Annotated in this window: 43 protein-coding genes and 5 tRNA genes (1 of these 48 running past the window's edge); 37 read left to right on the plus strand and 11 right to left on the minus strand. The window is 33.8% G+C overall.

From position 1 onward, the window contains the following. From JE46_RS18260 to JE46_RS18270, 3 genes are all read left to right on the plus strand, one after another. On the plus strand, window positions 1-1692 hold a 1692-nt coding region (locus JE46_RS18260; protein WP_031456728.1), incomplete at its 5' end, for a T9SS C-terminal target domain-containing protein. Window positions 1693-1747: 55 nt separating this feature from the next. Beyond that, complete coding sequence (locus tag JE46_RS18265) at window positions 1748-2659, plus strand: PorP/SprF family type IX secretion system membrane protein (RefSeq protein WP_031456729.1); 912 nt, start codon at window positions 1748-1750, stop codon at window positions 2657-2659. A gap of 12 nt (window positions 2660-2671) precedes the next feature. After that, on the plus strand, window positions 2672-4675 hold the full coding sequence (locus JE46_RS18270) for an OmpA family protein (RefSeq protein WP_031456730.1): 2004 nt from the start codon (window positions 2672-2674) through the stop codon (window positions 4673-4675). 193 nt (window positions 4676-4868) lie between these two features. Here the strand turns inward: JE46_RS18270 and JE46_RS18275 are convergent. Next, a tRNA-Met gene (locus JE46_RS18275) sits at window positions 4869-4941 on the minus strand. Window positions 4942-5058: 117 nt separating this feature from the next. Between JE46_RS18275 and era the strand changes: the two genes are divergently transcribed. The 4 genes from era (at window position 5059) to JE46_RS18295 (ending at window position 11227) form a co-directional block, all read left to right on the plus strand. Continuing rightward, window positions 5059-5940, plus strand: coding sequence for a GTPase Era (gene era / locus JE46_RS18280; RefSeq protein WP_031456731.1), 882 nt, complete (start codon window positions 5059-5061; stop codon window positions 5938-5940). 134 nt (window positions 5941-6074) lie between these two features. Then, window positions 6075-6668 (plus strand): CHAP domain-containing protein, encoded by a 594-nt coding sequence (locus tag JE46_RS18285; protein ID WP_031456732.1) that lies wholly within the window; start codon window positions 6075-6077, stop codon window positions 6666-6668. A gap of 297 nt (window positions 6669-6965) precedes the next feature. Next, window positions 6966-8276 carry a ribosome biogenesis GTPase Der gene (gene der, locus JE46_RS18290; RefSeq protein WP_031456733.1) on the plus strand — a complete coding sequence of 437 codons (1311 nt, stop codon included), beginning with the start codon at window positions 6966-6968 and terminating at the stop codon, window positions 8274-8276. Between the two features lie 158 nt (window positions 8277-8434). Continuing rightward, window positions 8435-11227 (plus strand): outer membrane beta-barrel protein, encoded by a 2793-nt coding sequence (locus JE46_RS18295; RefSeq protein WP_051872925.1) that lies wholly within the window; start codon window positions 8435-8437, stop codon window positions 11225-11227. Between the two features lie 135 nt (window positions 11228-11362). Here the strand turns inward: JE46_RS18295 and JE46_RS18300 are convergent, their stop codons facing one another. The 8 genes from JE46_RS18300 to JE46_RS18335 form a co-directional block, all read right to left on the minus strand. Beyond that, the gene (locus tag JE46_RS18300; RefSeq protein WP_031456735.1) at window positions 11363-12106 is read right to left on the minus strand and encodes a DUF2490 domain-containing protein; all 744 of its coding nucleotides are present in this window, start codon (window positions 12104-12106) and stop codon (window positions 11363-11365) included. Between the two features lie 164 nt (window positions 12107-12270). Then, window positions 12271-14835 (minus strand): TonB-dependent receptor, encoded by a 2565-nt coding sequence (locus JE46_RS18305; protein ID WP_031456736.1) that lies wholly within the window; start codon window positions 14833-14835, stop codon window positions 12271-12273. Window positions 14836-15081: 246 nt separating this feature from the next. Then, window positions 15082-15495, minus strand: coding sequence for an RrF2 family transcriptional regulator (locus tag JE46_RS18310; protein WP_031456737.1), 414 nt, complete (start codon window positions 15493-15495; stop codon window positions 15082-15084). Window positions 15496-15602: 107 nt separating this feature from the next. Next, the gene (locus tag JE46_RS18315) at window positions 15603-16427 is read right to left on the minus strand and encodes a TPM domain-containing protein (RefSeq protein ID WP_031456738.1); all 825 of its coding nucleotides are present in this window, start codon (window positions 16425-16427) and stop codon (window positions 15603-15605) included. A 3-nt stretch (window positions 16428-16430) separates the two neighbouring features. Next, the gene (locus JE46_RS18320; protein WP_031456739.1) at window positions 16431-16868 is read right to left on the minus strand and encodes a TPM domain-containing protein; all 438 of its coding nucleotides are present in this window, start codon (window positions 16866-16868) and stop codon (window positions 16431-16433) included. 31 nt (window positions 16869-16899) lie between these two features. Further along, a complete protein-coding gene (locus tag JE46_RS18325) occupies window positions 16900-17484 on the minus strand; it encodes a LemA family protein (RefSeq protein ID WP_031456740.1) in 585 nt (194 codons plus the stop codon). A gap of 33 nt (window positions 17485-17517) precedes the next feature. Next, window positions 17518-17850 (minus strand): MerR family transcriptional regulator, encoded by a 333-nt coding sequence (locus tag JE46_RS18330; protein ID WP_031456741.1) that lies wholly within the window; start codon window positions 17848-17850, stop codon window positions 17518-17520. 54 nt (window positions 17851-17904) lie between these two features. Next, window positions 17905-18882, minus strand: a complete 978-nt coding sequence (locus tag JE46_RS18335; RefSeq protein WP_031456742.1) for a M23 family metallopeptidase — start codon at window positions 18880-18882, stop codon at window positions 17905-17907. Window positions 18883-19134: 252 nt separating this feature from the next. Between JE46_RS18335 and alaS the strand changes: the two genes are divergently transcribed. Together alaS and JE46_RS18345 are read left to right on the plus strand one after the other, a co-directional pair. Beyond that, window positions 19135-21771: an alanine--tRNA ligase gene (alaS, locus tag JE46_RS18340; protein ID WP_031456743.1), complete on the plus strand. Its 2637-nt coding sequence runs from the start codon at window positions 19135-19137 to the stop codon at window positions 21769-21771. Between the two features lie 195 nt (window positions 21772-21966). Next, window positions 21967-22344, plus strand: coding sequence for a GxxExxY protein (locus JE46_RS18345; RefSeq protein WP_031456744.1), 378 nt, complete (start codon window positions 21967-21969; stop codon window positions 22342-22344). 91 nt (window positions 22345-22435) lie between these two features. Here the strand turns inward: JE46_RS18345 and JE46_RS18350 are convergent, their stop codons facing one another. Continuing rightward, the gene (locus tag JE46_RS18350; protein ID WP_031456745.1) at window positions 22436-24181 is read right to left on the minus strand and encodes an ABC transporter ATP-binding protein; all 1746 of its coding nucleotides are present in this window, start codon (window positions 24179-24181) and stop codon (window positions 22436-22438) included. 316 nt (window positions 24182-24497) lie between these two features. Between JE46_RS18350 and JE46_RS18355 the strand changes: the two genes are divergently transcribed. The 7 genes from JE46_RS18355 to JE46_RS24535 all read left to right on the plus strand — a co-directional run bounded on the left by JE46_RS18355 (window position 24498) and on the right by JE46_RS24535 (window position 36155). After that, complete coding sequence (locus JE46_RS18355; RefSeq protein ID WP_031456746.1) at window positions 24498-25226, plus strand: hypothetical protein; 729 nt, start codon at window positions 24498-24500, stop codon at window positions 25224-25226. Window positions 25227-25364: 138 nt separating this feature from the next. Continuing rightward, on the plus strand, window positions 25365-26324 hold the full coding sequence (locus tag JE46_RS18360) for a GSCFA domain-containing protein (protein ID WP_031456747.1): 960 nt from the start codon (window positions 25365-25367) through the stop codon (window positions 26322-26324). A 163-nt stretch (window positions 26325-26487) separates the two neighbouring features. Next, on the plus strand, window positions 26488-31587 hold the full coding sequence (locus tag JE46_RS18365) for a translocation/assembly module TamB domain-containing protein (protein WP_031456748.1): 5100 nt from the start codon (window positions 26488-26490) through the stop codon (window positions 31585-31587). Continuing rightward, window positions 31571-33886, plus strand: a complete 2316-nt coding sequence (gene tamL, locus JE46_RS18370; protein ID WP_031456749.1) for a translocation and assembly module lipoprotein TamL — start codon at window positions 31571-31573, stop codon at window positions 33884-33886. Before JE46_RS18365 ends, tamL begins: the two co-directional genes overlap by 17 nt. A 132-nt stretch (window positions 33887-34018) precedes the next feature. Continuing rightward, entirely contained in the window at window positions 34019-34501 is a 483-nt protein-coding gene (locus JE46_RS18375) for a 3'-5' exonuclease (RefSeq protein WP_035136818.1), read from the plus strand. Window positions 34502-34597: 96 nt separating this feature from the next. Further along, window positions 34598-35869 carry a DUF2851 family protein gene (locus JE46_RS18380; RefSeq protein ID WP_031456751.1) on the plus strand — a complete coding sequence of 424 codons (1272 nt, stop codon included), beginning with the start codon at window positions 34598-34600 and terminating at the stop codon, window positions 35867-35869. Between the two features lie 58 nt (window positions 35870-35927). Beyond that, window positions 35928-36155 carry a PspC family transcriptional regulator gene (locus JE46_RS24535; protein ID WP_031456752.1) on the plus strand — a complete coding sequence of 76 codons (228 nt, stop codon included), beginning with the start codon at window positions 35928-35930 and terminating at the stop codon, window positions 36153-36155. A gap of 72 nt (window positions 36156-36227) precedes the next feature. On the opposite strand, the gene JE46_RS18390 is transcribed toward JE46_RS24535, so the two are convergent. Continuing rightward, window positions 36228-37706, minus strand: coding sequence for an amino acid permease (locus tag JE46_RS18390; RefSeq protein ID WP_031456753.1), 1479 nt, complete (start codon window positions 37704-37706; stop codon window positions 36228-36230). A 249-nt stretch (window positions 37707-37955) separates the two neighbouring features. On the opposite strand from JE46_RS18390, the gene JE46_RS18395 reads away from it, so the two are divergent. The 21 genes from JE46_RS18395 to lnt all read left to right on the plus strand — a co-directional run. After that, window positions 37956-38843 carry a ComEA family DNA-binding protein gene (locus JE46_RS18395; protein ID WP_031456754.1) on the plus strand — a complete coding sequence of 296 codons (888 nt, stop codon included), beginning with the start codon at window positions 37956-37958 and terminating at the stop codon, window positions 38841-38843. An 11-nt stretch (window positions 38844-38854) separates the two neighbouring features. Next, window positions 38855-39997 carry an acyl-CoA dehydrogenase family protein gene (locus tag JE46_RS18400; RefSeq protein WP_031456755.1) on the plus strand — a complete coding sequence of 381 codons (1143 nt, stop codon included), beginning with the start codon at window positions 38855-38857 and terminating at the stop codon, window positions 39995-39997. A 111-nt stretch (window positions 39998-40108) separates the two neighbouring features. Next, complete coding sequence (rpsU, locus tag JE46_RS18405) at window positions 40109-40303, plus strand: 30S ribosomal protein S21 (RefSeq protein ID WP_007807454.1); 195 nt, start codon at window positions 40109-40111, stop codon at window positions 40301-40303. A 158-nt stretch (window positions 40304-40461) separates the two neighbouring features. Then, on the plus strand, window positions 40462-41355 hold the full coding sequence (locus JE46_RS18410; RefSeq protein WP_031456756.1) for a tyrosine-type recombinase/integrase: 894 nt from the start codon (window positions 40462-40464) through the stop codon (window positions 41353-41355). 36 nt (window positions 41356-41391) lie between these two features. Further along, a complete protein-coding gene (gene hpf / locus JE46_RS18415; RefSeq protein ID WP_031456757.1) occupies window positions 41392-41694 on the plus strand; it encodes a ribosome hibernation-promoting factor, HPF/YfiA family in 303 nt (100 codons plus the stop codon). A gap of 91 nt (window positions 41695-41785) precedes the next feature. After that, window positions 41786-41859: transfer RNA gene (locus JE46_RS18420), tRNA-Thr, on the plus strand. 54 nt (window positions 41860-41913) lie between these two features. Continuing rightward, window positions 41914-41994, plus strand: a tRNA-Tyr gene (locus JE46_RS18425). Between the two features lie 91 nt (window positions 41995-42085). Beyond that, a tRNA-Thr gene (locus JE46_RS18430) sits at window positions 42086-42157 on the plus strand. A gap of 53 nt (window positions 42158-42210) precedes the next feature. Beyond that, window positions 42211-43398 carry an elongation factor Tu gene (gene tuf / locus JE46_RS18435; RefSeq protein ID WP_031456758.1) on the plus strand — a complete coding sequence of 396 codons (1188 nt, stop codon included), beginning with the start codon at window positions 42211-42213 and terminating at the stop codon, window positions 43396-43398. A 64-nt stretch (window positions 43399-43462) separates the two neighbouring features. Then, window positions 43463-43533, plus strand: a tRNA-Trp gene (locus JE46_RS18440). 18 nt (window positions 43534-43551) lie between these two features. Continuing rightward, a complete protein-coding gene (gene secE / locus JE46_RS18445) occupies window positions 43552-43749 on the plus strand; it encodes a preprotein translocase subunit SecE (protein ID WP_008466927.1) in 198 nt (65 codons plus the stop codon). Between the two features lie 10 nt (window positions 43750-43759). Next, window positions 43760-44311, plus strand: a complete 552-nt coding sequence (nusG, locus tag JE46_RS18450) for a transcription termination/antitermination protein NusG (RefSeq protein WP_031456759.1) — start codon at window positions 43760-43762, stop codon at window positions 44309-44311. A gap of 66 nt (window positions 44312-44377) precedes the next feature. Continuing rightward, a complete protein-coding gene (gene rplK / locus JE46_RS18455) occupies window positions 44378-44815 on the plus strand; it encodes a 50S ribosomal protein L11 (RefSeq protein ID WP_007807442.1) in 438 nt (145 codons plus the stop codon). A gap of 13 nt (window positions 44816-44828) precedes the next feature. Beyond that, complete coding sequence (gene rplA, locus JE46_RS18460) at window positions 44829-45518, plus strand: 50S ribosomal protein L1 (RefSeq protein ID WP_031456760.1); 690 nt, start codon at window positions 44829-44831, stop codon at window positions 45516-45518. A gap of 22 nt (window positions 45519-45540) precedes the next feature. Further along, window positions 45541-46044, plus strand: coding sequence for a 50S ribosomal protein L10 (gene rplJ / locus JE46_RS18465; RefSeq protein WP_031456761.1), 504 nt, complete (start codon window positions 45541-45543; stop codon window positions 46042-46044). 89 nt (window positions 46045-46133) lie between these two features. Beyond that, window positions 46134-46505, plus strand: a complete 372-nt coding sequence (rplL, locus tag JE46_RS18470; RefSeq protein ID WP_031456762.1) for a 50S ribosomal protein L7/L12 — start codon at window positions 46134-46136, stop codon at window positions 46503-46505. A 266-nt stretch (window positions 46506-46771) separates the two neighbouring features. Then, window positions 46772-50584 (plus strand): DNA-directed RNA polymerase subunit beta, encoded by a 3813-nt coding sequence (gene rpoB / locus JE46_RS18475; protein ID WP_031456763.1) that lies wholly within the window; start codon window positions 46772-46774, stop codon window positions 50582-50584. Window positions 50585-50839: 255 nt separating this feature from the next. Next, window positions 50840-55150 (plus strand): DNA-directed RNA polymerase subunit beta', encoded by a 4311-nt coding sequence (gene rpoC, locus JE46_RS18480; protein ID WP_031456764.1) that lies wholly within the window; start codon window positions 50840-50842, stop codon window positions 55148-55150. A 53-nt stretch (window positions 55151-55203) separates the two neighbouring features. After that, the gene (locus JE46_RS18485) at window positions 55204-55515 is read left to right on the plus strand and encodes a DUF3467 domain-containing protein (RefSeq protein ID WP_031456765.1); all 312 of its coding nucleotides are present in this window, start codon (window positions 55204-55206) and stop codon (window positions 55513-55515) included. A gap of 126 nt (window positions 55516-55641) precedes the next feature. After that, window positions 55642-55782: a helix-turn-helix domain-containing protein gene (locus tag JE46_RS23875; RefSeq protein WP_083480904.1), complete on the plus strand. Its 141-nt coding sequence runs from the start codon at window positions 55642-55644 to the stop codon at window positions 55780-55782. A 732-nt stretch (window positions 55783-56514) separates the two neighbouring features. Next, a protein-coding gene (gene lnt / locus JE46_RS18490) for an apolipoprotein N-acyltransferase (protein WP_167343450.1) crosses the window boundary here: on the plus strand, window positions 56515-57671 show its 5' portion. 379 nt of this gene lie beyond the right edge of the window; the window shows 1157 of its 1536 coding nt (coding positions 1-1157); the start codon lies at window positions 56515-56517; its stop codon lies off the right edge, out of view.

Here is a 57671-nt window from a genome sequence, read left to right on the forward strand (position 1 = left end):
ATCATCGATATCACGAATGTTACAGGAGCTACAGAGAACGGCGTTCAGCAGGCAACGGTAACGATCACTGATGATGAGAGTGTACCAACAGTAACTATCTCTACTCCTACGGCAGTAGAAGGTTCGAATGCAGTATTCACGGTAAGCTTGGATGTACCGAGTTCAGTAGATACAGTAATTAATGTTGTCACTACAAACGGTACAGCAGGATCTCTTGATTATACATCGGTTAATACAACAGTAATTATTCCTGCAGGCAGCACAAGTGCAACGGTGAGTATTCCAATACTGAGCGATGCCATTCATGAGCCTAGTGAGACATTTACCTTAACAGGAACCATAACTAGTGGTACTACAAGCAATATAACAGTAAGTGGAACAGGAACTATTACCGATAGCAATGGAGTTCCAACACTGAGTATTTCAAATCCAACAGTAAGTGAGGGTAGTCCAGCAGTATTCACGGTAAGTCTTAGCGGAGTAAGTTCAGTAGATACAGTAATTAATGTTGTTACAACAAACGGTACTGCGGGATCTCTTGATTATTCATTAGTGAATACTACGGTAACTATTCCGGCAGGAAGTACTAGTGTAACGGTAGGTGTCCCTACGCTGACTGATGCTATCAATGAATCATCTGAAACTTTTACCCTGACAGGTACAATAACAGCTGGATCAACCGCCAATACAACTGCGATGGGTACGGCGACCATTAGCGATACGAGTATTGTTTTAATTGCAAATAATGATGAAGCTTCACCAGATGGGATAAATGGTTCATTAGAATTTATAAATGTTCTGGATAATGATTTAAGAAATGGATTGAAAATAGATCCTTCCGATGTTAATATTCAACAGAAAACAACCTTTACATATTTTGAATTTAATTCAGATGGTACGGTAAATATATTGCCAAATACTCCAGGAGGTACTTATGAAGTCATATATGAGATCTGCGAAAAAGCTGGTTCAAATAATTGTACGACTGCTGTATTAAAAGTTTTTGTTGAAGCTCCGTCGATTGCAATTATTAAAACAGCAACATTTAATGATGAGGATAATAGCGGATATGCAAATGCAGGTGAAACGATTACCTATAACTTTAAAATTACAAATACAGGAAATGTTCCATTGTCCGGAATAAAAGTTATAGATAATTTGCCAGGAATTGTATTATCAGGACAGCCAATTAGTTTACAAGTTGGGGAATCTGATGAGCATACATTTACAGCGACATATTCTATTTCGCAAAGTGACATCAATAATGGAAGTGTAACAAATCAGGCTTCTGTAACAGGTCAAAGTCCATTAGGAGTTGTTGTTGAAGATAAATCAGATGATAAAAATAATGCTGATGATAATCCAACAGTATCAAACATAGAAGGATGTGTTATTAAAGTGTTTAACGCTGTTTCTCCTAATAATGATAACTTGAATGATGAACTTAATATTAGAGGCATTGAATGTTATCCTGATAACACTATTGAGATTTATAATCGTTGGGGCGTCCTGGTATTTTCAAGAGACCGTTATGATAATAGTAATGGAAATTTCAAAGGAATTTCAGAAGGAAGAACAACAATTAAACAATCAGAGAAATTACCTGTAGGAACCTATTTTTATATTTTAAAATATAAAGATAGTAATGCAAAGCAGCATGAATCAGCAGGATATTTATATCTAAGCAATTAATAAAAGGAAATGACTTACTGTATTTGCAGTAAGTCATTTAATAAAAGTTATAAAAATGAAAAAATTAGTTTTAGTTTTTATATTGTTTTCTGCTTTGGGTTTTGCTCAGCAAGATTCACAGTATACACAATATATGTATAATACTATCAATGTTAATCCTGCTTATGCTGGTTCCCGTGGTGTCTTAAGTATTTTTGGATTGCATCGTTCCCAATGGATTGGACTTGACGGAGCACCGACTACCAATACGCTATCTGTGAATACGCCCTTAAATCGTGAAAGTTTAGGATTAGGAGTCTCTGTTGTAAATGACAGAATCGGACCAACGAATGAAACTACTGTTTCTACCGATTTGTCTTATACAATTCATACCTCAGAATCGTTTAAACTTTCATTTGGAATTAAAGCAACAGCGAATCTATTTAATCTTGATGTCAACAAATTAGATGTAAAAGATCAGGGAGATACACAATTTCAAAATATGGACGGGAAATTCTCTCCAAATATAGGAGCAGGAATTTATTGGCATTCTGATAAAGCCTATTTAGGTTTGTCAGTTCCTAATTTTATTGAGACCAATCGTTATAATAATGAAGATGTCGCTATTTTTAAAGAAAGGATAAATTACTATTTTATAGCCGGTTATGTATTTAATTTAGATGATTTGGAATATATCAAATTTAAACCGGCATTACTTACCAAATTGGTTCAGGGAGCACCATTACAAGTGGATGTTTCGGGAAACTTTATGTTTAACGATAAATTTGTTGTAGGAGTTGGATATCGTTGGAGTGCTTCATTAAGTGCGATGGCAGGTTTTCAGGTTACAGAAGGATTATATATTGGGTATGGATATGACCATGAAACAACAAGATTGCAAAAATTCAATTCAGGTTCACACGAGGTTTTCCTTCGATTTGATTTGTTTAACAGTTACAGAAGTATTACTTCACCAAGATTCTTCTAATATTCAATTACTATGATAATTAAAAAAATAAGTTATACAGTTTTATTGTTTATGGTGGCTTTGACAGCAATCGGACAAAAAAATGAAACGGTCGATGCTGATAAAAAATATGACAAATATGAGTTTGTAGATGCCATCGAGTTATATGAAAAAGCTGCAGAAAAGGGATATAAAGACCAAAAAATACTACAGCGATTAGGTAATGCCTATTATTTTAATGCAGAATTGACTAAAGCTGTAAAATGGTACGATCAGCTTTTTGATTTGAATGCAGAGCAAGAACCCGAGTATCTCTATCGCTATGCCCAATGTCTTAAAGCAGCAGGGAATTATAAAAAAGCAGACGAGATACTAACTGAGTTCAATAAAAAAGTAAATACTGATAAACGCGGAATATTATTTGAAAATAACAAGAATTATTTAGAGGAGATAAAAGTCAATTCGAATCGTTTTGAAATCGCTGATGCCGGAATAAATTCAGCCTTATCAGATTACGGTACTACGATTCTAAATGATAAACTTGTTTTCGCTTCGGCTCGCGATACAGGTGGAGTTGCAAAAAAAATGTTCAAATGGACCAATAGATCTTTTACAAATTTATATGCTGCAGCTTTAATGCCTGACGGGAGTGTTGGTACTCCTGAGCGTTTTCAAAAGAATATTAACTCGAAGTTTAATGAATCGACACCTGTTTTTACCCAGGATGGGAAAATAATGTATTTTACCAGAAATAATTATTTAGATGGTAAAAGACGAAATGACGAAAAGAAAGTAACACTCTTAAAACTTTATAAAGCAACGTTAATTCAGGATCAATGGCAGAATATTACAGAACTTCCTTTTAATAGTGACCAATATAGTGTAGCGCATGCTGCTTTAAGCCCGGATGAAAAAACATTGTATTTTGCATCAGATATGCCTGGAACGTTTGGGCAATCGGATTTGTTTAAAGTAAGTATAAATGAAGATGGGACATATGGTAAGCCTGAAAATTTAGGAGCTGAAATTAATACCGAAGGGAGGGAAACGTTTCCCTTTATTTCAGGAGAGAATGAACTGTATTTTGCCACTGACGGAAGACCAGGTTTAGGAGGTCTTGATATATTTGTTTCCAAAATAAATACAGATTTAAGCTTTGAAGAGGTTCAAAATGTTGGAAAACCGGTAAATAGTAAACAAGATGATTTTGCTTTTGTAATTAATAGTAAAAGCAGAAGTGGTTTTTTTACGTCAAATAGAGAAAATGGGAATGGCTTAGATGATATTTACCGATTCACTGAAACCAAAAGATTAGTCTGCGAACAAGATTTGGCAGGGACTGTTGCTGATGCTGAAACAAACGAAATACTTGCCAATGCATCTCTTATGTTATTCGACGAAAATTCCAATTTTGTAGAAACAATTTCTTCAGATGAAAAAGGTAATTACAAGTTTCCTAAAGTGAATTGTGGTAAAAAATATTCCATAAGAATTTCAAAAAATGGTTACGAAACAAAGACTGTTTCAGTAACAATCAATAAAAGAACAGGAAATACTACTTTACAGATTTTGTTGGAAAAAGTATTTGTACCAATTGTAGCGAAACAAATTGAAACAAAAAAAATACCTGTTAAGGTGTTAATAAAAGCAGAAGCTGTAAAAGAAGGTGTAGATCTGGCAAAATTACTGCATTTGCCAATGAACTTTTTTGATTTGGGTAAGGCCACAATCAAAAAGGTATCAGAGCCTCAATTGAAGAAACTTGTAGATGTTTTAAACCAATATCCAACAATGAAACTTGATATTCGTTCGCACACAGATAGCCGTCAATCTGCATCAAATAATCAGATTTTATCTGAAAAAAGAGCACAATCGACAAAAAACTGGCTGGTAAAAAAAGGAATTGATGCCAGTAGATTAACGGCCAAAGGATACGGAGAAACCCAATTAGTCAATAAATGTGCCGATGGAGTAAAATGTACAGAAAAACAACATCAGTTAAACAGACGAAGCGAATTCATCATTATTAGTATGTAGTTAAGAGATATAAATTATACCTGGAGTATTTAGGAAATATTGATTTAGTTATTAATAATTATTATTAGAAAAGCAGCCTGCGAAGGCTGCTTTTCTTTTTATTATAAGCTGGCGGATGTAGAGTTAATAAACTTGTTAAAATGAAGAAAATAAAAAGGGACAAAGAAGAAATTTTCTTCTTTGTCCCAAGTAGTAGCGGGAACAGGACTCGAACCTGTGACCTTCGGGTTATGAGCCCGACGAGCTGCCTACTGCTCTATCCCGCGATGTTTCGGGTGCAAAGATACGCCGTTTTTTGAGAAATCCAACGAAAACTTAAAAAAATGTTTTATTTTCTGTATTGAGTTGATATGACTACCTTTGCACCTTAAAATAATACACAAATGTCACATAAAGCAGGATTCGTAAACATCATCGGAAATCCAAATGTTGGTAAATCAACCTTGATGAACGCCTTCGTTGGAGAACGATTATCAATCATAACATCAAAAGCACAAACTACACGTCATAGAATTTTAGGAATTGTAAACGGAGAAGACTTTCAGTTGGTTTTGTCCGATACGCCAGGAATCATTAAGCCAGCTTATGAAATGCAGGAATCGATGATGAATTTCGTAAAGTCGGCTTTTGAAGATGCTGATATTTTAATCTATATGGTCGAAATTGGTGAGCAGGACCTAAAAGATGAAGCTTTCTTTAATAAAATTATTTATGCTAAAATTCCGGTTTTATTATTATTAAATAAAATTGACAACTCAAATCAGGAACAATTAGAAACACAGGTTGCTTTTTGGAAAGAAAAAGTACCAAATGCTGAGATTTTTCCAATTTCGGCTTTGCAGAATTTTAATGTTCCGGAAGTTTTCGGAAGGATAATAGAATTACTACCGGAATCTCCAGCCTATTATCCAAAAGATCAATTGACAGATAAACCAGAACGTTTTTTTGTAAATGAAACCATTCGTGAAAAAATCCTGCTGAATTACAGTAAGGAGATTCCGTACGCAGTTGAAATCGTAACCGAAGAATTTTTTGAAGACGAAAAGATCATTAGAATTCGCTCTATTATTATGGTAGAACGTGAAACGCAAAAAGGAATAATTATTGGTCATAAAGGAGCTGCCCTTAAAAAAGTAGGTACAGATGCCCGAGCTGATTTAGAGAAATTCTTTGGAAAACAAATACATATTGAATTGGTAGTGAAAGTAAACAAAAACTGGAGAAGCAATGCCAATATGCTGAAACGATTTGGGTATAATCAGTAAAACAATTTGGGCGTGTCCTCCGGACCGGGCTATTCGTTACAATCTTTTGTTCCATTTCATTACACAAAAGGATTTTCACTTCTATCCCTCACGCACACAGAACTAAAAAGAACATTAGTTTGTAAAATAAATAAATGAAAATTAAAAAGATTACGCTTCTGATTATTTCAGTTTTAGTTTTAACATATGCGGGAATAAAAGTTGTAAAGAAAATAAACTTAAACTCTGATTATAAAATAGGACAGTCACTCGATAGTTTAAATGGCGTAAAAGTTTATTATAATGGAGGAGTAGATAATGTTCTGGAAAGAAATGTTACAAAAGACAATTACAATTTAGGCTTAAAATATCAATGTGTCGAATTCGTAAAACGATATTATTACGAACATTACAATCATAAAATGCCAGATGCGTACGGTCACGCAAAAGATTTTTTTGATTCAAAAATAAAAGATGGTGATTTAAACCGAAACAGAGGTTTGATTCAATATGCAAATCCAAGCATTGCAAAGCCTGAAATAGGAGATTTGGTAATTTTTTCAGGATCGCTTTTAAACAGATTCGGGCATGTTGCGATAATTTCTAAAGTTTCTGAAAATGAAATAGAGATTATTCAACAAAATCCAGGGCCATTTGGCAGTTCCAGAGAAGTTTTTGGTGTAAAAAATCAGGAAGGAAAATATAAAATCGAAAGTAGCAGATTGCTGGGCTGGTTGAGAAAAGAATAAAGTTTTAAAGAAAAACATTCTATTAAACCGGAATGCCCTAGCCCTGATTAGCAGTGGAAATCCTTTTGTGGAGCTTTTTAGCAGAACAAAAGATTGGAACGAATAGCAGGAATAGCTCCTAAAATAATATAAAAAGCTTAGGTACTTAGTCCCAATAACTATCGGGATAGCAATTAGCAACTTTTTTTAACTACCTTTGCAAAAAATTTAAATAAGGTATTTTGGATTTATAATTTACTGAGATTTAGTTAAAAACAAAATCTGAAATTGTGAGTCTGGGATCTAAAATTCAAAAAAATGAATAACATTGTTGCGATAGTAGGAAGACCTAACGTAGGGAAATCGACCCTGTTTAATAGGCTGATACAAAGAAGAGAAGCTATTGTAGATTCAGTATCTGGGGTTACCCGTGATAGAAACTATGGTAAAAGCGAGTGGAACGGAAAAGAGTTTTCTGTCATTGATACCGGAGGATATGTTCGCGGAAGTGATGACGTATTTGAAGGCGAAATCCGTAAACAAGTTGAACTTGCTATCGACGAAGCTGATGTTATTATTTTTGTGGTAGATGTTGAAGAGGGTATTACTCCAATGGATGATGTTGTTGCGCGATTATTGCGTAAAGTCACTAAGCCTGTTTTATTGGCTGTGAATAAGGTTGATAACGCCATGCGTGAAAAAGATGCTGTGGAATTTTATAACCTTGGTTTAGGGGAATATTTTACGTTTGCGAGTATTTCAGGAAGTGGAACGGGAGATTTATTAGATGCTTTGATCGAATCTTTTCCGGTAAAACCAGAGCCAGTTCAGGAAGAAGTAGTTTTGCCTCGTTTTGCTGTAGTGGGGCGTCCAAATGCAGGTAAATCAAGTTTTATCAATGCATTAATTGGTCAGGAGCGTTTTATGGTAACCGATATTGCAGGAACTACACGTGATGCAATTGATACCAAATTTGACCGTTTTGGTTTTGAATTCAATTTGGTTGATACTGCGGGAATCCGTCGTAAAGCTAAAGTGAAAGAAGATTTAGAATTTTATTCTGTAATGCGTTCTGTTAGAGCAATTGAGCATGCAGATATTTGTATATTGGTTATAGACGCAACCCGCGGATTTGAAGGTCAGGATCAAAGTATTTTCTGGCTGGCAGAGAAAAACCGTAAAGGGGTTGTGATTTTGGTAAACAAATGGGATTTGGTAGAAAAAGATACCATGTCTACACGTGATTACGAAGAGAAAATCAAAAAAGAATTAATGCCTTTTACAGATGTGCCAATTTTGTTTGTTTCGGCTTTGACAAAACAACGTTTATTGAAAGCACTTGAAGCAACAGTTCAGGTTTTTGAAAACAGAAAACAAAGGATTTCAACTTCGAAGTTCAACGAATATATGTTGAAAGTGATTGAAGCATATCCGCCGCCGGCAACAAAAGGAAAGTATGTCAAAATTAAATATTGTATGCAATTGCCAACCTTAACACCTCAATTTGTGTTTTTTGCCAACATGCCACAATACGTTAAAGAACCGTATAAGCGTTATTTAGAAAATAAGATTAGGGAAAATTGGGATTTCGCAGGAGTTCCGATTGATATTTACATCAGAGAAAAATAAAACACAATATCCCCACAAGTTGGGGATTTTTTTATGTCTTTTTTTATTTGATTAATGAATTGCTAGAACGAAATGGTTTTCTATTTGAAATAAACGTAGAATTCACAATTAAACCTTTCGTTTTTTCTTTAGTCTTATTGTTCTAACTAACCTTTTTTATGTCCAGATTATATTACTTTTTACTGTTTTTTATTTTTGTTTATTCGGCTAACGCTCAAAACGACATAGTTCTCAAAGGAACCGTTGTTGATATTAATACACAATTGCCGGTTGAATTGGCTACAGTTTATTTTACGACAGTCAAAGATTCTACTGTTATTGACTATACTACAACAGATAAAAATGGTTTTTTTAGGTTAAATACAAAAAAACTTGATCAGTCGGTTTTTCTTAAAATAAATTATTTAGGATATCAAACTTATACAGAAGAGCAAAAAGGGCTTTTAGAGAGCAAGGATTTTGGCAAATTATATTTGCTCGAAAATGTAAATGCTTTAAATGAAGTGATTGTTAAAAGTGAAGCCCCGCCGATCCGAATGAAGCAGGATACATTAGAATACAACGCCGCTTCATATAAAGTTCGGCCTGATGCAAATGTAGAAACTTTATTAAAACAATTACCGGGCTTTGATATTGATGAAGCAGGTAAAATGACCGTAAACGGAAGAGAAGTCAATCAGTTGTTGGTCAACGGGAAACCTTTTTTTGACAGGGATGGAGCCATCGCGCTAAAAAATTTGCCTGCTGAAATTATACAAAAAGTTCAGGTTTCTGATTTTAAAACCAAAAAAGAAGAACTATCCAAACAAGAATCTACATCGGACTATTCCAGTATCAACCTGACTATTGATGAAAAGAAAAACAAAGGTTACTTTGGGAAAATTCTGGGAGGATATGGTTCTGATGATCGTTATGAAAGCAGCCTGATCATGAATTTCTTCAATAATAAACAGAAGATCAGTATTCTGGGATCTTCTAATAATATCAATTCGACCGGTTTTGCGCAGGATGAAGTATTTGATAATATGGGAGGAGGAAGAAACAGTCAGGGAAGTGGTAATACTGGAGGAAAAGGAATCACACAGTCTAATTTGTTAGGAGTTAATTATTCTGATGACTGGAGTAAAAATTTAAGCGCAACAGGTAGTTACAATTTTGATAATAAAATTAACAAAAACGAAAGTACAGTTAATGAAATCAGTATTTTGCCTTCCGGTAATAATTATACAACATCGAGTTCGAAAACCAGAAATGAGAGTACGGGAAATAAAGCAAATTTTGAATTAGAATATAAAATTAATCCAACAACGCGTCTTGTTATTACGCCTAATGTAAGTCAGACACGTTCTAATGGGAGTTCAAATTCCAGGAATGAGACTACAGATGAAGATGGAAGAATTTTAAATACAAGTACATCAGATCCATATAGAGAAAATACGTCAACCAATTTCTCAAATACAATCAATTTTAATAAGGCTTTTGAAAAAAAAGCCAGAAACGTCAGCCTTGTTTTTACTAATAATAATTCAGGGACGGATTCTGATGGCATAGTAAACTCAACAACCGTTTTGAATAAGGATGGGGGTGAATTTATAGATAAGAGATTACAAAAAACAAAAGGTCGAAATATCTCAGATTCCTATTCTCTGGATCTTGAATATACAGAACCTATTACAGATTCGTTGCGAATAAGATTCGGAACCGATTTTGACTGGCAAAATACAGCAAACGATTTAAAAACTTTTGATAATAATTTGTCTCCGGGAACTTTGGTTGATTCAGTAAGTAATTACATAAGTTCGAAACGAAATATGATAAGTCCAAAAGTAGGACTTACTTTGAAAAAAAATAAGTTTACTTTCAACCTGAATACGAGAACCGCTATTGTTGATTTTGATAATCATTCGTTATATGAGAGCAAGGCAACAGACTTAGAAAAAAGATATGCACTGTCTTTTGGAAATATGCAGTTGCGATATAAATTCAGCAGGTCTAAGTTTTTTACTTTTAAATATGATTATTCAAACGCACTTCCATCGGCAAGTCAATTGATGCCTGTTGAGGATTTAAATAATTCATTAAATACTGTTACCGGAAATCCAAATTTGGATCCGATTGAGAAAAATAGTGTAAATTTTGATTTTAAGAATTTTGATTTCCGTACGCGTTCCGGATATAGTTTATTTATAAGAGGTGATTATTTCAATAATGATGTTATATCAACTTCTGATTTTGATGACGAAACAGGAAAAAGAACTACAACTTATATCAATATTTCAGGAACTTATAGTGCCACGGCCGGTGGAAATTGGAGTCAATCCATAAAAAAAGACGCCCATACGCTGCGATATGGTGTAGGCTTAAACGGTAAATATTCTTTTGATAAAGGGTTTACAAATAAGACTTTTTATAATGCTAAATCAGCTATAATTTCTCCAAAAGTTTATTTAACTTACGAATACGGTGAGTTGCTTACTATTTCACCATCTTACGGATTTTCATACAATCAGACGAATTATGAAAACACTTCTGCAAATTCAACTTCAAATGTCGTGCACAGAGCCGGTTTACAAACCACAACATACTGGCCGGCAAATTTAATTTTTGGAAATGATTTTGGATATACCTATAATTCGAATCTTTCTGATAATTTCAAAAAAGATTTTTACCTGTGGAATACAAGTTTGTCATATGGATTTTTGAATAAAACATTATATGCTAAAATCAAAGTTTATGATGTTTTAAATCAAAATCAAAGTGCTGGCAGAACCATTTCGGCAACCTCAGTACGCGATGAAGAAAGCACCGTTTTAAAACGTTATGCGATGTTTTCTATAGCTTATAAAATTGGAAATTTTGCAGCAGAAAAAGGATCAAAAAAAAGAGTAGGGGAACGAGGACAAGGTGGTGGCGATAGGGGTGACCGAGGTGGTAGAGAAAGAGAGGATTAAGTTTTTAATTTATAAGGATATGAGATTTGTTTAGGTTCAAAGATAGAGCAAAGATATTATTAAAAACAGACTCTAGTTTAGCTTGAGTTTGTTATTTAGCGACTGTTTCAAATTAATTTATAAAATTGAATTCTTTTATGATTTGATTTTTCTATCGATCTTATGATAAAGAGTAAAACGAATAATGTCACGATCATAAAAATCTACACCGCTTGCTCTTCTTTGAAAGCTTTTTAAATAACCTAATTCCAAACCAATATTTGGGTTAAAATGATAGCGCAAAGCACCATAAATTCTGTTTTGGTCAAAGGTGTTTTTTTTATTGTCTTTTCCGTGATTCAATAAAATTTCATCAGAAATAGTTCCTTTTAGACTTCTTTTTTCTTTTTCCCAAAGTGTAAAAGTCGATTGTAAACGATATCTGAATCGAAAGGAGAAAGAAAAATCGTTTAATAATTCTGTTTTATCCGCTTTTTGTATAAATCGTTCTTCAAGCTGAAAACGGTTATGAAAAGTAATCTTTGCAATATCGTTGATAAGAGTGATATCCTGTTGACCACGATATTCTGGAATTGTAAAATCAGGATCGGTTTGAGGAGTTTGGGTATTTACACTAAAATAGGCAAATCCTCCTCCTAAATCAATAGTTTTCGTAGTGCGATATCTTCCCTGAATCCTCAAGACCCATAAATTTTCGTGAACAGGATTTACAAAGCTGCGATTATCAAATTCAGAATGTAGTGACCATTTTTCAGTTATTGGCAAAATATTGTAGTATCGAACCCAGGTTAAAGTTTGTTGTTCGATATTTTTTTTGCTCTGAGCTAAAGAAAATTGACCTAAAAAAGCCAAAAAAAGAAAGAATCTGAAAAACTTCATCAATGTTGTATAAATTCAAGCCGCGAATATATACAAATGAGAGATGATTTTACCAGAATAAAAATTGTTTTAAATTGTATTTTGTGATTTCAATCTTGGTAAAAAAAACGAGATGCACTTATGAAAATGCATCTCGTTTAACCAAACTAACTTTATTTTTATTATTATAGCGAATATTTTAGAGTAATACCATAAGTTCTTTGATCTCCTAACACGGCAGCATAGTGTCCGGCATTTCCACCTGCTGGCAATAATTGCTCGTAATAATCCTTGTTTAAAATATTGCGCCCCCAGAAGTTAATAGATAAACCATCTGTCGCACGGAAACCTAAACGGGCATTAAAAATAGCATAACCAGGAACGATTAAATATTTTGAAGCAGAAGGACTTGATGAGAATTCTGATCTGGCATAGCTATCAAGAGCTATGAAAAATTTCCCTGCATTTCCGAAGAATCTTGCATTTTTAGTATATTCACTTCCTAAGCTTCCAGCCCATTTTGAAACACCAGGTAAATCCGATCCGGAAACATCTTTATAGTTTACAGCTTTTCCGTCAATAACAAGACCAGTATCTTCTAATGGAAGTGGTGCATTTGTAAATTTAACATATTGACCTTCAGTATAAGTTCCGGCAGCGTTAATGCTAAAGTGGCTGTTAATTACAAAACTGGCATCTAATTCGGCACCTCTTACACGTACTTTATCAGCATTAGCAAGGTATCCACGATTTACTCCTAACTCTGCAGCCTGAACGTTTGTTTGAAAATCTTTAATTTCTGTATTAAATAATGTAAGGTTCAATATAGAATTTCTAAACGGAGAAGTTTTTATACCTAGTTCATAATGATTTACATCCTCAGGCTTAATTACTGCAAGATCAGCAAGTGTTTTATCTGCTGGAGGAGTTGGAAGTCCTGCAACATTTACACCAACCGGTTTGTAGCTTTTTGCGTAAGTAGCGTAAGCATTGATTTTATCGCTAAATTTATATGTCAAAGTTAAATTTCCTGAAAAATCGGTATCGTCTGTACTTGAATCGAAAGCCTGATCTGTATACACTAATTTTTTCAGGGCAATTAATGCAGGGTCGGTTGTCTGAAGACCTCCGTATGTGGTACGCTTATAGTTTGCTTCTTTTTTATCAAAGTTATATCGTACACCAGGTAATACATGCAGGCGATCTGTTATTGCCCAGTCTAACTGTCCAAATACTGCCGCACTCGATGCTCTGATTCTTGCATCAGTTTTAATTCCATAACCTTCAAAAAGACCTGGGGTTTTCCATAAATTACTTGTTGTACTTTGAGAAAATCTCCATTGTGCACTCCCTGATTCTTCTGTACCGTTTGTTTGTGATGTCTGATCAATAAAGAATACACCAGCTACACCGCTAATCTTAGATGTTAACTGACCCGCATATCGAACTTCCTGTGTAATTTGGGTTTGTCTCGTTGGGTTTTGTGATTTTGCCAAAACCTGTAAGCCTGTAAAATCCCTATCATTTGATGGATCCCAGTTCCAGAAACGCCATGCGGTTGTCGAAGTCAAAGTTCCACCACCAATTTTGGTATCAACGTTAAAAGATATACCTCCCATATCTTGTCCGGATCTCCAAGGGGTATCCTGGTCAATTTTACGGTCAAATGCGTTTCTGCTTGGTAATTGATAATTTAAGTCTGTTATAATAGCATCAAACTGACGGTAAGCAGCTCTTTTGGTTGGTGCAACACCTGCAATTACTTGTGCATATCCGTCAGGACGTTGTGTTGTGATATCTGCAGCTAATATAATATTGGTGTTTTCTGACGGAGTATAAAGTAACTGCCCTCTAATTCCCTGATTGTTTAGGGTGTTTGTAGCTCTTCCTGTTGCAGTATTGTCAATCAGACCATCGCGTTGTGTACCTGAAAAAGAAAGGCGCCCTGCAATTTTTTTGCTTAAAGCACCTGTAACAGAAGCTTTAGCCTGAAGAAATGCATAGTTACCATAACTTACTTCTAAATCAGCACCCGATGTGAAACTTGGTTTACGAGTTGTAATGTTAAAAGCTCCTGAAGTAGTGTTTTTACCAAACAGTGATCCTTGTGGTCCACGCAAAACTTCAATTCGTTCTACATCTACAAAATCTAAAGTTGTAGCTGCCGGACGGGCATAATAAACACCGTCAACATAGAAACCAACACCAGGATCAATACCATCGTTAGTAAGGCCATAAGGAGAACCCAGACCACGAATATTTATTCCGGTATTTCTTGGGTTTGATGAATATAATTGTACAGATGGAACTAATTCTTTTATACGATTTACGTTAAAAGCTCCAGCTTGCTCAGCTTGTTTTCCAGTTACTACTGATACTGCAATTGGAATATCCTGAACTTTTTCTATTCGTCGTCTTGATGACACTACAACTTCAATAAGTTCATTTTCTTCTTTTAAGGCAATTTGTAAAAGTGGGGCTGGTAAAGTGGTTATTTCAATTTCGGTAGTTTTATATCCAACATATTGTACCAGTATAGTTAAAGGTAGTTTTTTGCTTTTTGTGTCCAGGCTAAAATGTCCGCTGGAATCAGTTATAGTGCTTATTGTAGTCCCTTTTACCACAATATTGGCTGCTTCTAAAGGTGCTTTTTGTGAATCTGTAATGGTACCTTCAATATTTTGTGCGAATGAAACCGAGAAGGCTAAAATAGATAGTATTGTAAATATATTTTTTATAGAATTTTTCATTTTTATATTATATATATGTGATTAGTAGAATTTAAATTAAAATTTTTTTACCAGCACATACAGATCATAGAAGAATTGTTTTTCACTGCAGTGAAATTTTTAGTATTACTTTTTTGCAAAAGATTTGAGACATAAGACTTACTTAATTTTACTTTCATCGGTTTAAAATTTGTAAATGATTTGTTAATTATTTTTTGCAAATATATATAAAATCTATCAGTTTAGTAGGGTTTTGAAAATATTTTTTTATTTTTTTATTAGTGAAGCGATTGTAATGTTCTGCATAGTCTTTAAAGTTTCATCACGAATGATCATTAAACCATGGCGCAGGTTGCATTCTTCCTCGGTTTTGCAATCTGAACAAGGCTCGTAAAAATTCAAAGAAGCACATGGTAAAAGTGCAATGGCACCATCAAATAAACGATGAATTTCAGCTAAAGTAATGTCGTTTTTAGACTTTATCAGATAATATCCGCCAAATTTTCCCTGCTTACTGCTCACAAAACGTCCTCGTTTCAGATCTAATAAAATCTGCTCTAAAAACTTTTTAGGAATATTGGCGCCATCAGCAATTTCTATTGTTTTAGAAATGTGATTTTCGTCTTGTTCTGCTAAATAAAGTAGGGCTTTAAGGGCGTATTTTGCTTTATGTGATAACATCTATGATTGGTTATAAATTAAAATTGTAAATAATATGAATGGCAAATTTAAGCTAAATCAATATAAAATTAAACTGAAACCAAAACTTGAACCGATATTTGAAAAAATTACCAGCCTCCGCTTGAACCTCCACCAGAGAATCCGCCTCCGCCAAATCCACCGCCGAAACCTCCGCCACCTCCGGATGATCCACCGCCAAAGCCTCCAAATCCGCCTCCACTGCTTCTGCCAAGACTACTTAGAAGAATGACATCCATCAGGCTAGGTCCTCCGCCACTATTATTGCCTGAATTTCCTCCACCGCCTCTTTTATTTCGTGCAAGTAAAATTAATACAATTACCACAATTATGATAAAAGGCAATACAGGAAAATCTTTTCCTTTACTTTGTTTGCGTTCACCTTTAAATTTCCCTTTAAAAACATCAATTATAGCATCAGTACCTTTGTCAAGACCGTTATAAAAACTACCTGCTTTAAATTCAGGGATAATTATATTTCGAATTATAGTTCCGCCAATACCTGCTGTTAAACGATCTTCCAGACCATATCCGGGATTGATAGCGATTTTCTTTTCGTTTTTTGCTAATAAAATAATAACACCATTATCGTCTTGCTTAGTTCCTCCAATTCCCCATGTTTGTCCCCATTTCGTAGCCAGCTGACTTACATCTTCTCCTTTTAAACTTTCAATCGTAATAACTACTATTTGTGTTGTAGTAGAATCTGAATAACGAATTAGTTTTTCTTCTAACTGTGTTTTTTCAGTAGCACTTAAAATGTTGGCATAATCATAAACAGAGGTTTGAAGACTTGGCTTTTCAGGAATGGTAAACTGAGCAAAAATCCCTGTAGAAGTAAAAAATGCAATTGACAATAGGATAAACTGAAAAACTCCGTTGGAATTTAATATTTTGTTTTTGGAAAATTTCATTGTTTAACCTTTTGAGATTTCGTTTGATAATTCGTTCGTGTCATTTTCCTGAGATGGGAAATATTTTTTCAGTTGTTCTCCGGCATTCAGAATACCATCAACAATTCCCTGCTTAAATTTTCCTGATTTGAAATGGTTTGTCATAACGTCTTTGGTACAATTCCAAAAATCATCGGCTACCAGATCATTAATTCCTTTATCTCCGCAGATAACAAAGTTTTTGTCTTCAACTGCAAAATAAAACAGTACGCCATTTTGCAATTTAGTTTCATCCATCCGTAATTCATGAAAAACTTCTAAAGCCCTGTCAAAAGGAACTTTAGAAGTTGTTTTTTCTATGTGTACTCTTATTTCGCCAGAAGTGTTTTCTTCAGCCATACGAATTGCTTCAACTATTTCCTGCTCTTCTTCTTTGGTTAAAAAATCTTCTACTTTTGACATTGAAATTATTTTGGAGTTACGTTTTTTTGATTTAGAATTTTACTTCAACTGGTTTATCTGCTCCTGTTGAAGCTTCAAAATATGGTTTTTCTTTGTATTCGCTCAGGAACCAGTTGTTCGGTATTTTTAAAACATATCCGTTGTATACTTGTACAGATTCGTTAAAACGAGTTCTGGCAGTTAAAATTTGGTTTTCAGTACTTGCCAATTCGTCTTGTAGTTTAAGGAAGTTCTCATTTGTTTTTAATGTTGGATATTGCTCAACAGAAACTAATAATTTTGATAATGATGAAGTTACACCGCTTTGAGCCTGATTGAATTGGGCTAATTGTTCCGGGGTTACATTACTAGGGTCAATTGTTACCGAAGTTGCTTTTGCTCTGGCTTCAATTACGGCAGTTAAGGTTGATTTTTCAAAATCAGCAGCTCCTTTTACTGTGTTTACTAAATTCCCGATAAGGTCATTACGTCTTTGATAAGCCGTTTGTACATTTCCCCAGTCTTTATTTACAGCCTGACTGTGTTGCAAAGCAGTATTTTTAATTCCAATCGACCAAAATGCGATAATTGCAATAAGCGCTACAATAATTCCTACAGGGATTAACCACTTTTTCATATTTGTTTAATTTAAGTTTATTTCTAATTTTAATTACAATTCGTTTTTAATGTTTGTCAATTGTGTTTTTATCGTCTCTAATTTACGTATTATTTCGAATTTATCTAATGTTTTCTTTTGTCCTTCTTTCAAATGTGTTTTGGCGCCTTCAAGTGTAAAACCACGCTCTTTAACCAAATGATAAATCAATTGTAAATTCGTAATATCTTCAGGAGTAAACATTCTGTTGCCTTTGGCATTCTTTTTTGGTTTCAGGATATCAAATTCGCTGTCCCAAAAACGTATCAAAGATGCATTGACATTAAAAGCCCTGGCGACTTCACCAATGCTGTAATATCTTTTATCTTTAGAAAGCTCAATATGCATGATTTTATTTTTCTGTTTATTCAAATTTATTCAAAATTACTACTTTTCGCAGTATTAATCTAATGACTGGTTTTCCTGATTGGCCAAATGTGAAATCGCAACATATTCTACAGCAGAAATATTTCCGTAATAAAAATTCAGCGGATTCACGACTTTTCCGTCTTTATGCACTTCATAATGACAATGTGGGCCTTCAGATCTTCCGGTGCTTCCTACATATCCTATAACATCTCCACGTTTAACATGTTGTCCCGGTCTGCAATTGTATTTGCTTAAATGCGCATACAAACTTTCGTATCCAAAACCATGCCTGATGACTACATGGTTTCCAAAACCTGATGCCGAGTTGTCAGCTCTGGCAATAACTCCATCTCCGGTAGCATAAACAGGAGATCCCGTATTGGCTGTGAAATCCATGCCATTATGCATTTTTCGCACTTTTGTGAAAGGATCAATTCTGTATCCAAAACCGGAAGCCATTCGTTTTAAATTTTCGTTTCGGACTGGCTGAATGGCAGGAATTGCCGCCAATAAATTCTTTTTTGTACTCGCGATTTTCAAAATGTCATCCAATGACTTTGATTGAATTGCCAATTCTTTCGAGAGTTGATCAATTCGTTTGGTTGTGCTGAGTACTAATTGCGAATTATTATATCCTTCTAAATCTTTATATCTTTTAATATCTTTAAATCCCGATTTTCTAATAGAATCCGGGATCTCGGCCTTATTAAAATAAACCCTGTAAATATTATTGTCCCGATCTTCTAAAGCCTCAGTTACATCATCAATTTCATCCATTCTTTTGTTTAAAATGGCATATTGTAATTTTAAATTCTCAATTTCACGTGCCTGTAAACGATCTTTTGGAGTTTCAAAATACGGTGTATTGATTAAAAGGACAAAAACTAAAAAACCAAATAATGCTGAAGCCAGTAAAAACAAGAAAGCATAACCAATTTTGATTCTCTTTTTTGTTTTTATTTTCGTATAAGCCAGATTTTCTGAGTCGTAATAATATTTTACTTTCGCCATGTTTTAAAATACCCTATTTTTGCAGCTCATAAAAAAAGTTAGTCGAACAAATTTAATAAATGTTTCAGTTGTTCAACGCTTTTTTTAACAATTAAAGCAATTAGATAATATATCAATTTGATAATTAGATAATGTATTTAGAGTGAAATTTATTGTTTTGAACTTTAAGTTTCTACTTAAAATTATCTAATTATCACATTTTCAGATTGATTAATTATTATTGATACATTTTCAAATTATCTCATTATAAATATGAAATCACAAGACGTACGTAAGCAATTTCTAGACTTTTTTAAAAACAACGGACACTTAATTGTTCCTTCTGCTCCAATCGTTCTCAAGGACGATCCAACTCTTATGTTCAATAACTCGGGAATGGCCCAGTTTAAAGAATATTTTTTAGGAAACGGAACACCAAAAAGTCCGAGAATAGCCGATACACAAAAATGTCTTCGTGTTTCAGGAAAACATAACGATCTTGAAGATGTAGGTTTTGATACCTATCACCATACTATGTTTGAGATGCTTGGAAACTGGTCTTTTGGAGATTATTTCAAAAAAGAAGCAATCAACTGGGCATGGCAGCTTTTGACAGAAGTATATAAAATCCCAAAAGAAAATCTTTATGTTTCTGTTTTTGAAGGAAGTAAAGAAGATAACGTTCCGTTTGACCAGGAAGCCTGGGATATCTGGAGAACTCTAATTGATGAGGACCGAATTATTCTTGGAAATAAAAAAGATAATTTCTGGGAAATGGGAGATCAGGGACCTTGCGGACCTTGTTCTGAAATTCACGTTGATTTACGTCCGGAATCTGAAAAAGCACTGGTTACAGGAAAAAGCCTTGTAAACAATGATCACCCGCAAGTAGTTGAAATTTGGAATAATGTATTTATGGAATTCAACCGTAAAGCAGATGGATCTCTGGAAAAACTTCCTGCACAGCACGTTGATACCGGAATGGGATTTGAGCGTTTGTGTATGGCACTGCAAGGAAAAACATCAAATTATGATACCGATGTTTTTACGCCGCTTATTGAGAAAATAGAACAAATTACAGGTTTAAAATATACATCTGATGAAGTAAAAAACATCAGCGAAGAACAAAATAAAACCAACATTGCGATTCGTGTTATTGTAGATCACGTTCGTGCGGTTGCTTTTGCAATTGCTGACGGACAATTACCATCAAACACCGGAGCGGGTTATGTTATTCGTAGAATTTTGCGTCGTGCAATTCGTTACGGATTTACATTCTTAAATACCAAAGAACCTTTTATCAATAAATTGGTAGAAGTTCTGGCAAACCAAATGGGAGAATTTTTCCCTGAAATTAAATCGCAGCAACAATTAGTTACCAATGTAATTCGTGAGGAAGAAGCTTCTTTCTTAAGAACTCTTGATCAAGGATTACAATTGTTAGAAAATGTGGTTTCAGAAACTAAAGGAAAAGAAGTTTCCGGCGCTAAGGTTTTCGAATTATACGATACATTTGGTTTCCCAAAAGATTTGACAGCCTTAATTCTAAAAGAAAAAGGTTTCTCTTATAAGGAAGAAGAGTTTGAAGTTGAATTACAAAAACAAAAAACACGTTCTCGTGCAGCTTCTGAAGTTTCAACAGAAGACTGGAATGTTTTGATTCCGGGAAATGTAGAAACATTTGTTGGTTATGATAAAACCGAAAACAATGTAAAAATCACTCGTATCAGAAAAGTAGATTCTAAAAAAGATGGTGTTTTGTACCAAATCGTTTTAGACAATACACCTTTCTATCCGGAAGGAGGAGGACAAGTTGGTGATAAAGGAACGCTTGTTTCTGCAAACGAAACAATCGAAATTATCGATACGAAGAAAGAAAACAACCTGATTTTGCATTTTGCAAAACAGCTTCCTGAAAATGTAGAAGCAGGTTTTGTAGCAAAAGTAAATACTGATTTAAGAACATCAACTTCAAAAAATCACTCGGCTACACATTTAATGCATTTAGCTTTGAGAAGTATTTTAGGGACGCATGTGGAGCAAAAAGGTTCACTGGTAAATCCAAATTATTTACGTTTTGACTTTTCTCATTTCAGCAAAGTTTCTGACGAAGAAATCAAACAAGTTGAGGCTTCTGTAAATGCTCAGATTGAAGCACAGTTACAATTAGTTGAACACAGAAATATTCCAATTCAGGAAGCATTAGATAAAGGAGCAATGGCTTTGTTTGGTGAGAAATACGGAGATAACGTTCGTATGATTGAATTTGGTGAAAGTAAAGAGTTGTGTGGTGGTATTCATGTAAAAAATACAGCAGAGATCTGGCATTTCAAAATTATTTCTGAAGGTGCTGTTGCGGCTGGAATTCGTCGTATTGAAGCCATTACAGGTGATGCTGTGAAAAACTTCTACTTAAGCCAGGAAAATACATTAGCAGAAATAAAAGAAACGCTTAAAAATCCGCAGGATATTTTAAAATCGGTTGCTTCTCTTCAGGATGATAATGCAAAACTGAAAAAACAAGTTGAGCAATTATTGAAAGAAAAAGTAGGTTCATTAAAAGCGGAATTAGAGAAAGATTTCCAGGAGGTAAACGGCGTAAGTTTCCTTGCGAGACAGGTAGATTTAAGTATGGCTTCTACAAAAGATCTAGCTTCTGCATTAGGAACTTCAAAACCGAATTCGTTTGTGTTTTTAGCTTCTGTCGAAGATGGTCAGCCTAATATTCATTGTTATATCGCTAAAGAACTAGTAGCGGACAAAAGTTTAAATGCAAATGCAGTCATTAAAGAATTAGGAAAATACATTGAAGGAAATGGAGGAGGACAGCCTTTCTTCGCATCCGGAAAAGGTAAAAATGCTTCCGGAATTGCTGAGGCTTTAGCTAAGGCAGTTGAGTTTGTGAAGTAATTTTTTAATCTCGCAAAGACGCAGAGTCGCAAAGTTTTTTAAGCTTTGCGGCTTTTTTGTTGTACTGATTTTATTGCTAAGGTTTTTGTGAAGTATTTTTTAATCTCGCAAAGACACAGAGTCGCAAAGTTTTTTTAAGCTTTGTTTTTTTGTTTATAAATTTATATTTGTAAGTTTTTGCTTTAAATTTTAAGTATGACTGAAAATGAAATTTCGGCTATTGTAGTTGATGCTTGTTATAAAATACATGTTAAACTTGGTCCGGGTTTATTGGAGTCCGTATATGAGGCTATTTTGTATCATGAATTGACAAAGAGAGGGTTGAGTGTAGAAAGACAGAAAACATTACCTGTTATTTGGGATCAAATAAATTTAGATATTGGTTTTAGAGCAGATTTAATAGTAGAAAATAAAGTGATTTTAGAAATCAAATCAATAGATCAACTAACAGATATTCATCCAAAACAAGTTCTAACTTATCTCAAAATCACAAAAATGAAACTAGGTTTACTTATAAACTTCAATGTGCCCATCATTAAGTTTGGTATAAAAAGAGTAGTTTCAAATCTTTAATTAAACCAAAACTTAATATAAAAAAGCAAAGTCGCAAAGCTTATAAAAAAACTTTGCGACTCTGCGTCTTTGCGAGATTATTTACAAGCAACTATTTTCTCTCGCCAATCTGCTGGCGCCACATGGCATAGTAGAGTCCTTTTTCAGCAATTAAGTCATCATGTTTACCTTGCTCAATTATTTTGCCTTGTTCTAATACAAAAATTCGATCAGCGTGCATAACTGTTGATAAGCGATGTGCAATTAAAACCGTGATTCTGTTTTGGTCTGATATGTTTCTGATAGTTGCATTGATTTCTTCTTCGGTAATAGAATCTAAAGCAGAAGTAGCTTCATCAAAAATTAATAAATTTGGATTTCTTAAAATAGCTCTGGCAATAGACAAACGTTGTTTTTCGCCACCAGAAACTTTAATTCCGCCTTCGCCAATTGTGGTATTTAACCCATCTTCGGCACGTTTCAGCAATTTTTCACAGCTGGCTCTCTTTAGTGCATCATATAAATCCTCGTCTGTGGCGTTTGGTTTCACAAATAATAAATTTTCACGAATTGTTCCGGAGAATAATTGGGCATCCTGAGTTACAAAACCTAATTGTTTTCTTAGATCCAATAAATCAATTTCTGCAGAATCAATATCATTATATAAAACCTGACCTTCTGCAGGTATATACAATCCAACCAGTAATTTAACCAAAGTTGTTTTGCCAGAACCTGAAGGACCAACAAAGGCAACTGTCTGGCCTTGTTTGATTTCGAAATTGATATTTTCAACCGCTTTAAATTTTGCTGTCTTGTGTTGGAAACTTACATTCGAGAACAATAAAGACTGAATTGCGCCCACATGTTTTGGATTTTTAGGGCGAAATTCTTTTGGAGCACTCAATAAAGTTTTGAAATTTTCCATTGAAACTTTCGTCTCGTTGACCACAATAATAAAATTCCCTAATTCCTGTAATGGACCAAAAATAAAAAAGGTAAAAAATACCATGGTCAATAAATCACCTACAATGATTTTTCCACCAAATAAAAAATAATACAAGGTAAAAACAACACAGGTTCTTAAAAAGTGAACTGTTGTTCCCTGAATAAAACTTAAACTTCGAATGTAGCGGACTTTTTCTAATTCGAGATGTAAAATTTTAAAGGTATTTAAGTTCAGACGCTTTTCTTCCTGATACGTTAGTCCAAGACTTTTTACCAATTCAATATTTCTTAAACTTTCGGTTGTTGAACCCGCCAATGCGTTTGTCTGATTAACGATTTTTTTCGAAACAATTTTAATCTTCTTACCCAGATAAGAACTCACCAAAGCAATAATTGGTGCTGTAATTAAAAAAATAAGTGAAATTCGGAAATCAATTCGTGCAACGTAAATTATTACGAAAATGAAGCCAATGATAGTCTGAAAAATAAGAGAAATAGAAAGTGTAATCAGTTTTTCAGAATCAGAACGTACTTTGGTCAGTTTGCTTAAAGTTTCGCCGCTTCGCTGGTCTTCAAATTCAGCATAAGGTAAATCGAGAGATTTTTTAATTCCGTCTGTATACATTTGAGCACCCGTTCGCTGAATGACAACATTGGTGAAATAATCCTGAAAGTTTTTAGTAATTCTTGAAATCATGGCTGCTCCAAGTGAAAGTCCCAGCCAGAATGATAATGATTTAATAAACTCCATTTCATTTCCTTTGTATTTTGCCAGTCCAACACCGCAGTCCTGCATTAATTTACCGGTAATAATAGAGTCTGATAAACTGAAACAAATATTTATAGTAGCCATAATCAAAGCAAAAAACAAAAGCATTTTGTGTTTGATTATATAGGAGTATAATAATTTCATAAGTATGTTATAATTTAAAAAGATAAGGAATACAAAAGTACAAAATAGCTTTGCTTCGTTTAGCGGATCTTGTTGTATTTAAAAGTTAATTTTTAAACCAGGATTTTAAATTTATGAAAAGAGGTAAAAAAATAATATGCTTTTTTATTAAGTAATAAATTGTTTACAAGTTTGTTCTTTAGAAACTTAATAATTTATTGGGTACTGAAAAACTTTTCGATTAATTATTTTTGCTTTTTTATTGTTAAAACAAGTTAGGTTTTTAGGTCTTATTTTAGTTCATTTGTAGGAAATATTAATGATTTAAATCTTAAAAATGAAAAAAATTTTATGCCTTTTTGGTGCTTTGACTTTTGCACTAACTTCTTGTTCAAGTGATGATTCTTCTTCAGATTCTTCAGATTCTGTACTCTTGAAAAAGACAATTTCAACTGACTCTGATGGAGAAAAAGTAACTACAATTTATAAATATAATGGTAATAAAATAGTAAGCATAGTAGATGGAGATTTAGATCTTTATTACACTTACACTGGCAATTTGATTACTAAAATAGAATATAAGTATCCTGGTGGAACTCTGGCACAACTTGAAACTTTCGAGTATGATTCAGAAAATAAAGTGATTAGTCGTACAATGTCTGAGCCGTTAGAAGAATTGGGGCGTAAAGATTTTTTTACTTATAGTGCAGATGGGACTATCTTAGTAAGCAATTATATAGGGGATCATAAAACACAAACTATGTATAATGGAAAGGGGAAGTTGACTTTAGTGAATGGCGAGGTTGTAAAGTATGAATCTGATTATGCAGGAAATTTAACTTTTAAGTATGATGATAAAAATAATCCCATGAAAAATATTTTAGGTTATGGTAAAATTACATCTCTTGACGGAACAGGTGACGGAACATCCCATAACGTGGTTTCTGAAGAAGGCGATGGACCCAATTATACTTATGCATATGAGTATAATTCAAAAGGCTATCCTACAAAAAGTATAGAAAAAGCTGATGGAGAAACAGAAGAAACGATAGAGTTATTTTATTAATATTAGAAAGTCTAGTACAGTGGTTTTTTTTATTAAAAATGAAAAGACTCTGTTAAGAACTATAAAAAACCAAATACTTTTTGTATTTGGTTTTTTTATTGGTGAAAATTCGTGAAATTCGTGTTTAAATTACAAACCATGTATTTCAGAACCCAAATCCCAATTTCAAAAAGCAGTATTCCAATTGATTATAATTCGAATATACTCTCCATTGGCTCTTGTTTTGCAGAAAACATGGCAGATAAACTGGATTATTTTAAGTTTCAAAATGCAACTAATCCATTTGGGATAATTTTTAATCCGCTTTCAATTGAAAAATTATTTCAAAGAGTCTGCGAAAAACATTTTTTTCAGGAAAAAGATGTTTTTTTTCACAATGAGCGCTGGCATAGTTTTGAAGTACATTCGGATTTAAGCAATTCAGACAGAGAAGAATTACTTGAAACGTTAAATAAAGCCATTACCCAAACTTATAATAAGTTACAGGAAGCTACACATATAATTATCACATACGGTACTTCCTGGGTTTACAGAAGTATTGAAAACGATCAAATTGTTGCCAATTGCCATAAAGTACCTCAAAAACAATTTTGCAAAGCATTATTAGTGGTCGATACAATTCAGAAAAGTATTCAGACTACCATCGACTTAATTCAGGTTCTAAATCCAAATGTGAAATTTATTTTTACTGTTTCTCCCGTTAGACATATAAAAGACGGTTTTGCAGAAAATCAGCTTAGTAAATCACATTTATTTACAGCATTGCATCAGGTTTTAAAAACTAATAATTCACATTTCATGGCTCAGGACTATTTTCCTTCATATGAGATCATGATGGATGAACTTCGGGACTATCGTTTTTATTCAGAAGATATGTTACATCCCAATAAAGTAGCAATCGATTATATTTGGCATAAATTCAGTGAAAACTATATTTCAGAGGATGGCTTGTTGACAATGCAGGAAATCGAAGACATACAAAAGAGTCTGCATCATCGAAGTTTTAATCCTGAGTCTGAGCAGCATCAGAAATTTTTGGCTAAGCTTCAGCAAAAAATCAAACTTTTAGAAAAAAAACAACCTTCAATTAAGTTTTAACAGTCATCCTGATAAATTATGGCATGATTATTTGTCACTAAAATTTTAGAATAATTGCGTGTAATTATGTAAATTGTTTAGAACTTAAAATTAACAATTTTGTAAGTTGTAGAGATACACACTTTCGATAACGCAATTTCAATCTAATGTGTTTTATTGACGTATGAATAAAAAGACAATTCATTATTTTAAAAAAACACTACGTATTCTACTTTGGTGCGTGGGTTCTGTAATTGCACTTTTATTACTTCTTATTATTTTAATTCAGGTCCCTTCTGTTCAGAATTATGCTAAGGATAAAGCGATTACTTTCCTGCATAAAAAAATTAAAACAAAAGTTTCCTTAGATAAAATTGCGATAAAATTTCCAAAAGAGGTAGTTCTGGAAGGTTTTTATTTTGAAGATCAAAAAAAGAATATTTTGCTGTCAGGAAAGCGATTAGAAGTTGATGTTGATCTGGTAAAACTGATAAGCAGTGAACTTGAAATTAATTCTGTTTCTCTGGAAAATGTAAAAGCCAATATATACAGGGATAAAAATGGCATATTTAATTTCGATTATATTATTAAAGCTTTCGAATCAAAAGAACCGAAAGATCCGGACAGTAAACCATTCAAAATAGCTGTTGTAAAAGTAAATCTGGATAATGTAAGTTTTAATTTCAAAGATGATTTTGCTAAAAATGATGTGAAAGTAAAATTGTTACATTTTGACACCTATTTCAACAATTTTGATCTGGATAAAATGAATTTCGATATTCCGAATATTAACTTAAACGGATTGAAATTGGTATTGGATCAGGATGCGGTTGAAAAAATTGCTGAAGTTTCTGTAAAAACAGTGGATACAATTTCGAAAAGGAAGGACTTTAGATTAAAATTAAATAAAATTCGTTTATCAAAAATTGATGTTTCTTATGATAATAAAGATTCCAGACTGGATTCAGGGATAAAATTGGGAAGTTTGAATCTGAATGTTAATGAAATTGATTTGAACAAACAGCTTTTGGACTTCGATACTTTCGAATTGAAAAACCTAAGAGGCAATTTACGATTAGGAGTAAAAGACAAACAACTGAAGACCCCAAGTCTCGATTCGACTTCTATCAAACAAGCTGGCTGGAAAGTAAAATTAAAAGATGTTAGGATACAAAATATTGCTTTCAAATTTGATAATATGGAATCAAAACCAACTCAAAAAGGGATTGATTACAGTCATTTGGATTTGAGTAAATTTGATCTTCAGGCAGCTAAATTATATTATGGAAATGATACCATTTCAGGAAATATAAAATCGCTTTCAGCAAATGAAAAGAGAGGATTACAGATTCAGTCATTAAAAACCAATTTCTTTTATGATCCAAAAAATGCATCTCTGGATAATTTATACATAAGAACACCTCAAACACTTTTACAAAACAAAATTAAGCTGAGATATTCTTCACTTGCAGCATTAAAAAAAGATCTTCCTAATCTGGTTATAGATGCTAATTTAAAAGATTCAAAAGTTGGTTTTAAAGACATATTATTATTTGCACCTGATTTGCATAAAACAAATCCGTTCAGGGATAATCCAAACGCGATTTTATATTTAAATACGCGGTTAAACGGAAGACTAAAAAATCTGAACATCCCATTGTTCGAAATGAGCGGAATTGGCACGACCAAAGTTTCCCTTTCTGGAAAAATTATCGGTTTGCCAGATGCCCAAAAAGCCAATTATGATCTGAATATTAAAAAACTTTCAAGCACATCAAAAGATGTATATTCTTTTGTTCCCAAAGGAACCATTCCGAAGAATATTCAGTTGCCTTCACAATTTAATCTAAATGGAAAATTTAAAGGTTCAGTTCAGAATTTTAAAACCAATTTGGCTTTAAACAGCACTTTTGGAAATGCCAAAATAGATGCTTTATTTGACCAGCGCATTAAAAAAAAGGAGAAATACGATGCAACAGTTTACCTGCTTGATTTTGATTTGGGAAGATTGATAAAAAATGATTCCATCGGAAAAATTACGCTCAAAGCAAAAGTAAAAGGAAAAGGTATGGATCCTGAAACTGCAGTAGCAGAATTGGATGGAATTGTACAAAAAGCAGTTTTCAACAGATATACTTACAGAGATTTGGCTTTAAAAGGGAATATCGAAAACGGATCTTTTGCAGTAAAATCAGGTATGAGCGATCCAAATTTAAATTTTAAGCTGACAGCTAGCGGAAATACAAAGCAAAAATATCCATCAATCAAGTTAAAACTAAATCTGGATATTGCCGATTTGGAAAAATTGAATCTTCATGCAGGGCCAATGAAATTAAGAGGAAATATTGATGCTGACGTCGCCAACAGTAATCCTGATTTTCTAAACGGAAAAGTGTTTCTTTCAAACGTGCAAATTTTAAAAGATACCGAACCTATTGTTTTGGATTCGGTTCGTGTAATTGCTTTTTCAGATAATACGAGAAACAATATCAAAATATCTTCACAGTTTTTACAAGCTGAGGCAGATGGAAAATATAAATTGACAACACTGACTTCAGCCATAAAAAAATCATTATCAAAATACATTGATTTGAAAAATCCGAAAGTAAACGGAGAATCAGATGAACAAAGACTGACTTTTAAATTAAAAATTGATAACGATCCGATACTCTTTAAACTGATTCCTAAATTAACTGGTTTAGAACCGGTCAATATAACAGGGAAATACAATAATGTTACCGACACCTTAGAAATAAAAGGAACGATTCCGAGAATTGTTTATGGAACAAACACAATTTCAGACGGAAAAATAAATATAGAGGCCAAAGAAAATGCGTTAGAATATAGGGTTTCTGTTGCCACTATTGAAAGTGGTGCGATAAAAGTTCCGTTTACAAGTTTATCCGGAAAAGTTGAAAATAATAATTTGACGTATGCGCTTGAAATTCAGGATGCGAAACAAAAACAACAATATTTTATCGCGGGTGTGTTTAAGGCAGAAAATTCTAAAAACATCCTTAAAATTGATGCCGAAAATTTCGTTTTGAATTATGAAAAATGGAATATCGATCCTGAAAACGCTGTTGAAATTGGAGATAAAAGGCTTTATATTAATAAGTTTTATTTAGAAAATGCCGGAAATGAATTAAAAATTCAATCTCAGGGAACTCAGAATAATGCACCGTTGCAGGTTGATTTTGAAAATTTTAAAATCGAGACTATTTTAAATATGGTCAAAAAAGATAAATTGCTGATGCAAGGTTTGATTAACGGAAACGCAGTTGTCGAAAATGTAATGACCAGTCCCACTTTTACATCAGATTTAAAAATTGATGATTTTGCATTCAGAGGTGAGGCAGTTGGAAATATTGAAGTAAAAGTTGATAATAAAACCAATAATGTACTGGCTGCAAATGTAATGCTGACCGGACAGGAAAATGATGTAAATGTAAAGGGAAATTACAGAATCAGTGATGGTAATTTAGACTTTAATGTTGATATTAATAAATTGACTATTAAGAGTATTCAGGGATTTACTATGGAAAATATTACCGAAGGAACAGGTTATTTGTCGGGTAATTTTAAAATCGTTGGTACTACATCAAGCCCAAAAGTTTCAGGGGAACTAAATTTTAATGATACCGGTTTTAGAATCACACAGCTGAATTCTTATTTTAAAACAAATCAGGAAAAAATTACTTTCAATAATGACGTGATTACTTTTGATAAGTTTACATTATACGATCAAAACGACAATGAATTGTCTGTAAACGGAACAATTCAGTCTCCTGATTTCAAGAATTATAATTTTGGACTAACTGTAACTGCAGATAATTTCCGCGCAATAAATTCTAAAGCAGCAGACAATGATTTGTTTTATGGAGATTTATTTTTAGATACCAAACTCAATATCAAAGGAACATTAGACAGTCCGGTTATTGGAGGAAATATCAAAATCAATGAAGAAACAAAATTCTCTGTTGTCCTGCCTCAATCAGATCCTTCTATTGCAGATCGTGAAGGAATTGTAGAGTTTGTCAATGAGGATAATTTGTATCTGAAACAAACGGTTGAAATGGAGAACAAACTAAATCAATCTCCGCTAAAAGGGATGGATGTTAGTGTAGATATTACAATCGACAAAGAAGCTGAATTAACATTGGTTATCGATAAAGGAAATGGAGATTACCTGAATTTAAAAGGAGAAGCACAGCTTACGGGCGGAATTGATCCTTCAGGAAAAACAACTTTAACAGGGAAATATGAATTTTCGGAAGGAGCTTATGAAATGAATTTTAATATGATCCGAAGAAAATTTGATATTCAGAAAGGAAGCTCAATAACCTGGAATGGAGAACCAACAATGGCAACTTTAAATATTACGGCAATCTATAAAGTAGAAACTGCACCAATCGATTTGTTAGGGAATCAATTAGCGGTAAGTCCAACAATTAGAAATACATACAAACAAAAAATTCCGTTTGAGACGCATTTGAAAATGAAGGGTGAATTGTTAAAACCTGAAATCTCTTTTGACATTATTCTGCCTGATGGAAATTATAATGTCTCATCAGATATTGTTACGGCTTCACAAGCAAAACTGGAGCAGTTAAGACAAGAACCGGCTGAGTTGAATAAACAGGTTTTTGCACTTTTATTACTGAACAGGTTCATTGGAGAAAATCCTTTTGCAAGTGAAAGCGGAGGAACGAGTGCTGAATCATTAGCCAGACAAAGTGTAAGTAAGATATTGTCTCAGCAACTGAATGATCTTGCCGGAGAGTTAATAAAAGGCGTTGAGTTAGAATTTGATCTGGAATCTACAGATGATTATACTTCAGGGACAAGAGAAAACAGAACCGATTTAAATGTTGGTGTTTCCAAAAAACTCCTTAACGACAGATTAAAAGTTACTGTTGGAAGCAGCTTTGGCGTTGAAGGGCAGGAGCGTGCCAATGAAGAAAGTACAAATATTGCCGGAGATGTTGCATTAGATTATCAACTGACCAAAGATGGTCGCTACATGGTGCGGGCGTATCGTAAAAACGAATATCAGGTTGCAGTAGAAGGGCAGGTTGTTGAGACAGGAGTAGCTTTTATTATTACAATGAGTTACAATAAATTTCGCGAACTTTTTCATCGCAGTGCTGAAGAAAAAGAAATGATCAGAGAAGAAAAACTTCGTGAAGAAAAAAGGAAACTAAAAGAGAAAGAAGAAAAGGAAAAAAAGAAACTGGAAAAAAATCAGATAGATCAAATTGAGGGTAATGAGCAAAAAACATAATATTATGGAAAACAGATATATCAGATATTGTATTGCGCTTTCCCTGTTTTTTGTTTTTGGATGCAGCAACACTAAATATTTACCAGAAGGAGAATTGTTATATACCGGAGCATCTGTAACGGTCAAAGATTCTGTGATAAAAAAGAAAGACAGAAAAGCACTTGAAAAAGAATTAAAGGATTTATTACGCCCAAAACCAACTAAACAAATACTAGGTTTACGTCCTAAATTATGGATTTACAATCTTGCCGGAGAGCCCAAAAAAGAAAAAGGGTTTAGATATTGGTTACGAAACAAAGTGGGCGAAGCGCCTGTCCTTTTTAGTCAGGTAGATTTAGATTATAATTCGTCAGTTTTAAGGAATTTTACCGAAAATAGAGGCTATTTTAAAACACGTGTCAGTGCTGACTCTACTGCCAAAAATAAAAGAGTAACGGCGGAGTATACAGTTCAGCCAAAAAGACAATATAAAATAAAAGAGGTGAAATTTCCTGAAGATTCATCTGCTTTGGGTAAAGCAATTGCAAGAACAAGCCGCAGAAGTTTACTTAAACCCGGGAATCCATACGATTTAGATGTTATAAAAGCAGAGCGTGAACGTATTGATGGCAGACTTAAGCAGAAAGGATATTATTATTTTAATCCTGATTATATTTTAGCTCAGGTAGATAGCACAAAAGGAGATTATGAGGTCAATATAAAATTAAAGATAAAAGAAGAAACGCCGGAGAAAGCCAAAATAGCTTACAAAATTGATAAAATCATTGTTTATCCAAATTTCTCTATTTCAAAAGATAGTGTACAATATAAAAAAGATGACATTGTTCAGTATAAAGATTTCACGATAATTGATACAGCAGATACTTTTAGGCCAAGGGTTTTTGAAAGGACAATTTATTTTAAAAAAGGAGATTTATACAATCGGAAAGATCACAATTTAACTTTAAACCGTTTTGTGAATCTTGGGACATTTAATTTCGTTAAAAATGAGTTTAAAGTTTCTGATAGTTTAAAAAATACATTGGATTCCTATTATTATTTAACATTATTACCAAAAAAGTTCATTCGGGTTGAGGTGCTGGGAAAAACAAATTCAGCTAGCTATACAGGTTCAGAAATCAATGTCAACTGGAACAACAGAAATTTATTTCGTGGTGCAGAATTACTTACGGTATCTGTTTTTGGCGGAGCAGATTTTCAATTGGCAGGACAAAATAAAGGAAACAATATTTATAAACTTGGAGCAGAAACAAGTTTAACCTGGCCAAGATTTATTACGCCTTTTAATATTGAAGGACCTAGCGGATTTGTACCAAGAACAAAAGCAACATTGCGATATGAATATCAAAACAGAACACAGCTTTATGCTTTAAATTCCTTTAATGCTTCTTTGGGGTATTTATGGAAAGAAGATATTCGAAAAGAGCATCAGCTAAACGTAATAGATATTACATATGTGAGTCCAAATAATGTAACACCGGAATATCAGGCAGACATTGATCAGGATCCAGCCTTGGGGAGGGTAATTGAAAAACAGTTGATTTTTGGTCCAACTTATCAATATACGTTTACGAATACTATGCAAAAACGTAGAAAACATACAATTTATTTTAATGGAGAATTAGATCTGGCAGGAAATATTACAGGACTAGTAACAGGTGCTGATGTTAAAAAAGATAATCAAAAAACGATTTTAGATGTTCCTTTTAGTCAATATGTAAAAATCAAAACAGACTTCAGACATTATCTGAAACTTGGAAAGGAAAGCGAGTTGGCCAGCCGAATTATTTTAGGTGCAGGGTATGCTTATGGAAATTCTACAGCAATGCCTGCAACGAAACAGTTTGTTGTGGGAGGAACCAATAGTATTCGTGCTTTTAGAGCAAGATCTTTAGGTCCGGGGAGCTATAAAGCAGAACCTACATCAAGTACTTATTTACCCGATCAGTCTGCCGATTTGAAATTGGAATTTAATACAGAATATAGAGCAAAACTTTTCAGTATCGTTAGAGGTGCAATATTTGTAGATGCAGGAAATATTTGGCTTTTAAACGCTGATCCTGATAAGCCCGGAGCAGAAATCACCAAAGACTTTATGAAACAAATTGCAGTAGGAGCAGGTGCTGGATTGCGATTTGATTTATCTTTTCTGGTTTTAAGAACTGATTTAGCTTTTCCTTTAAGAAAACCGTATTTGCCTGAAAATGAAAGATGGGTACTAGATGATATTAATTTTGGCAGCGGTTCATGGAGGAAAGAGAATTTGATTTTTAATATTGCAATTGGTTATCCTTTTTAGTATGTGTTATTCAAATATATAATCTACTTTTTAACGTGCAATAGACTAAAAGAAAAGGTAAAGTCCTAAATTTGCAAAATAGAATTGCTGAAATCTGCAATTAAAAATGTAAATCATAAAACTTAAATCAAATTGACCTTTACTGCTATAGATTTTGAAACGGCCACATCATATCATCCTTGTTCAGTTGGAATTGTTACTGTAGAAAACGGAATTATTGTAGATGAGTTTGTTACTTTAATCAAGCCGCCTAATAACGAATATAATCCTTTTACAATTCAGGTTCACGGAATATATCCTCGCGACACCATAAATGCAAAAACTTTTTTACAGGTATATCCTGAAATTGAAAAACGTTTGAAAAATAGAGTAGTAGTGGCTCACAATGAAAGTTTCGATCGGAATGTTTTAATTAAATCCATGGCACTCTATGGTTTGCATTACGAAGATTTGAATATTGCTAATAAATGGGAATGTACTGTGAAAATTTATAAAGCAAAAGGGGTAAAACCAACCAAATTGAGTGATTGCTGTCGGGAAATGAGAATTCAGCTTAATCATCATGAAGCATTATCTGATGCCAGGGCATGTGCAAAATTATATTTATTGAAATAATTTCGGACTATTTTTAAATCAATATTTCTTTAATTGTAATATTTATACTATTTTTTGTACTTTAGAATATTGTAAACCGATATAAAGTCTAAAAAAATGAAAGAAGATTTTCTTCATTATCTCTGGAAGTTTAAAAAGTTTGATACTCTAAATTTAAGAACTATAAATCAGGAAGAAATTACGATTATAAACACTGGTAATTATCTGGAACTTGCCGGACCTGATTTTTTTAATGCCCAAATAAAAATAGGAGATCAAAAATGGGCAGGAAATGTTGAAATGCATTTAAAATCATCTGATTGGTATTTACATCTTCATGAAAAAGATCCGGCTTATGAAAATGTCATTTTGCATGTAGTTTGGGAACACGACGCTGATATTTACAGACAAAATAATGTAGAAATACCCGTTTTGGTTTTAAAGAAGTATGTGTCTTCTGAAACAATTTCAAATTATAATAATTTAAAATCTCCCAAATCGTGGATATATTGTGAAAAACAAATTTCAAAAATACAGAGTTTTGTTTTTAAAAATTGGCAGGAACGCTTATTCTTTGAACGATTAGAAAGAAAATCACAATCTATTTATAATTTGCTAAAAGAAACAAATCAGGACTGGGAAGCTGTTTTATTTTGTTTGTTAGCTAAAAATTTTGGTTTAAATACCAATGGAAACGCATTTTTGCAATTTGCAAAAGCAATTCCGTTTTCAATTATTCGAAAAGAAAGCTTTGACCAGGAAAATCTGGAAGCTTTGTTTTTTGGAAGTACAGGATTATTAGATTCTGATAAAGAAGATGTTTATTTCAAGGATTTAAAATTTAGGTATTTTTATCTTTTACATAAATACCAAATAGAAAAAGTGTATACAGAACCTGTTCAGTTTTTTAAGCATAGACCGGATAATTTTCCAACCATTCGCCTATCTCAATTAGCAGCTTTATATCACCGGCACCAAAACCTGTTTTCTAAAATAATTGAATTGAAATCTATCAATAGTATTTATAAAATATTTGATGTTTCGACCAGTTTATATTGGCAAAATCATTACCAATTTGATAAAGAAAGTCCAAATAAAACAAAATCATTGTCTAATTCATTTATAGATTTATTGGTGATAAATACGATTGTTCCTTTGCAATTTGCCTATGCTAAAACGGTAAATGAATCGATTGCAGAAGATTTAATTTCAATTTTGGACGGGATTTCTCCAGAGAAAAACTCAATTATTGATAAATTTAAATCTTTTGGAGTTTCTTCAGAAAATGCTTTTGAAACACAATCTTTATTACAGCTTAAAAGTCAATATTGTGATGTAAATGGCTGTATGAAATGCGCTGTAGGAATGGAGTTGCTTAAAAATAATTAGATAATTAAGAAAATGAGTCAATAGATAATTTTGTACTTTTGAAAAAAATAAATATTGTATGTCTCTCGTTTTAAAACTTAAATTCTTTTTCGAAAAGTATGGTTTTCATGTATCTTCCAGATTGGCGGATAAGCTTGGAATGCGTGTGACAAATGTCCGGTTATTTTTTATCTATATCTCGTTTGTTACAGCTGGTTTGGGGTTTGGAGTCTATCTTACTCTTGCATTTTGGATTAAGCTAAAAGATTTAATTCGGGCGAAAAGAACATCAGTTTTTGATTTGTAAAAATGCTTAGATATAAAAAAAAGGGATTATAAAGTTTTGCTTTATAATCCCTTTTTTTCCTTAAAATTTAAACTATTTATCAGATTTGTTTAAAACGCTATTTTTCTTTCCATATGCAAAATAAATAATAACACCCAGTGCCATCCAAGCAAATAGTCTTAGCCAGTTAGTCCAGCCTAAACCGTACATCATTGCACAGCAAACACCAACTCCTAATAAAGGCACTAAAGGAACAAATGGAGTCTTGAATTCTCTAACCATGTTTGGCTCTTTTTTTCGTAAAATAATCACAGAGATACATACTAGGACAAAAGCAAATAAGGTTCCGATACTTGTCATATCTCCAACAATATCACCAGGAATAAACGCAGCAAATAAACCAACAATTACTAAAATAACTAGGTTAGCTTTGTATGGTGTTTTATATTTTGGATGAACATCACTGAAAGCTTTTGGAAGTAAACCATCTTTACCCATAGCATAAAAAACTCTGGATTGACCTAATAGCATTACTAAAATTACTGAAGAAAATCCTGCTAAAATAGCAACAGTTACTAATTGCCCTAACCATTCATAACCAATCATATATTTGTTGATTGCAAATGCAACAGAGGCTTCTTTTCCGCCTGTTCTAAAATCTTCAACTGTTGCAACACCGGTTAAAACGTGAGCAAAAAGAATGTATAATAATGTACAAACTGCAAGAGAACCTAATATACCAATTGGCATTGCTTTTTTAGGATTTTTAGTTTCCTGTGCAGCAGTGCTTACAGCGTCAAACCCAATAAAAGCAAAGAAAACAGTACCCGCTGCTCCTAAAATCCCCATAATTCCTCCGTAACTATGGTCAATACCGTGTTCATCAGTAAAAATAGAACTTTGTGGAATGTAAGGCTCATGATTTGCAGGATTTATAAAATTCCAGCCAATAACTATTATAAGGATAACAATTGCAACTTTTACAATCACAATAATACCATTTACAAAAGCCGATTCTTGTATACCTTTTATCAATAATAAACTAATAATTGCAACAATAAATAAAGCAGGCAAATTGATTATTCCATGCTCGCCTGTTTCCAGATTTGATTGAAAAGGAGAATGGGAAAGTGAAAAAGGGATAGGACTAACATGTAGAACATTGACCAGTAAATTGTTGAGATATTCGCTCCATGCAATTCCAACTGTTGCGGCACCAACTGCATACTCAAGAATTAAATCCCAACCTATTATCCAGGCCAAAAATTCTCCCATCGTAGCATAAGTATAAGTGTATGCGCTACCTGAAATTGGAATAGATGAGGATAATTCTGCATAACATAATCCTGCTAAGGCACATCCTATAGCGGCAACAATAAAAGCAATTGTTACTGATGGACCGGCACTCTGAGCAGCAGCAGTAGCTGTTCTTACAAATAGACCAGCTCCAATGATGGCGCCAATTCCTAATGCAATCAGTGACCAGGCAGTTAATGTTCTTTTTAATCCTTTTTCAGAATCAGCGGCTTCGGATAAAAGCTGAGCTAATGATTTTCGTTTCCAAATAGACATATTTATTTATGGTTTATCGTTATTAAGCTTCAAATGTATTCTTTTTTGTAAAAAATAAAAACAATTATGTGGTTTTAAGTTATAAAATATTTAGTTTTTTGCTAAATAGAATAAGAAAAGTGCTGTCTTGCTTCCAATCTTTTAAGCTTTTTCTAATAAAGAATGAACTTATTATAATTATTAAAAGAATTTAAAGGTGTATTTTCTTAATAAATTTATATTTTTATAGTCTTTATTAAATTTTTTAAAATGAACTTTCAAAACATAGCTCTTTATTTTAAGTTTACAAGTCAACAGCGTACAGGAATTTTTTTTCTACTTATATTGATTGTAGCTCTCCAGCTATTTTATTTTTTCTCGGATTTCAGTCAGACTGAAAAAAACTCTCCTGAAAAAGAACAGTGGCTGGCTTTGCAATCTGAAGTAGACTCATTAAAAACAATTCAAAAGGATAAAAAGCCTAAAGTATATTTTTTTAATCCAAATTTTATTTCGGATTATAAAGGCTATAAATTAGGAATGTCAATACAGGAAATAGACAGGCTTTTTGCATTTAGAAAAGAAAATAAATATGTGAATTCAGCAAAAGAATTCCAAGATGTAACTAAGATTTCAGATTCTTTATTAAATGCAATTTCACCCTATTTCAAATTTCCAAATTGGGTTCAGAATAAAAAAACTGTCAAAATGTACGATAATGAATATGCTCATAAAACCTTTTCTAAAAAAGAAAAATTTACAATCTTAGATATTAATCAGGCGAATCAGGATGATTTTATGAAGATTAATGGAATTGGAGAAGCATTGTCATTGCGGATTTTAAAACAAAAAGAAAGTTTAGAGGCTTTTGTTTCAATGGAACAAATTAATGATGTTTGGGGACTTTCTCCAGAAATTGTACTTGAATTAAAAAAACATTTTAGAGTTTCTTCCTTTCCAAAAATTAAAAAAATCCCTGTAAATGATGCATCTTTAAAGGAATTATCTCAATTTCCGTATTTTAGATATACGTTGGCAAAACAAATTGTAACTTACAGGAGCATGAACGGAAATATTAAAAATATTGAGGATTTGATAAATATTAAAGGCTTTCCTGTTGAAAAAGCAAATATAATTGGTTTATATTTGGAGTTCTAAAACAGATTACAATGAATTTTGATTACAATGAAACGCAGTCTATGATTGCGCAATCCATAAAAGATTTTGCTGAAAAAAATATAAGACCTTATATAATGGAATGGGATGAAGCACAAATATTTCCAATTCCGCTTTTCAAAAAATTAGGAGAAATGGGTTTTATGGGGGTTTTGGTTCCTGAAGAATACGGAGGATCTGGTTTGGGATATCATGAATATATCACTGTAGTAGAGGAAATTTCAAAAGTTGATCCATCCATAGGATTGTCAGTTGCGGCGCATAATTCATTATGCACAAACCATATTTTAACTTTTGGCAATGAAGAACAAAAAAGAAAATGGTTGCCTAAACTAGCAACCGCTGAACATATAGGAGCTTGGGGCTTAACAGAACATAATACAGGTTCTGATGCAGGTGGAATGAATACAACTGCAGTCAAAGATGGAGATTTTTGGATCATAAATGGGGCTAAAAATTTTATCACACATGCAATTTCAGGAGATATCGCTGTTGTAGTTGTGCGTACAGGAGAAAAAGGAGATTCGAAAGGAATGACCGCTTTTGTATTTGAAAAAGGAATGCCTGGATTCACATCAGGAAAAAAAGAAAATAAATTAGGTATGCGAGCAAGTGAAACTGCTGAATTGGTTTTTGATAATTGTCGTGTACCGGATTCAAACAGATTAGGAGAAATAGGTCAGGGGTTTATTCAGGCTATGAAAATATTAGATGGTGGAAGAATTTCAATTGGAGCCCTGTCACTCGGAATTGCAAAAGGAGCATATGAAGCGGCACTTAAATATTCGAAAGAGAGACATCAGTTTGGTCAGCCAATCAGTAATTTTCAGGGAATTTCATTTAAATTGGCAGATATGGCTACCGAAATTGAAGCCTCAGAGCTGTTATTGCATAAGGCCGCTTTTTTGAAACAGCAGCATAAGCCCGTTACAACATCAGGAGCTATGGCAAAAATGTATGCTTCAGAAGTGTGTGTAAAAGTGGCTAACGAAGCGGTGCAGATTCACGGAGGTTATGGTTATACTAAAGATTTTCCAGTCGAAAAATTTTACCGAGATTCAAAATTATGTACTATAGGTGAAGGAACTACTGAGATTCAGAAACTGGTAATTTCGAGAAATTTATTGAAAGAATAAAGGAATATTAATGATCGATTTTATCTTCTCGAAAAAAAATATTAATTTATGACTCGTAATTCATAATTAATATTTACTTTTGCACCCTTAACGAGAGGAGGTGTCAATATTATGTTAATTATACCAATTAAAGACGGAGAAAATATCGATAGAGCATTAAAGCGCTATAAAAGAAAATTTGATAAAACAGGAACTGTTCGTCAATTAAGAGCACGTACTGCTTTTATTAAGCCTTCTGTTATCAAAAGAGCTCAAATTCAAAAAGCGGCTTACATTCAAAACATGAAAGATGGTTTAGAAAGTTAGTATTGGCTTTTCAAAAATAATTACCGTTAGTCGTCAAAAAGTTATAACTTTGATGCTAACGGTTTTTTTTGTGCCTTATATTTTTAAGTATCACTCTGTTTAATTTGTGTCTTGTATAGATGAATGTTGTGTGATTAAAAAAAAAACTCTTCTCTTTTATGAAAACCAATAAAGAAGCTTTTCGGGATTATCTTCAGCTGGAAAAAAAATATTCTCCTCATACGGTTAATGCTTATTTAAATGATATTGTGTTTTTTGAGGCGTTTAATAAGTCTCATTTTGAACAGGATGGTATTGATAAGGTGAGTTATGGTCAAATTAGGAGTTGGATAGTGTCTCTTGTGGATGATGGTGTTTCAAATGTTTCTGTAAATAGAAAAATGGCTTCTTTAAAAGCATTTTATAGATTTCTTTTGAAAACCAAACAAATTGATGTGAGTCCTATGTTGAAGCATAAAGCATTGAAAACGCCTAAAATAATCCAAATTCCATTTTCTGAAAAAGAACTGACAGATTTAATGAAGTCAGTTGAGTGTCCTGTTGGTTTTGAAGATGTTAGGGATAAGCTTATTGTGGATTTGTTTTATACGACAGGGATGCGGAGGGCTGAACTGATAGGTTTGATGGTTAAGAATGTAGATTTATCTTCTGGTGTAATTAAGGTTTTAGGGAAACGAAATAAAGAGCGTATAATTCCTGTGTTACCGGTAATTGTAGAGCAAATTGGGGTGTATTTACGAGAGAGAGCGGGTGTTGAAGAGTTGGTGGATGCGGATTGTTTTTTTATTTCAAAAAAAGGGTTAAAATTGAGTGAATCTTTTGTGTATCGTTTAATAAATTCATACTTTAGTAAAGTCTCCGAAAAGGTAAAAAAGAGTCCGCATGTGCTTAGGCATACGTTTGCAACTCATTTATTAAATAATGGAGCAGATTTAAATTCAGTTAAGGAGTTATTAGGACATTCGAGTTTGGCATCCACTCAGGTTTATACTCATAATAGTTTAGCAGAGCTTAAAAAGGTATATATAAATGCACATCCGCGAAACAAATAGTAATTCCGAAATGTTTAACCCCTTAAAATTTGTATTATGAAGGTAGATGTTCATGCAGTTAACTTTACTGTTGACAGAAAATTGGTAGATTTTATTCAGGAAAGAATGGATAAATTGGAAAAATACTATGACAAAGTAGTTTCTTCGGATGTTTTTTTAAAAGTAGAAAGAACAAGTGATAAGGAGAATAAATTTGTAGAGATTAAAATTAATGTTCCTGGAGATGATTTTTTGGTAAAAAAACAGTGTAAGACTTTTGAGGAAGCAGTTGAGCTTTCGGCAGAATCACTTGAGCGTTTATTGGTGAAAAGGAAAGAAAAAATAAGAGCACACATATAATTGAAAATTTTTTTCGAAAAATGTTTTGATACAAAGATAAAATAGCTACATTTGCAGTCCGTTAGAAATAGCGGACTTTTTTATTGATATTGCCAGCGTAGCTCAGTTGGCTAGAGCAGCTGATTTGTAATCAGCAGGTCGTGGGTTCGAGTCCCTCCGCCGGCTCTAAATATTTCAAATGCGATTTGAAATTGTTCATGCAATTATTGATGAAAAACTGGGGAGATACTCAAGCGGCCAACGAGGGCAGACTGTAAATCTGCTGTGTGAACTTCGCAGGTTCGAATCCTGCTCTCCCCACAACAAAAAGAAGTTAAGATTTTGGATTGTAGGTTTTGGATTTTTTTAGAATCTGAGAACTAAATTCAAACATCTAAAATCAGAACTCTCTGCCGACTTAGCTCAGGGGTAGAGTGCTTCCTTGGTAAGGAAGAGGTCACGGGTTCAATTCCCGTAGTTGGCTCAAGTAAGTAGGAAATTGAATTAATATATAACTAAGATTAAAAATTAAGTAAAATGGCAAAGGAGAATTTTAATCGTTCCAAACCGCACTTAAACATAGGTACAATTGGACACGTGGATCACGGAAAAACTACATTAACTGCAGCAATTACAAAAGTATTGTCTGATGCTGGTTACTGTCAAGCAAAATCGTTTGATCAAATCGATAACGCTCCAGAGGAGAAAGAAAGAGGTATTACTATTAATACATCACACGTAGAGTACGAAACAGCTAACCGTCACTACGCTCACGTTGACTGTCCAGGTCACGCGGATTACGTAAAGAACATGGTTACTGGTGCTGCTCAAATGGACGGAGCTATCTTAGTAGTTGCTGCTACAGATGGTCCAATGCCACAAACTCGTGAGCACATCCTTTTAGGTCGTCAGGTAGGTATTCCAAGAATAGTTGTTTTCATGAACAAAGTGGATATGGTTGACGATGCTGAATTGTTAGAGCTTGTTGAAATGGAAATTAGAGATTTATTATCTTTCTACGAATATGATGGAGATAATGGTCCTGTAGTTCAAGGTTCTGCTTTAGGAGGATTGAATAATGATCCTGCTTGGGTGCCAAAAATCATTGAATTAATGGAAGCTGTTGATGCTTGGATCGAAGAGCCAGTGCGTGATGTAGCTAAACCATTCTTGATGCCGGTTGAAGATGTATTTACAATTACTGGTCGTGGAACTGTTGCTACAGGTCGTATCGAAACAGGTATTGCTAATACAGGAGATCCGGTTGAAATCATTGGTATGGGAGCTGATAAATTAACTTCTACTATTACAGGAGTTGAGATGTTCCGTAAAATCCTTGACAGAGGTGAAGCTGGAGATAACGTAGGTTTATTGTTAAGAGGTATTGATAAAGAATCTATCAAAAGAGGAATGGTTATCATTAAGCCAGGATCAGTAAAACCACACGCTACTTTCAAAGCTGAGGTTTATATCTTGAAAAAAGAAGAAGGTGGACGTCATACTCCATTCCACAATAACTACCGTCCACAGTTCTACGTACGTACAACTGACGTAACAGGAGTTATTACTTTACCAGAAGGAGTAGAGATGGTAATGCCAGGAGATAACTTGACTATCAATGTTGCTTTGTTAAGCCCAATCGCGATGAGCGTAGGTTTACGTTTTGCTATCCGTGAAGGTGGTAGAACTGTAGGTGCAGGTCAGGTGACTGAAATCGTAGGATAATCCTATAAAACTATAAAAAAGCCAGTTGATTTTCTTGACTGAAATCACTGGCTTTTAATTAATTACGGGCGTAGTTCAAGGGTAGAATAGCGGTCTCCAAAACCGTTGATGGGGGTTCGAATCCCTCCGCCCGTGCAATAAAAAATATATCAAATGACAAAAGTTACTAATTATTTATCAGAGGCTTTCGAAGAGTTAAAGTCAAATGTTACTTGGCCTGCTTGGGCTGAGGTTCAAAAATTGACAATTGTTGTGGCTGTATTTTCGATTCTGTTCGCTTTGGCAACTTGGGGTGTAGACGAATTTTTTGCAAAAGCTTTGGCTGGATTTTTTAACTGGTTAAAAGGATAATTTTTTTGTGATGGCAGATAATAATGTGAAAAAATGGTATGTGGTTAGAGCAGTAAGCGGCCAGGAGAATAAGGTAAAAGCTTACATCGAAACCGAGATTGCCAGACTAGGGATGGAGGATTATGTTTCCCAGGTTTTAGTGCCTACTGAAAAAGTAGTTACTGTAAAAGAGGGAAAGAAAATGTCTAAGGATAAAGTTTATTTTCCTGGATATGTTATGATCGAAGCCAATTTAGTTGGTGAGATACCTCATATTATTAAGTCTATTACTAGTGTAATTGGATTTTTAGGTGAGATCAAAGGCGGGGAACCTGTTCCTTTGAGGCTTTCTGAAGTAAATAGAATGTTGGGTAAAGTAGACGAGCTGGCTGTAAATACAGATACTCGCGCTATTCCTTTCAGCTTAGGTGAAACTGTTAAAGTGATCGATGGTCCTTTTAATGGTTTTAATGGTACAGTTGAAAAAATCAATGAAGAAAAGCGTAAACTTGAAGTAATGGTTAAGATTTTCGGAAGAAAGACTCCATTAGAATTGAGTTTTATGCAAGTTGAAAAAGTATAATTTTTGTTACATCTATAATAACCACTGCAATTGCTTCCAATAATTGTAGTGTTAAATTTTTTAAAAATGGCTAAAGAAATTAGTAAGGTAGTTAAACTACAAGTTAAGGGAGGTGCTGCGAATCCGTCGCCACCGGTTGGACCTGCTTTAGGAGCTGCTGGGGTTAATATCATGGAGTTCTGTAAGCAGTTCAATGCTAGAACACAAGATAAACCTGGCAAAATATGCCCAGTACAAATTACTGTGTATAAAGACAAATCATTTGATTTTGTTGTTAAGACTCCTCCGGCTGCTGTCCAATTATTGGAAGCTGCAAAGCTAAAGTCTGGATCAGGTGAACCAAATCGTAAAAAAGTAGCTAGCGTTACTTGGGATGTTATCAAAGCAATTGCTGAAGATAAAATGGTAGATCTAAATGCATTCACAATTGAATCTGCAATGAGCATGATCGCTGGAACTGCAAGATCTATGGGTATAACTGTATCAGGAGATGCTCCTTTTTAATTAAGAGAAAGAAATGGCAAAATTGACAAAAAAGCAAAAAGAGGCTGCTTCAAAAATTGAAAAGAACAAACTATATACTTTGAAAGATGCTGCTGCATTAATTAAAGTTATAGCTTCTGCAAAATTTGACGAGTCTGTTGATATCGCAGTTCGTTTGGGTGTAGATCCAAGAAAAGCGAATCAAATGGTTAGAGGTGTAGTTACATTGCCTCACGGAACTGGTAAGGATGTTAAAGTATTAGCATTAGTTACTCCGGATAAAGAAGCTGAAGCTAAAGAAGCTGGAGCTGATTATGTAGGTCTTGATGATTACCTTCAGAAAATTAAAGACGGTTGGACAGATGTTGATGTGATTATCACGATGCCTGCTGTTATGGGTAAATTAGGACCATTAGGTCGTATTTTAGGACCTAGAGGTTTAATGCCAAACCCTAAGACAGGTACAGTAACTATGGATGTTGCTAAAGCTGTTGCAGAGGTTAAAGCTGGTAAAATTGACTTTAAAGTTGATAAAACTGGTATCGTACATGCAGGAATTGGTAAAGTTTCTTTTGGAGCTGAGCAAATTTATGACAATGCACACGAAATTATTCAAACATTAATCAAACTTAAACCAACTGCTGCTAAAGGTACCTATATTAAAGGTATTCACCTTACAAGCACTATGAGTCCTGCTATTGCATTGGATCCAAAAGCAGTATAATTGGTAGTTAATAATTTTTAGTATGACTAGAGAAGAAAAATCAATCGCGATTGAAAATTTAACTGCGCAGTTAGCTGGTACAAATATTATTTATGTATCTGATATTTCTGGATTAAACGCAGAGACAACTTCAAGCTTGAGAAGAGCTTGCTATAAAGCAGGTATTAAATTAGAGGTTGTAAAAAACACTTTGCTTGCAAAAGCAATGGAAGCTTCTTCTAATGACTATGGTGATTTACCTTCAGTTTTGAGTGGTAACAGTGCTATATTCATTTCAGATGTTGCGAATGCACCTGGAAAAATAATTAAAGATTTCAGAAAAAAATCAGCTAAACCTGTATTAAAAGGAGCTTATATCAATTCTGAAATTTACATTGGAGATGATCAATTAGATGCATTAGCAACTATTAAATCTAAAGAAGAGTTACTAGGAGAACTTATTGGATTATTACAATCTCCAGCACAAAGAATTATTTCTGCTTTACAAAACAAATTCGCAGGTAGCGAAGCAGAAGCTGAGGCATAATAATTCGAAGCAAGGATTTTTCCTTGTTGCTTAATTAGCGCACAATAAACAAAATATAATTTTACAAATCATTTTAAACGATAGAAAAAATGGCAGATTTGAAACAATTCGCAGAACAATTAGTTAACCTAACAGTTAAAGAAGTTAACGAATTAGCAACAATATTAAAAGATGAGTATGGTATCGAGCCTGCTGCTGCAGCTGTAGTAGTTGCTCAAGGTGGTGGAGAAGGTGATGCTGTTGAAGCACAAACTGAATTTACAGTTGTATTGAAAGAAGCTGGAGCTTCTAAATTAGCTGTTGTAAAATTAGTTAAAGAACTTACAGGTTTAGGTCTTAAAGAAGCTAAAGATGTAGTTGACGGTGCTCCAAGTAACGTAAAAGAAGGTGTTTCTAAAGAAGAGGCTGAAGGTCTTAAAAAATCATTAGAAGAAGCTGGAGCTGTAGTTGAATTAAAATAATTCAACTCGGTTTTAAGAACTAGGTTTAGGTCCTGAGTTAGTACTCAAAGGCCTAAACCATTTTTCGTATAATAAAATACATTAAATTTTATTATCAAATAGTTTAATATACGAAAGAGTTTTTGATCAATACGAAGAAAAAAAATTGAGCTGAAGTTATATGCTTATTTTTAAAGATGTATTGGTTTTAAAAAGAAAGTATAAACTACGCAGTGTGTTTTTACACAAAAAAAATTACTTTTTTTTAATCAAAATTTTGTCCATTGATGATAACAAATCAGACTGAAAGATTGAATTTTGCCTCTACAAAAAACATACCTCAATATCCGGATTTTCTAGATGTACAGGTAAAATCGTTTAAAGATTTCTTTCAATTAGAAACTAAATCTGACGAAAGAGGCGACGAAGGGTTGTACAACACCTTCATGGAAAACTTCCCTATTACAGATACGAGAAACAACTTCGTATTGGAATTCCTTGATTATTTTGTAGATCCGCCACGTTATACCATTCAAGAATGTATAGAGAGAGGTCTTACTTATAGTGTGCCTTTAAAAGCCAGGTTAAAACTATACTGTACAGATCCAGAACACGAAGATTTTGAAACTATTGTACAAGATGTTTATCTTGGAACAATTCCTTACATGACTCCTAGTGGTACTTTTGTAATCAATGGTGCCGAACGTGTTGTAGTGTCTCAATTACACCGTTCTCCAGGGGTTTTCTTTGGACAATCATTCCACGCAAATGGAACTAAACTTTATTCTGCCAGAGTAATTCCTTTTAAAGGTTCTTGGATAGAATTTTCTACAGATATAAACAGCGTTATGTACGCATATATCGATAGAAAGAAAAAATTACCTGTAACAACTTTATTCCGTGCAATCGGGTTCGAAAGAGATAAGGATATCCTTGAAATTTTCGACTTAGCTGAAGAAATTAAAGTTTCTAAAACTGGTATTAAGAAATATATTGGAAGAAGACTTGCTGCGCGTGTATTGAACACATGGCACGAGGATTTCGTAGATGAGGATACCGGAGAAGTAGTTTCTATCGAGCGTAACGAAATCATCCTTGATCGTGATACAATTATCGACAAAGATAATGTTGAAGAAATCATCGATTCTAACGTTAAATCTATTTTGTTACACAAAGAGGATAATAACCAAGCAGATTATGCTATTATCCACAACACGTTACAAAAAGATCCAACAAACTCTGAAAAAGAAGCTGTAGAGCACATTTACCGTCAGTTGCGTAACGCTGAACCGCCTGATGAGGAAACTGCTCGTGGTATTATAGATAAATTGTTCTTCTCTGATCAACGTTATAACTTAGGTGAAGTTGGTCGTTACAGAATGAACAAAAAATTGAATTTAGATATCCCTATGGATAAGCAAGTGCTTACCAAAGAAGATATCATTACAATTGTAAAATATTTGATCGAATTGATCAACTCTAAAGCAGAGATTGATGATATTGATCACTTATCAAACCGTCGTGTTAGAACAGTTGGTGAACAATTGTCTCAACAATTCGGTGTTGGTTTAGCACGTATGGCTAGAACTATTCGTGAGAGAATGAACGTTAGAGATAACGAGGTGTTTACACCAATTGATTTGATCAATGCTAAAACATTATCATCAGTTATCAACTCTTTCTTTGGAACTAACCAGTTATCTCAATTTATGGATCAAACGAATCCACTAGCTGAGATTACGCACAAAAGAAGACTTTCTGCACTTGGACCAGGTGGACTTTCGAGAGAGAGAGCTGGTTTCGAGGTTCGTGACGTTCACTATACGCACTATGGTCGTTTATGTCCGATTGAAACTCCTGAGGGACCAAACATTGGTTTGATTTCATCTCTTGGTGTTTATGCAAAAGTAAACGGAATGGGATTCATCGAAACTCCATACCGTAAAGTAACTAATGGTGTAGTTGATTTAGAAAGTACTCCAATTTACTTAAGTGCTGAAGAAGAAGAAGGTAAAATGATTGCTCAGGCAAACATTGAAATGGACGAAACGGGTAAAATTACAGCTAGCAATGTTATTGCTCGTGAGGAAGGTGACTTCCCGGTTGTTGAACCATCTGTAGTTCATTATACAGACGTTGCTCCTAATCAGATTGCATCGATTTCTGCGTCATTGATTCCTTTCTTGGAGCATGATGATGCGAACCGTGCGTTGATGGGATCAAACATGATGCGTCAGGCAGTTCCTTTGATCCGTCCTGAAGCACCAATTGTAGGTACAGGTTTAGAGCGTCAGGTAGCTTCAGATTCAAGAGTATTAATTAATGCTGAAGGGCATGGAACTGTTGAATATGTTGATGCTAATATCATTACTATTAAATACGATCGTACAGAAGACGAGAGAATGGTTAGTTTTGATGCTGATGAGAAAACATACAACCTTATTAAATTTAGAAAAACCAATCAAGGTACAAGTATTAACTTGAAACCAATCGTAAGAAAAGGTGACAGAGTTATTCCTGGGCAAGTATTATCAGAAGGATATGCTACTCAAAATGGTGAATTAGCTTTAGGTAGAAACTTAAAAGTTGCGTTCATGCCATGGAAAGGGTATAACTTCGAGGATGCGATTGTAATTTCTGAAAAAGTAGTTCGTGATGATATTTTTACTTCTATCCACGTTGATGATTATTCATTAGAGGTTAGAGATACTAAGTTAGGAAATGAAGAGTTAACAAACGATATTCCTAACGTTTCTGAAGAAGCTACTAAAGATTTAGATGAAAACGGTATGATTAGAATTGGAGCAGAGGTTAAACCTGGCGACATTTTGATCGGAAAAATTACACCAAAAGGGGAATCAGATCCTACTCCAGAGGAGAAATTGCTTCGTGCAATCTTCGGGGATAAAGCAGGTGATGTAAAAGATGCTTCATTAAAAGCTTCTCCATCTTTACACGGTGTAGTTCTTGACAAAAAATTATTTGCAAGAGCTGTAAAAGATAAACGTAAACGTACTCAGGATAAAGATGCTTTAGGCGCTTTAGAAATGGAATTCGAAACTAAATTTGTTGAATTAAAAGACAGATTGGTTGAGAAATTATTCTTGATCGTTAACGGAAAAACATCTCAAGGTGTAATGAATGATTTGGGTGAAGAAGTTTTACCAAAAGGTAAAAAATATACTCAAAAAATGCTTTACGCAGTAGAAGATTTTGCTCACTTAAGCAAAGGTCAATGGGTTGCTGATGATGCTACAAATAAAATGGTTAATGATTTAATTCATAACTATAAAATTAAGCTGAACGACTTACAAGGATCTTTAAGAAGAGAAAAATTCACTATTACAGTTGGAGATGAATTACCATCTGGAATCTTGAAATTGGCTAAAATCTATATCGCTAAAAAACGTAAGTTAAAAGTTGGTGATAAAATGGCAGGACGTCACGGTAACAAAGGTATTGTTGCAAGAATCGTTCGTCATGAGGATATGCCATTCTTAGAAGACGGAACACCGGTAGATATCGTATTGAATCCACTTGGGGTACCTTCACGTATGAACATTGGTCAGATTTATGAGACTGTTCTTGGATGGGCTGGTATGAACTTGGGTAGAAAATTTGCTACTCCAATTTTTGACGGTGCTTCTTTAGACCAAATCAATGCTTTGACTGATGAAGCCGGAGTACCACGTTTCGGGCATACGCACCTTTATGATGGTGGTACTGGAGAGCGTTTCCATCAAGCTGCAACTGTGGGTGTAATTTACATGCTTAAATTAGGACACATGGTTGATGATAAGATGCACGCACGTTCTATCGGACCATACTCATTGATTACGCAACAACCACTTGGAGGTAAGGCTCAATTTGGAGGTCAGCGTTTTGGAGAGATGGAGGTTTGGGCACTTGAGGCTTATGGAGCTTCTAGTACACTTCGTGAAATCTTAACAGTTAAATCGGATGATGTTATTGGTAGAGCTAAAACTTACGAAGCTATCGTTAAGGGTGAGTCTATGCCAGAACCAGGATTGCCAGAATCATTCAATGTATTGATGCATGAATTGAAAGGTCTTGGACTTGACATTCGTTTAGAAGAATAATAAAAGTTTTGTAGTCAGTCTCATTTTTTAATGGGACTGATTACTCATTTATATCAGTTTTTAAAGATTTATACCCGTAACCCGTTCCGATTTTTTATAAATACAAAGAATTTTATAACTAGCGCTTCAAATAAAAGTTTGAGGTTTAGAGAAGTAACCCGAGGTAGTAGCGAATGATTAACTCTTTTCTTTTAAAGAGTAGATTATAAATCTAAAATCAATTTTTTAATTGTAAATAAATCAATAGTAAAAACTATGATGAATAATAGAAACAACAATAAAGATAAAAATCAGGTAAAAAGATTTAATAAAATCTCTATCGGATTGGCTTCACCAGAATCTATCCTGAAAGAATCAAGAGGAGAGGTTTTAAAGCCGGAAACTATTAACTACAGAACACACAAACCAGAGCGTGACGGACTTTTCTGCGAAAGAATCTTCGGACCTGTTAAGGATTTTGAATGTGCTTGTGGTAAGTATAAAAGAATTCGTTACAAAGGTATTATCTGTGACCGTTGTGGTGTTGAAGTTACTGAGAAAAAAGTACGTAGAGACAGAGTAGGACACATCAACCTTGTTGTGCCAATTGCTCATATCTGGTATTTCCGTTCTCTTCCAAACAAAATTGGTTATATCCTTGGTCTTCCATCTAAGAAATTAGATATGATCATTTACTACGAAAGATACGTAGTAATCCAGGCTGGTATTGCTAAAAATGCAGATGGAGAATCATTACAAAGATTAGATTTCTTAACTGAAGAAGAATACTTAAATATTTTAGATACTCTTCCACAGGATAATCAATATTTAGATGATTTTGATCCTAATAAATTTGTTGCCAAAATGGGAGCAGAGTGTATTATGGATTTATTAGCTCGTATCGATTTAGATGAGTTGTCTTATCAATTAAGACACAGTGCTAATAACGAAACATCTAAACAACGTAAAACTGAAGCTTTAAAAAGATTACAAGTCGTTGAGTCTTTCCGTGAGTCTAACTTAAACCGCGAAAACCGTCCAGAATGGATGATTATGAAAGTGGTTCCGGTTATTCCGCCAGAATTACGTCCGCTTGTGCCACTTGATGGAGGTCGTTTTGCAACCTCAGATTTGAATGATTTATATCGTCGTGTAATCATCCGTAACAACCGTTTGAAAAGATTAATGGAGATTAAAGCTCCTGAAGTTATCTTAAGAAACGAGAAACGTATGTTACAAGAATCTGTAGATTCATTATTCGATAACACACGTAAAGCTTCTGCTGTTAAAACAGAATCTAACAGACCATTAAAATCATTATCTGATTCCTTAAAAGGTAAGCAAGGACGTTTCCGTCAAAACTTACTTGGAAAACGTGTGGATTATTCTGCCCGTTCGGTAATTGTTGTTGGTCCTGAATTAAAATTATTCGAATGTGGATTGCCAAAAGATATGGCATCTGAATTATACAAACCTTTCGTAATCCGTAAATTGATTGAAAGAGGTATTGTTAAGACAGTAAAATCTGCTAAGAAAATCATTGACAAAAAAGAGCCTGTAGTTTGGGATATCCTTGAAAATGTAATTAAAGGACACCCTGTATTGCTTAACCGTGCTCCTACGTTACACAGACTTGGTATTCAGGCTTTCCAGCCAAAATTAATTGAAGGAAAAGCGATTCAGTTACACCCATTAGTATGTACGGCTTTCAACGCCGATTTTGATGGTGACCAGATGGCGGTTCACTTACCATTAGGACCAGAGGCTATTTTAGAGGCTCAATTATTGATGTTGGCTTCTCACAATATCCTGAACCCTGCAAATGGTGCTCCAATTACTGTACCTTCTCAGGACATGGTATTGGGTCTATATTATATGACCAAAGAGCGTATTTCTACAGAAGATCACGTTATTTTAGGCCAGGATTTGACTTTCTATTCTGCTGAAGAAGTAAATATCGCATTAAATGAAGGAAGATTAGAATTGAATGCTCGTGTGAAAATTAGAGCAAAAGATTACAATGAAACTGGAGATTTAGTGTACAAAATTATCCAAACAACTGCAGGACGTGTATTATTTAACGAAGTAGTACCTGAAGCAGCTGGATATATCAACGACGTATTGACTAAGAAAAACCTTAGAGATATTATCGGACACATTTTAAGTGTGACTGATGTACCTACAACGGCAGCTTTCCTGGATAATATGAAAGATATGGGGTATAAATTCGCATTTAGAGGAGGTTTGTCATTCTCTTTAGGAGATATTAGAATCCCAGAACAAAAAACGAAGTTAATTGCAGATGCCAGAGAGCAAGTTGAAGGGATCTCGACTAACTATAACATGGGTCTTATTACCAATAACGAACGTTACAATCAGGTTATTGACGTATGGACTTCTGCGAATGCTCAGTTAACAGAATTAGCAATGAAAAATATTAGAGAAGACCAACAAGGTTTCAACTCTGTATATATGATGCTTGATTCTGGGGCGAGGGGTTCTAAGGAACAGATTCGTCAGTTAACAGGTATGCGTGGATTGATGGCTAAGCCTAAAAAATCTACTGCCGGTGGTGGTGAGATTATTGAAAACCCGATTCTTTCTAACTTTAAGGAAGGTCTTTCTATCCTTGAGTACTTCATTTCTACTCACGGAGCTCGTAAAGGTCTTGCGGATACGGCTCTTAAAACGGCCGATGCTGGTTACTTGACAAGAAGACTCCATGACGTTTCTCAGGATGTTATTGTTAACATCGAAGATTGTGGAACTTTAAGAGGTGTTGAAGTATCTGCATTGAAGAAAAACGAAGAAATTGTTGAATCTTTAGGAGAGAGAATTTTAGGGCGTGTTGCATTACAAGACGTAATTAATCCTCTTACTAATGAAGTAATGGTTGAATCAGGTCAACAAATTACGGAAGCAATTATGAGAACGATCGAAGCTTCTCCAATTGAAAAAGTAGAGGTTAGATCTCCATTAACTTGTGAGGCTACAAAAGGTATTTGTGCTAAATGTTACGGTAGAAACTTAGCTACCGGAAAAATGACACAAAGAGGTGAAGCTGTAGGAGTTATTGCAGCTCAGTCTATTGGAGAGCCGGGTACACAGTTAACACTTCGTACGTTCCACGTTGGAGGGGTTGCAGGAGGTATCTCTGAAGAATCTAGTATTGTTACAAGATTCGCTGGTAGACTTGAGATTGAAGATTTAAAAACAGTAAAAGGAGAAGACAGTGAAGGAAATTCTGTTGATATCGTGGTTTCACGTTCAACGGAGTTGAAATTAGTTGACGAGAAAACGGGAATTGTTTTAAATACACATAATATTCCTTACGGATCCAGTATTTTTGTAAATGATGGAGATGTTGTTACTAAAGGAACGGTAATATGTAAATGGGATCCATATAATGGTGTAATTGTTTCTGAGTTTACTGGTAAGATTGCTTACGAAGATTTAGAGCAAGGACAAACATTCATGGTTGAAATTGATGAGCAGACAGGTTTCCAGGAAAAAGTAATTTCTGAGGCCAGAAATAAAAAATTAATTCCAACCTTATTGGTTTACGGTAAAGAAGGAGAGTTAATTCGTTCTTATAACTTACCGGTTGGAGCTCACTTGATGGTTGAAAATGGTGAAAAAATTAAAGCTGGTAAAGTATTAGTTAAAATTCCACGTCGTTCTTCTAAGTCTGGAGATATTACAGGAGGTTTACCAAGAATTACAGAGCTGTTAGAAGCTCGTAATCCTTCTAACCCAGCTGTAGTTTCTGAGATTGACGGAGTTGTTTCTTTTGGAAAAATCAAAAGAGGTAACCGTGAGATTGTAATTGAATCTAAATTTGGTGACGTTAGAAAATATCTTGTGAAACTATCAAGTCAAATTTTGGTTCAGGAAAATGACTTTGTAAGAGCGGGTGTTCCATTGTCTGACGGCGCTATTACTCCGGATGATATTTTGAGAATTCAAGGGCCGGCAGCTGTACAACAGTACTTGGTAAATGAAATTCAGGAAGTTTACCGTTTACAAGGGGTAAAAATCAATGACAAACACTTTGAGGTAGTTATCCGTCAAATGATGCGTAAAGTAAGGGTTCAGGATCCAGGAGATACCTTATTCTTAGAAGATCAATTAATTCATACTAAAGATTTCATCGTTCAAAACGATAAATTATACGGTATGAAAGTAGTTGAAGATGCTGGAGATTCTTCAGTATTGAAACCAGGTCAGATTATTACACCTCGTGAATTACGTGATGAAAATTCGTTATTGAAGAGAAATGATAAAAACCTAGTTGTAGCAAGAGATGTAATTACCGCAACTGCAACGCCAGTTCTACAAGGTATTACAAGAGCTTCGTTACAAACTAAATCATTCATTTCTGCTGCTTCATTCCAGGAAACAACAAAAGTACTTAACGAAGCTGCAGTAGCAGGTAAAGTTGATGATCTTGAAGGATTGAAAGAAAATGTAATTGTTGGACACAGAATTCCTGCGGGAACTGGTATGAGAGAATACGATAACACAATCGTAGGGTCTAAAGACGATTACAATGAAATGATGGCAAATAAAGAAGAATATATTTATTAATTCTTATCAATTCCCTCTTTTGCGAAAGAGGGGAATTGAAAAAACATTAAATTATGAGTAATCCGAAACAACAACAAGAGCAAATTAATATTGAGTTAGACGAAACTATTGCAGAGGGAATTTATTCTAATCTTGCTATTATTAATCACTCATCATCTGAATTTGTTTTAGATTTTGTAAATATTATGCCGGGTACTCCTAAGGCTAAAGTGAAGTCAAGAATTGTACTGACGCCACAACATGCTAAACGATTATTGAGAGCAATTGGTGAAAATATTCATCGCTTTGAAGCCGCTCATGGCGAAATCAAAGAAACTGAACAAGCACCGATTCCGCTTAATTTTGGTCCGGCAGGACAAGCGTAAATTTTAAAGCTCCAGAAATGGAGCTTTTTTTTGTTTTAAATTTTAAATACTTCACCAACAAAATTAAAATCAAATTTTAAAACGGTCTTTGGTTTTTCAATGCTGTAATATCATAAAGAAAAAAATATGCTATTGGCAATGCAGTTAATTAAGAAATCAAATCTTCAGATTCAGATTATTGCATTAGCGGTAGGCTATGAAAGTGCCAGTAAATTTACGGCAGCTTTTAAAAAAAGGTTTGGTAAGCAGCCTTCACAATTTAGATAAGTTTATTATAAGTATTTTCTTTTATTTTTATATTTAATTCTTAAAGTTCTAAATAATCCGTTGAGCTAAATTTAAAAAGATCATCTTCTAAAATACTCAAATCCATTTTCAATTAAATCTTCAAACTCTGTTTAGTATAGTATCATTTTATAAAAACATTTTTCTCTCAATTTTATACTTTTTAGTTATTTGTTTTATACGTATTAAATTTTATTCATTTCAAAACAGATTATAAAAGAGCGTTTCTAAAATTATTGTCATAACTGTTTGCATTAGAGCTTATATTAACAAATTATGAAATACTTCTTTTTAATCTTTTAGGGATTATAATTCAGTAAACTAAATAGATTAGAATTATTCAGCTAATAGATTCTGTAAATGGCTACTCAGATAGTATTCCTTTTTTTCTTTAAAATATGTCCGAATAGGCTATTTTGATCTTTATTGAAATTATATTTCTGCTCTGGAAAACAGTAAAAAACCAATAGTTTTTATGAACGTCAAATTTCATATATGCGTTTGATAATTGTAGCTAATATGAAAATTTCAGGGTTTCCCCTTGTATATTGAAAAATTTAATTATTTGATATTTGTGTTCACATGAAATTTATTTGTGAAGCGCATAAAAATTTGTCTTTATAAAAATTTCACTTAATAAAGCAGGTTTGTTTAAGGATCGCAGAAACTAAATGTTTTGCTAAAATGCTGTTGCTTAATTTCAAGTTAATGTTAATGGAAAAAAAAATAAAAACAATGTTGTTGTTATTAGCTTTCGGGCTAATTCTTAATTTTGCCAATACGAATCTTTGGATTTTATTGATAAGTGTCAGTTTAGTTCCATTGTTCATTTTTTTAAATAGCAAAAAACAAAAAAAGGCACCCGGTATTGGCTTTGTGTTTGGTTTTGGAATAGGCACAGGGATGTTTTTCTGGATGATACAAGGAGTAAGCCATTATACAGGAAATGGTTTTTTTTATGGCTTTTTAACTTGTATTTTTAGCAGTCTTTTTGTCGGTTTTTATTTTGCAGTTCTTTCATGGATCACTAAAATTATCTGGGATTCAAATGTAAAATCAAATTTGACTTTTCTTTTAAACAGATTATGTATTGCAGCTATCTGGACTATTTTGGAATCTGGTTTGGCGTTTTTATTAGAATCATTCCCTTTACATTATTTCAGAATTGGTTTTCCTTTTGTTACAAATATTTATTCAATTCAATTGGCAAGTTTAGGAGGCTTGGCTTTATTGACTTTTTTAACTGTTTTAATTAATCTTTTTATTGCAGAATCATTTATTCAAAAAAAGAAAGGGTATTTACTATCAGGTTTTTCTGTTTTTGGGATTGTGTTTATAATAGGTGCTGTAAGTTTTTACACTTTTAAGCCAAGTTTAGTTGGAAAATCATTTAAGGTTGCGGTTGTTTCGGATAATACTAATCCTGAAACTAAATGGAATAGTGAAAACGGTAATACTTTTGCCAACAATTATTTTCAATTGTGTAAGGATGCGGTTGCGCTAAAACCTGATTTTATTATCTGGCCGGAAACGGCTTTACCCTGGACTTATTCGCCTGATGATGATTTATTAAAGGAAATAATAAGAATAAGTGGTCGTGCAAATCTTACACATATAGTAGGGATCAATAACGAAAGTAATACCCATAAAAAATTATACAACTCCGTCTTTTATATCAATAATAAAAATGCTGTAAAAGGAATTTACAACAAGCAAATATTGCTTAAAGGTATTGAAGAACCATTAGGTAAATTTCTTGTGCCATTTTTAAGTCAGGAAGGATATGTTTTGTCAGAAGGGCAAAGCGAGAAACCCATTGATACCCGTTTTGGAAAAGCAGGAAACTTGATTTGTAATGAGGTAGTAGTGGA

This window comes from Flavobacterium chungangense LMG 26729 (genome assembly GCF_000735715.2).
In the GTDB taxonomy this organism is placed as follows: Bacteria; Bacteroidota; Bacteroidia; order Flavobacteriales; family Flavobacteriaceae; genus Flavobacterium; species Flavobacterium chungangense.

Bases quoted from the DNA above. Each gene is read 5' to 3' on its own strand.
- JE46_RS18265 (WP_031456729.1), top strand. From the start codon at position 1,748: ATGAAAAAATTAGTTTTAGTTTTTATATTGTTTTCTGCTTTGGGTTTT.
- JE46_RS18270 (WP_031456730.1), top strand. From the start codon at position 2,672: ATGATAATTAAAAAAATAAGTTATACAGTTTTATTGTTTATGGTGGCT.
- era (WP_031456731.1), top strand. From the start codon at position 5,059: ATGTCACATAAAGCAGGATTCGTAAACATCATCGGAAATCCAAATGTT.
- JE46_RS18285 (WP_031456732.1), top strand. From the start codon at position 6,075: ATGAAAATTAAAAAGATTACGCTTCTGATTATTTCAGTTTTAGTTTTA.
- der (WP_031456733.1), top strand. From the start codon at position 6,966: ATGAATAACATTGTTGCGATAGTAGGAAGACCTAACGTAGGGAAATCG.
- JE46_RS18295 (WP_051872925.1), top strand. From the start codon at position 8,435: ATGTCCAGATTATATTACTTTTTACTGTTTTTTATTTTTGTTTATTCG.
- JE46_RS18300 (WP_031456735.1), bottom strand. From the start codon at position 12,106: ATGAAGTTTTTCAGATTCTTTCTTTTTTTGGCTTTTTTAGGTCAATTT.
- JE46_RS18305 (WP_031456736.1), bottom strand. From the start codon at position 14,835: ATGAAAAATTCTATAAAAAATATATTTACAATACTATCTATTTTAGCC.
- JE46_RS18310 (WP_031456737.1), bottom strand. From the start codon at position 15,495: ATGTTATCACATAAAGCAAAATACGCCCTTAAAGCCCTACTTTATTTA.
- JE46_RS18315 (WP_031456738.1), bottom strand. From the start codon at position 16,427: ATGAAATTTTCCAAAAACAAAATATTAAATTCCAACGGAGTTTTTCAG.
- JE46_RS18320 (WP_031456739.1), bottom strand. From the start codon at position 16,868: ATGTCAAAAGTAGAAGATTTTTTAACCAAAGAAGAAGAGCAGGAAATA.
- JE46_RS18325 (WP_031456740.1), bottom strand. From the start codon at position 17,484: ATGAAAAAGTGGTTAATCCCTGTAGGAATTATTGTAGCGCTTATTGCA.
- JE46_RS18330 (WP_031456741.1), bottom strand. From the start codon at position 17,850: ATGCATATTGAGCTTTCTAAAGATAAAAGATATTACAGCATTGGTGAA.
- JE46_RS18335 (WP_031456742.1), bottom strand. From the start codon at position 18,882: ATGGCGAAAGTAAAATATTATTACGACTCAGAAAATCTGGCTTATACG.
- alaS (WP_031456743.1), top strand. From the start codon at position 19,135: ATGAAATCACAAGACGTACGTAAGCAATTTCTAGACTTTTTTAAAAAC.
- JE46_RS18345 (WP_031456744.1), top strand. From the start codon at position 21,967: ATGACTGAAAATGAAATTTCGGCTATTGTAGTTGATGCTTGTTATAAA.
- JE46_RS18350 (WP_031456745.1), bottom strand. From the start codon at position 24,181: ATGAAATTATTATACTCCTATATAATCAAACACAAAATGCTTTTGTTT.
- JE46_RS18355 (WP_031456746.1), top strand. From the start codon at position 24,498: ATGAAAAAAATTTTATGCCTTTTTGGTGCTTTGACTTTTGCACTAACT.
- JE46_RS18360 (WP_031456747.1), top strand. From the start codon at position 25,365: ATGTATTTCAGAACCCAAATCCCAATTTCAAAAAGCAGTATTCCAATT.
- JE46_RS18365 (WP_031456748.1), top strand. From the start codon at position 26,488: ATGAATAAAAAGACAATTCATTATTTTAAAAAAACACTACGTATTCTA.
- tamL (WP_031456749.1), top strand. From the start codon at position 31,571: ATGAGCAAAAAACATAATATTATGGAAAACAGATATATCAGATATTGT.
- JE46_RS18380 (WP_031456751.1), top strand. From the start codon at position 34,598: ATGAAAGAAGATTTTCTTCATTATCTCTGGAAGTTTAAAAAGTTTGAT.
- JE46_RS24535 (WP_031456752.1), top strand. From the start codon at position 35,928: ATGTCTCTCGTTTTAAAACTTAAATTCTTTTTCGAAAAGTATGGTTTT.
- JE46_RS18390 (WP_031456753.1), bottom strand. From the start codon at position 37,706: ATGTCTATTTGGAAACGAAAATCATTAGCTCAGCTTTTATCCGAAGCC.
- JE46_RS18395 (WP_031456754.1), top strand. From the start codon at position 37,956: ATGAACTTTCAAAACATAGCTCTTTATTTTAAGTTTACAAGTCAACAG.
- JE46_RS18400 (WP_031456755.1), top strand. From the start codon at position 38,855: ATGAATTTTGATTACAATGAAACGCAGTCTATGATTGCGCAATCCATA.
- rpsU (WP_007807454.1), top strand. From the start codon at position 40,109: ATGTTAATTATACCAATTAAAGACGGAGAAAATATCGATAGAGCATTA.
- JE46_RS18410 (WP_031456756.1), top strand. From the start codon at position 40,462: ATGAAAACCAATAAAGAAGCTTTTCGGGATTATCTTCAGCTGGAAAAA.
- hpf (WP_031456757.1), top strand. From the start codon at position 41,392: ATGAAGGTAGATGTTCATGCAGTTAACTTTACTGTTGACAGAAAATTG.
- tuf (WP_031456758.1), top strand. From the start codon at position 42,211: ATGGCAAAGGAGAATTTTAATCGTTCCAAACCGCACTTAAACATAGGT.
- secE (WP_008466927.1), top strand. From the start codon at position 43,552: ATGACAAAAGTTACTAATTATTTATCAGAGGCTTTCGAAGAGTTAAAG.
- nusG (WP_031456759.1), top strand. From the start codon at position 43,760: ATGGCAGATAATAATGTGAAAAAATGGTATGTGGTTAGAGCAGTAAGC.
- rplK (WP_007807442.1), top strand. From the start codon at position 44,378: ATGGCTAAAGAAATTAGTAAGGTAGTTAAACTACAAGTTAAGGGAGGT.
- rplA (WP_031456760.1), top strand. From the start codon at position 44,829: ATGGCAAAATTGACAAAAAAGCAAAAAGAGGCTGCTTCAAAAATTGAA.
- rplJ (WP_031456761.1), top strand. From the start codon at position 45,541: ATGACTAGAGAAGAAAAATCAATCGCGATTGAAAATTTAACTGCGCAG.
- rplL (WP_031456762.1), top strand. From the start codon at position 46,134: ATGGCAGATTTGAAACAATTCGCAGAACAATTAGTTAACCTAACAGTT.
- rpoB (WP_031456763.1), top strand. From the start codon at position 46,772: ATGATAACAAATCAGACTGAAAGATTGAATTTTGCCTCTACAAAAAAC.
- rpoC (WP_031456764.1), top strand. From the start codon at position 50,840: ATGATGAATAATAGAAACAACAATAAAGATAAAAATCAGGTAAAAAGA.
- JE46_RS18485 (WP_031456765.1), top strand. From the start codon at position 55,204: ATGAGTAATCCGAAACAACAACAAGAGCAAATTAATATTGAGTTAGAC.
- JE46_RS23875 (WP_083480904.1), top strand. From the start codon at position 55,642: ATGCTATTGGCAATGCAGTTAATTAAGAAATCAAATCTTCAGATTCAG.